The sequence below is a fragment of the Bradyrhizobium sp. BRP20 genome (assembly GCF_020194215.1).
Lineage (GTDB): Bacteria > Pseudomonadota > Alphaproteobacteria > Rhizobiales > Xanthobacteraceae > Bradyrhizobium > Bradyrhizobium yuanmingense.
The window spans coordinates 57,672-114,130 of the sequence record NZ_JADYVY010000013.1 but is presented as its reverse complement, the minus strand read 5'-3'; the positions used below and the strand labels follow the sequence as shown (position 1 = coordinate 114,130).

At 62.1% G+C, this 56,459-nt stretch carries 54 protein-coding genes and 2 pseudogenes (1 of these 56 only partly in view); 21 read left to right on the top strand and 35 right to left on the bottom strand.

Annotated features, from left to right (window positions below; translation table 11 throughout):
• From I6F33_RS26790 to I6F33_RS26780, 3 genes are all read right to left on the bottom strand, one after another.
• Nucleotides 1-457 carry the 5' portion of a hypothetical protein gene (locus tag I6F33_RS26790; RefSeq protein ID WP_225144610.1) on the bottom strand. 545 nt of this gene lie to the left of the window's left edge, so only the first 457 of its 1,002 coding nucleotides appear in the window; the start codon lies at nt 455-457; its stop codon lies beyond the left edge, outside the window.
• A gap of 156 nt (nt 458-613) precedes the next feature.
• Complete coding sequence (locus I6F33_RS26785; RefSeq protein ID WP_085969273.1) at nt 614-817, bottom strand: hypothetical protein; 204 nt, start codon at nt 815-817, stop codon at nt 614-616.
• A 275-nt stretch (nt 818-1,092) separates the two neighbouring features.
• The gene (locus I6F33_RS26780; protein WP_036025622.1) at nt 1,093-1,755 is read right to left on the bottom strand and encodes a glutathione S-transferase family protein; all 663 of its coding nucleotides are present in this window, start codon (nt 1,753-1,755) and stop codon (nt 1,093-1,095) included.
• Between the two features lie 75 nt (nt 1,756-1,830).
• Here I6F33_RS26780 and I6F33_RS26775 point away from each other — a divergent pair.
• Nucleotides 1,831-2,225, top strand: a pseudogene (locus I6F33_RS26775) (DUF599 domain-containing protein); the annotation flags it as partial.
• Between the two features lie 945 nt (nt 2,226-3,170).
• Here I6F33_RS26775 and I6F33_RS26770 read toward each other — a convergent pair.
• The 4 genes from I6F33_RS26770 to mgtE form a co-directional block, all read right to left on the bottom strand.
• Entirely contained in the window at nt 3,171-4,010 is an 840-nt protein-coding gene (locus I6F33_RS26770) for a hypothetical protein (RefSeq protein ID WP_225144609.1), read from the bottom strand.
• Between the two features lie 49 nt (nt 4,011-4,059).
• Nucleotides 4,060-4,878 (bottom strand): aldo/keto reductase, encoded by an 819-nt coding sequence (locus I6F33_RS26765; protein ID WP_225144608.1) that lies wholly within the window; start codon nt 4,876-4,878, stop codon nt 4,060-4,062.
• Between the two features lie 161 nt (nt 4,879-5,039).
• Entirely contained in the window at nt 5,040-5,357 is a 318-nt protein-coding gene (locus tag I6F33_RS26760) for a DNA-binding transcriptional regulator (protein WP_036013755.1), read from the bottom strand.
• Between the two features lie 176 nt (nt 5,358-5,533).
• The gene (mgtE, locus tag I6F33_RS26755; RefSeq protein ID WP_036025625.1) at nt 5,534-6,955 is read right to left on the bottom strand and encodes a magnesium transporter; all 1,422 of its coding nucleotides are present in this window, start codon (nt 6,953-6,955) and stop codon (nt 5,534-5,536) included.
• 83 nt (nt 6,956-7,038) lie between these two features.
• Between mgtE and I6F33_RS26750 the strand changes: the two genes are divergently transcribed.
• Together I6F33_RS26750 and I6F33_RS26745 are read left to right on the top strand one after the other, a co-directional pair.
• Complete coding sequence (locus I6F33_RS26750; RefSeq protein ID WP_081494628.1) at nt 7,039-7,866, top strand: polysaccharide deacetylase family protein; 828 nt, start codon at nt 7,039-7,041, stop codon at nt 7,864-7,866.
• A gap of 157 nt (nt 7,867-8,023) precedes the next feature.
• A complete protein-coding gene (locus I6F33_RS26745; protein ID WP_225144607.1) occupies nt 8,024-9,364 on the top strand; it encodes a polysaccharide deacetylase family protein in 1,341 nt (446 codons plus the stop codon).
• Between the two features lie 104 nt (nt 9,365-9,468).
• Here the strand turns inward: I6F33_RS26745 and I6F33_RS26740 are convergent, their stop codons facing one another.
• Nucleotides 9,469-9,843: a hypothetical protein gene (locus tag I6F33_RS26740; protein ID WP_036013747.1), complete on the bottom strand. Its 375-nt coding sequence runs from the start codon at nt 9,841-9,843 to the stop codon at nt 9,469-9,471.
• Between the two features lie 283 nt (nt 9,844-10,126).
• Between I6F33_RS26740 and I6F33_RS26735 the strand changes: the two genes are divergently transcribed.
• On the top strand, nt 10,127-10,384 hold the full coding sequence (locus tag I6F33_RS26735; RefSeq protein ID WP_036013744.1) for a hypothetical protein: 258 nt from the start codon (nt 10,127-10,129) through the stop codon (nt 10,382-10,384).
• 22 nt (nt 10,385-10,406) lie between these two features.
• Here the strand turns inward: I6F33_RS26735 and I6F33_RS26730 are convergent, their stop codons facing one another.
• From I6F33_RS26730 to I6F33_RS26705, 6 genes are all read right to left on the bottom strand, one after another.
• Nucleotides 10,407-10,595, bottom strand: a complete 189-nt coding sequence (locus I6F33_RS26730; protein ID WP_036013742.1) for a hypothetical protein — start codon at nt 10,593-10,595, stop codon at nt 10,407-10,409.
• A gap of 10 nt (nt 10,596-10,605) precedes the next feature.
• Complete coding sequence (locus I6F33_RS26725) at nt 10,606-10,935, bottom strand: four-helix bundle copper-binding protein (protein WP_225144606.1); 330 nt, start codon at nt 10,933-10,935, stop codon at nt 10,606-10,608.
• 98 nt (nt 10,936-11,033) lie between these two features.
• The gene (locus I6F33_RS26720; RefSeq protein WP_036013737.1) at nt 11,034-11,936 is read right to left on the bottom strand and encodes an NAD(P)/FAD-dependent oxidoreductase; all 903 of its coding nucleotides are present in this window, start codon (nt 11,934-11,936) and stop codon (nt 11,034-11,036) included.
• On the bottom strand, nt 11,933-13,009 hold the full coding sequence (locus I6F33_RS26715) for a flavodoxin family protein (RefSeq protein WP_225144605.1): 1,077 nt from the start codon (nt 13,007-13,009) through the stop codon (nt 11,933-11,935). The genes I6F33_RS26720 and I6F33_RS26715 overlap by 4 nt, the downstream gene beginning before the upstream one ends.
• Nucleotides 13,010-13,074: 65 nt before the next feature.
• The gene (locus I6F33_RS26710) at nt 13,075-13,275 is read right to left on the bottom strand and encodes a hypothetical protein (RefSeq protein ID WP_036013732.1); all 201 of its coding nucleotides are present in this window, start codon (nt 13,273-13,275) and stop codon (nt 13,075-13,077) included.
• Nucleotides 13,275-13,484, bottom strand: a complete 210-nt coding sequence (locus I6F33_RS26705; protein WP_225144604.1) for a hypothetical protein — start codon at nt 13,482-13,484, stop codon at nt 13,275-13,277. The genes I6F33_RS26710 and I6F33_RS26705 overlap by 1 nt, the downstream gene beginning before the upstream one ends.
• A 286-nt stretch (nt 13,485-13,770) precedes the next feature.
• Here I6F33_RS26705 and I6F33_RS26700 point away from each other — a divergent pair, with 286 nt between their 5' ends.
• Nucleotides 13,771-14,055: a hypothetical protein gene (locus I6F33_RS26700; RefSeq protein WP_225130075.1), complete on the top strand. Its 285-nt coding sequence runs from the start codon at nt 13,771-13,773 to the stop codon at nt 14,053-14,055.
• A 19-nt stretch (nt 14,056-14,074) separates the two neighbouring features.
• Here the strand turns inward: I6F33_RS26700 and I6F33_RS26695 are convergent, their stop codons facing one another.
• Nucleotides 14,075-14,275 carry a hypothetical protein gene (locus I6F33_RS26695; RefSeq protein ID WP_225144603.1) on the bottom strand — a complete coding sequence of 67 codons (201 nt, stop codon included), beginning with the start codon at nt 14,273-14,275 and terminating at the stop codon, nt 14,075-14,077.
• Nucleotides 14,276-14,412: 137 nt separating this feature from the next.
• Nucleotides 14,413-14,595: a hypothetical protein gene (locus I6F33_RS26690; RefSeq protein WP_036013722.1), complete on the bottom strand. Its 183-nt coding sequence runs from the start codon at nt 14,593-14,595 to the stop codon at nt 14,413-14,415.
• A 294-nt stretch (nt 14,596-14,889) separates the two neighbouring features.
• Between I6F33_RS26690 and I6F33_RS26685 the strand changes: the two genes are divergently transcribed.
• Nucleotides 14,890-15,084 carry a hypothetical protein gene (locus I6F33_RS26685; RefSeq protein WP_225144602.1) on the top strand — a complete coding sequence of 65 codons (195 nt, stop codon included), beginning with the start codon at nt 14,890-14,892 and terminating at the stop codon, nt 15,082-15,084.
• A gap of 66 nt (nt 15,085-15,150) precedes the next feature.
• On the opposite strand, the gene I6F33_RS26680 is transcribed toward I6F33_RS26685, so the two are convergent.
• From I6F33_RS26680 to I6F33_RS26665, 4 genes are all read right to left on the bottom strand, one after another.
• The gene (locus tag I6F33_RS26680) at nt 15,151-15,909 is read right to left on the bottom strand and encodes a Crp/Fnr family transcriptional regulator (RefSeq protein ID WP_225144601.1); all 759 of its coding nucleotides are present in this window, start codon (nt 15,907-15,909) and stop codon (nt 15,151-15,153) included.
• Entirely contained in the window at nt 15,909-19,079 is a 3,171-nt protein-coding gene (locus tag I6F33_RS26675) for a CheR family methyltransferase (protein WP_225144600.1), read from the bottom strand. Before I6F33_RS26675 ends, I6F33_RS26680 begins: the two co-directional genes overlap by 1 nt.
• A gap of 349 nt (nt 19,080-19,428) precedes the next feature.
• Entirely contained in the window at nt 19,429-19,695 is a 267-nt protein-coding gene (locus I6F33_RS26670) for a hypothetical protein (RefSeq protein ID WP_225130082.1), read from the bottom strand.
• A gap of 10 nt (nt 19,696-19,705) precedes the next feature.
• Complete coding sequence (locus I6F33_RS26665) at nt 19,706-20,713, bottom strand: chemotaxis protein CheB (RefSeq protein ID WP_225144599.1); 1,008 nt, start codon at nt 20,711-20,713, stop codon at nt 19,706-19,708.
• Nucleotides 20,714-20,851: 138 nt separating this feature from the next.
• Here I6F33_RS26665 and I6F33_RS26660 point away from each other — a divergent pair, with 138 nt between their 5' ends.
• Nucleotides 20,852-21,196, top strand: a complete 345-nt coding sequence (locus tag I6F33_RS26660) for a response regulator (protein ID WP_225144656.1) — start codon at nt 20,852-20,854, stop codon at nt 21,194-21,196.
• Between the two features lie 370 nt (nt 21,197-21,566).
• Here the strand turns inward: I6F33_RS26660 and I6F33_RS26655 are convergent, their stop codons facing one another.
• Entirely contained in the window at nt 21,567-22,349 is a 783-nt protein-coding gene (locus I6F33_RS26655; RefSeq protein ID WP_036013704.1) for an SDR family oxidoreductase, read from the bottom strand.
• A 151-nt stretch (nt 22,350-22,500) separates the two neighbouring features.
• Between I6F33_RS26655 and I6F33_RS26650 the strand changes: the two genes are divergently transcribed.
• The 6 genes from I6F33_RS26650 (at nt 22,501) to I6F33_RS26625 (ending at nt 28,246) form a co-directional block, all read left to right on the top strand.
• On the top strand, nt 22,501-23,676 hold the full coding sequence (locus tag I6F33_RS26650; protein WP_036013702.1) for a zinc-dependent alcohol dehydrogenase: 1,176 nt from the start codon (nt 22,501-22,503) through the stop codon (nt 23,674-23,676).
• Nucleotides 23,677-23,687: 11 nt separating this feature from the next.
• Nucleotides 23,688-24,257, top strand: a complete 570-nt coding sequence (locus I6F33_RS26645; protein ID WP_036013700.1) for a hypothetical protein — start codon at nt 23,688-23,690, stop codon at nt 24,255-24,257.
• On the top strand, nt 24,238-25,842 hold the full coding sequence (locus I6F33_RS26640; RefSeq protein ID WP_225144598.1) for an alpha-amylase family glycosyl hydrolase: 1,605 nt from the start codon (nt 24,238-24,240) through the stop codon (nt 25,840-25,842). Before I6F33_RS26645 ends, I6F33_RS26640 begins: the two co-directional genes overlap by 20 nt.
• 162 nt (nt 25,843-26,004) lie before the next feature.
• A complete protein-coding gene (locus tag I6F33_RS26635) occupies nt 26,005-26,184 on the top strand; it encodes a hypothetical protein (RefSeq protein WP_036045790.1) in 180 nt (59 codons plus the stop codon).
• Nucleotides 26,181-27,335: a DUF305 domain-containing protein gene (locus I6F33_RS26630; protein ID WP_225144597.1), complete on the top strand. Its 1,155-nt coding sequence runs from the start codon at nt 26,181-26,183 to the stop codon at nt 27,333-27,335. Before I6F33_RS26635 ends, I6F33_RS26630 begins: the two co-directional genes overlap by 4 nt.
• Before the next feature lie 128 nt (nt 27,336-27,463).
• Nucleotides 27,464-28,246 carry a Crp/Fnr family transcriptional regulator gene (locus tag I6F33_RS26625; protein ID WP_036013671.1) on the top strand — a complete coding sequence of 261 codons (783 nt, stop codon included), beginning with the start codon at nt 27,464-27,466 and terminating at the stop codon, nt 28,244-28,246.
• Nucleotides 28,247-28,294: 48 nt separating this feature from the next.
• Here I6F33_RS26625 and I6F33_RS26620 read toward each other — a convergent pair whose 3' ends face one another.
• Both I6F33_RS26620 and I6F33_RS26615 read right to left on the bottom strand, forming a co-directional pair.
• Nucleotides 28,295-28,903 (bottom strand): cysteine hydrolase family protein, encoded by a 609-nt coding sequence (locus I6F33_RS26620; RefSeq protein WP_225144596.1) that lies wholly within the window; start codon nt 28,901-28,903, stop codon nt 28,295-28,297.
• Nucleotides 28,904-29,267: 364 nt separating this feature from the next.
• Complete coding sequence (locus tag I6F33_RS26615) at nt 29,268-33,512, bottom strand: LuxR C-terminal-related transcriptional regulator (RefSeq protein ID WP_225144595.1); 4,245 nt, start codon at nt 33,510-33,512, stop codon at nt 29,268-29,270.
• A 652-nt stretch (nt 33,513-34,164) separates the two neighbouring features.
• Here I6F33_RS26615 and I6F33_RS26610 point away from each other — a divergent pair.
• Nucleotides 34,165-34,956, top strand: coding sequence for a Crp/Fnr family transcriptional regulator (locus I6F33_RS26610; protein WP_036025682.1), 792 nt, complete (start codon nt 34,165-34,167; stop codon nt 34,954-34,956).
• A 153-nt stretch (nt 34,957-35,109) separates the two neighbouring features.
• Here the strand turns inward: I6F33_RS26610 and I6F33_RS26605 are convergent, their stop codons facing one another.
• Both I6F33_RS26605 and I6F33_RS26600 read right to left on the bottom strand, forming a co-directional pair.
• A complete protein-coding gene (locus I6F33_RS26605) occupies nt 35,110-35,382 on the bottom strand; it encodes a hypothetical protein (RefSeq protein WP_036013665.1) in 273 nt (90 codons plus the stop codon).
• Between the two features lie 351 nt (nt 35,383-35,733).
• Nucleotides 35,734-36,138: pseudogene (locus I6F33_RS26600) on the bottom strand (hypothetical protein); the annotation flags it as partial.
• A gap of 199 nt (nt 36,139-36,337) precedes the next feature.
• Here I6F33_RS26600 and I6F33_RS26595 point away from each other — a divergent pair.
• Nucleotides 36,338-36,598 carry a hypothetical protein gene (locus I6F33_RS26595; protein WP_225144655.1) on the top strand — a complete coding sequence of 87 codons (261 nt, stop codon included), beginning with the start codon at nt 36,338-36,340 and terminating at the stop codon, nt 36,596-36,598.
• Between the two features lie 35 nt (nt 36,599-36,633).
• Here I6F33_RS26595 and I6F33_RS26590 read toward each other — a convergent pair whose 3' ends face one another.
• Complete coding sequence (locus I6F33_RS26590) at nt 36,634-37,323, bottom strand: response regulator transcription factor (protein WP_057029413.1); 690 nt, start codon at nt 37,321-37,323, stop codon at nt 36,634-36,636.
• 917 nt (nt 37,324-38,240) lie between these two features.
• Here I6F33_RS26590 and I6F33_RS26585 point away from each other — a divergent pair.
• Nucleotides 38,241-38,582, top strand: coding sequence for an H-NS family nucleoid-associated regulatory protein (locus I6F33_RS26585; protein WP_036025684.1), 342 nt, complete (start codon nt 38,241-38,243; stop codon nt 38,580-38,582).
• A 55-nt stretch (nt 38,583-38,637) separates the two neighbouring features.
• Here I6F33_RS26585 and I6F33_RS26580 read toward each other — a convergent pair whose 3' ends face one another.
• Complete coding sequence (locus I6F33_RS26580; protein WP_225132503.1) at nt 38,638-38,859, bottom strand: hypothetical protein; 222 nt, start codon at nt 38,857-38,859, stop codon at nt 38,638-38,640.
• A gap of 422 nt (nt 38,860-39,281) precedes the next feature.
• Between I6F33_RS26580 and I6F33_RS26575 the strand changes: the two genes are divergently transcribed.
• The 4 genes from I6F33_RS26575 to I6F33_RS26560 all read left to right on the top strand — a co-directional run bounded on the left by I6F33_RS26575 (nt 39,282) and on the right by I6F33_RS26560 (nt 44,461).
• Nucleotides 39,282-39,845 carry a DapH/DapD/GlmU-related protein gene (locus I6F33_RS26575; RefSeq protein ID WP_225132504.1) on the top strand — a complete coding sequence of 188 codons (564 nt, stop codon included), beginning with the start codon at nt 39,282-39,284 and terminating at the stop codon, nt 39,843-39,845.
• A gap of 51 nt (nt 39,846-39,896) precedes the next feature.
• A complete protein-coding gene (locus I6F33_RS26570; protein WP_225132505.1) occupies nt 39,897-40,256 on the top strand; it encodes a hypothetical protein in 360 nt (119 codons plus the stop codon).
• Complete coding sequence (locus tag I6F33_RS26565; protein ID WP_036025692.1) at nt 40,243-40,485, top strand: acyl carrier protein; 243 nt, start codon at nt 40,243-40,245, stop codon at nt 40,483-40,485. Before I6F33_RS26570 ends, I6F33_RS26565 begins: the two co-directional genes overlap by 14 nt.
• Before the next feature lie 280 nt (nt 40,486-40,765).
• Complete coding sequence (locus I6F33_RS26560) at nt 40,766-44,461, top strand: DUF4082 domain-containing protein (RefSeq protein ID WP_225144594.1); 3,696 nt, start codon at nt 40,766-40,768, stop codon at nt 44,459-44,461.
• A gap of 100 nt (nt 44,462-44,561) precedes the next feature.
• On the opposite strand, the gene I6F33_RS26555 is transcribed toward I6F33_RS26560, so the two are convergent.
• The 5 genes from I6F33_RS26555 to I6F33_RS26535 form a co-directional block, all read right to left on the bottom strand.
• Nucleotides 44,562-45,389 (bottom strand): formyl transferase, encoded by an 828-nt coding sequence (locus I6F33_RS26555; protein WP_225132507.1) that lies wholly within the window; start codon nt 45,387-45,389, stop codon nt 44,562-44,564.
• Nucleotides 45,383-46,297: a polysaccharide deacetylase family protein gene (locus I6F33_RS26550; protein ID WP_225132508.1), complete on the bottom strand. Its 915-nt coding sequence runs from the start codon at nt 46,295-46,297 to the stop codon at nt 45,383-45,385. The genes I6F33_RS26555 and I6F33_RS26550 overlap by 7 nt, the downstream gene beginning before the upstream one ends.
• A 6-nt stretch (nt 46,298-46,303) precedes the next feature.
• Complete coding sequence (locus tag I6F33_RS26545) at nt 46,304-47,377, bottom strand: glycosyltransferase family 2 protein (RefSeq protein WP_081493014.1); 1,074 nt, start codon at nt 47,375-47,377, stop codon at nt 46,304-46,306.
• A 337-nt stretch (nt 47,378-47,714) separates the two neighbouring features.
• Complete coding sequence (locus I6F33_RS26540; RefSeq protein WP_128265386.1) at nt 47,715-48,512, bottom strand: hypothetical protein; 798 nt, start codon at nt 48,510-48,512, stop codon at nt 47,715-47,717.
• Nucleotides 48,513-48,607: 95 nt separating this feature from the next.
• Nucleotides 48,608-49,210, bottom strand: coding sequence for a transglutaminase-like cysteine peptidase (locus I6F33_RS26535; RefSeq protein WP_225144593.1), 603 nt, complete (start codon nt 49,208-49,210; stop codon nt 48,608-48,610).
• Nucleotides 49,211-49,561: 351 nt separating this feature from the next.
• Here I6F33_RS26535 and I6F33_RS26530 point away from each other — a divergent pair, with 351 nt between their 5' ends.
• A complete protein-coding gene (locus I6F33_RS26530) occupies nt 49,562-49,954 on the top strand; it encodes a hypothetical protein (RefSeq protein WP_225132511.1) in 393 nt (130 codons plus the stop codon).
• A 312-nt stretch (nt 49,955-50,266) separates the two neighbouring features.
• Here the strand turns inward: I6F33_RS26530 and I6F33_RS26525 are convergent, their stop codons facing one another.
• The 3 genes from I6F33_RS26525 to I6F33_RS26515 form a co-directional block, all read right to left on the bottom strand.
• Entirely contained in the window at nt 50,267-51,580 is a 1,314-nt protein-coding gene (locus I6F33_RS26525) for an HlyD family type I secretion periplasmic adaptor subunit (RefSeq protein WP_225144592.1), read from the bottom strand.
• Complete coding sequence (locus I6F33_RS26520) at nt 51,577-53,511, bottom strand: type I secretion system permease/ATPase (protein ID WP_225144591.1); 1,935 nt, start codon at nt 53,509-53,511, stop codon at nt 51,577-51,579. Before I6F33_RS26520 ends, I6F33_RS26525 begins: the two co-directional genes overlap by 4 nt.
• A 93-nt stretch (nt 53,512-53,604) precedes the next feature.
• Nucleotides 53,605-56,016 (bottom strand): Ig-like domain-containing protein, encoded by a 2,412-nt coding sequence (locus I6F33_RS26515; protein ID WP_225144590.1) that lies wholly within the window; start codon nt 56,014-56,016, stop codon nt 53,605-53,607.
• Nucleotides 56,017-56,459 lie beyond the last annotated feature (443 nt).

Genomic DNA, 56,459 nt, shown 5'->3' with positions numbered 1-56,459 from the left:
GCACCTTCATGTCGAGGGTCAGGCTTTTCTCCGCCGTGGCGACATCGCCGAGCGCGGTCAGGCGGTCGATCCTGGCGGCGGTGTAGGAGACCGCCGCGGCCGCAGCGTCAGGCGTGCCGAACAGCGCCTTCTCGCAGCCGGCGCCAACGGCATCGCCGGCGAGATCGTCGAGACAGGACAGCGCAGGCAGACTCGCGCTCACCACAGCCTGCGCGCGCGCCTCGGCCGGAGCGGACGGCGCGTCCGGTCCATAGAGACGCACCGTGGCTGCGCCGGCGATCGCGATGGATAGCAGGGTAATGACGGTTAGCGCGCCGTTCGCGACCGATCTGTCGGCGCGCAACAGCGTGATCAGCAGAATCAATCCGAAGAATCCGGCAGCCGCCAGCGTCATCCAAATCGGGAAGGCCGGCGAGAGCCAGATTTGGTCGAGCGAAGTGGCCCATGCCCAGTTCATGCGCGACGTCCCCTCACGCGAGCAAAGAGCGGATGGTCAAGCGAGCACCGCGAGTCGGCAACTGCCCCCGCCCACCCTTGTGAAGGTGAAGCGGGCCTTTTGACGGCGGCAGAGTACAATTCCCGGGAGGCGCCTATGCACTGACGGCGTCGGCCTTCAGGAGAGCGCGAGCTGGCTTTCCTTGGCGACGCGCTCGAAGGCTTCGGTCGAGCTTTTGATCCGATACTGGCAGTCGTCGCCTTCGGTCGGGAGCAGACGGATGACCTCATACGCGCCGCTCGCAGCCGGACGCGCGACATTGCTGGCCGTGAATAGGACGCGCGTTCCCACGGGGAATTTGTGCTTCAACACCCTCTCCATTACTCAAACAGCGCCCGCCTCGCCCAGTGTCCCACTGCGAGGGCCGGCCGGAAACCCGGGCGGCTGTATAGCACGCGTCCGATGCTTTTGGCCAGCGCCATGCCGGCATGGCCCGCGCACAATTTTTGCAGTTATTTCAGGATGATAACGGGACAGCCGGTGGGGCGATGATACCGGCGGAGCTGCTTATTCCGCCGACATGTCGCAGGCCTGTCGCACCCTCCTCCCGATCGGCTGGCGCCCCCGCCTCCGGCCGGCACCGGTCGGACTGCCGCTCAGGCGTCCTCGAACTTGGCGATGACGAGCGTTTCGGCCAGTCCATCCCGGGTCCATTCCTGGAACGCCGGCAGCGCCATCATGGTCTCCATGTAGGCCCTGGTGTCCGGCGCCACCTCGATCGCGTAGGTGCGGAAGCGGTGCACGACGGGGGCATACATGGCGTCCGCCGCACCGAAGCGGCCGAACAGGAACGGTCCCTGTGCGCCATAGCGGGTGCGGCACTCGCGCCAGATCTCCTCGATGCGCGCGATGTTCGCCTTGGCATCCGCCGACAGCGCCACGGCGCGGATCGGCCGATGCAGGTTCATGCCGCATTCGTTGCGCAGCGCCACAAAGCCGGAATGCATTTCGGCGCATACCGACCTGGCATGCGCGCGCGCGGCGACGTCGTCAGGCCAGAGCTTCGCTTCCGGATAGCGCTCGGCGACGTACTCGATGATGGCAAGCGAATCCCACACGGTGACGTCGCCGTCGACCAGCACGGGCACCTTGCCGGCGCGGCTGAAGGACAGGATCTGCGCCTTGTCGGCGGGATCGTCGGTGTAGAGCGGGATCAGCGTCTCCACGAACGGGATGTCGTTGGCGCGGAGCGCGAGCCAGGGCCGCATCGACCATGACGAGTAGTTCTTGTTGCCGATCGCGAGTTTCAGCGCAGCCATGTCACTGGTCCTTCGTTTAGTCCTGCAGTTGCAGCCGCTTTTTAGCGCCATCGCCTGCCGCCAATCAATCGTTGCTCGCCCGCTTTGTGGGAGCTGAAATGCGTCGGCCTCGTGCTGATCTGCGTCTACGCCTTCTTCAAATTCGCTTGGGCCTATCGCCTGTCAACTATGTCGCGATCCTGTTCGGCGATATGCCGCCGGCCTCACAGCGCGACACCCCCGAGGCCGAAGCCCACGTCATCCGCACCTCCCGCCTGTTCGAATCCGCCGGCCGCCACTTCAACCGCGGCCAGCGTGCCTTCTTCTTCGCGCTCGGCTATCTCGGCTGGTTCGTCAGCCCCTGGGTGCTGTTCGTGACCACGGCAGCGGTCGTGGTCGTGACCTGGCGCCGCCAGTTCGCGTCCAGCGCCTGGGCCGCGATGGCACCGGGGGCGGTGGATGGTGGTGAGGGGATGAAGCGAGGGCATTGAGCCACGTGTCCCGGACAAGCTGCAACGCGTGAAGCGTTGCGGCGCAGAGCCGGGACCCAGCGCCACACGGATTGCTCGGAGGCATGGGCCCCTGCTCTGCAGCGCATCGTCGAACCGGACGATGCTTCGCATCGCCGGGGGGACGCTGCGCTGCGTCCGGGGCACGAGATCGGATCACAGACATGCCTTCGCGATCTCGCGGCTGCTTCGCCCGAGCTTTGCTTCGTCTCGCCGCCCTCAGATGCAAGAGGGCGCAGGGAAGGCCGGGTGCCGGCGGCACCCGCGGTCCGCTGCGCTAGAGCACACGCAGGAAGAACCGCACAGCAGCATACAGGTGAAGCCCAACACACGGCCTTCCCTGCGCGATGGTCGGACGGCTTATGCCGCGCTCTCCCGGGAGCCGAGTTCCCTCTGGCCTCCCTCGCTCCCGCGAAAGTCGCCGGCACCGCGCCGGTTAACGCGAGGGCCGCATTCGCCAGAGCTTGGCCGTAGCAACGACGGCCAGGACCACACGGTTTTGCCGTACGCGCGGTTCGTTGGCGCCGCAGGGTTCGACGGCGTTGTGCACGTTGCCATCGAAATGCCGGCGCGACGAACCTGACAGCGCCGCTCGTCCGTACGAAGCCTCGGGCTCACGGAGAGCAATCCGCCCTGCCCTCAGCTCTCGTACACGACGCTGCCGCGTCCACCGCAAGCCCGGCTCGCGACAATGACGACCTCATGATCGCCCCTCGAGATTGAGCCGGGATGGGCGATACATACGCCATTTCCGAATTTCGGTAAAGCGGAATATTTTTATGCGGGCAGATTGACAGAGAAGCGAAACACCCTGCTCTCGTAGCCCGGATGGAGCGCGAGCGTAATCCGGGACAATTCGAGCTGCCGGGCGAGCAGCCCCGGATTACGCTTTGCTCCATCCGGGCTACACGACTACACGACGACGCGCTATCCGCCGAAATCCTTCGGGCTGAACGGCAGATCCAGCACCTTCCATTCCCCGTACAGATTGGCCGGCAACATCTTGTAGGGTTGGCAGTTCTGCAGCGCGCTCGTTGCGGACTTGACGATGGCCACGCCCTTGGCGGACGGCGGCGCCTGGATCAGGATGGGCTCGCGCGCCAGCGTGCCGTCGGTGGCGAACACGGTGCGCAGCTTGACATGAACGTTGTCGGTCGGTGCGACGCCGGCCGGAAGCTTGGCGCAGCCGCGCAAGTGACGGCGAAGCTCCGCGATGACCTCGGGCGGAAGCTTCGCAGCGATCGAATCGTTTGCATCGCCGCCGTCATCCTTGGCGCCTTTCGGCTCGACCGGCAATTCGGGCGGCAAGCCCAGCATGACCCCGTACTTGATGGTGACGTCCGGTTGCGGCGTCTGATAGGCCGGCGGCGGCGCGGCCGGCGGCGGCGGCTGCGCGTTGGCCTCACGCTGCTTCGAGGCCTGGGGCTGCTTCTGCTGCTGCTCAGGCGAGGCCTGCTGTGATGGCGATGGTGCTGCCGCCTGCGGCCTGGCCGCAGGCTTCGATGCCTCCGCCTTGTCCGTGATATCCGGCTTCGGCAGCTTCAGATCGGGGAGCGGCTCTGGCGGCTTCGCCTCTTCCTTCTTCTCCTCGGCCTTGGTTTCCTCCTGCTTCACCTGCTCCGGCGTGACGATGTCGACCGCGACGGTTTCGGGCGGCTGGCTATGAAACGGACGGACCTCGCTGATCACGATGATCAGCGCCACCAGCGTCAGATGGGCGATTGCCGAGGCGGCAATGTCCGTCCGTATGATCTTCCCCAGTTCCATCGACCGATCTTGGGTTGCCCCCGCGGTCCTAGCATACCCCGGGTCCCTCTCAATCCCATTTCGGGGCGAAGCCAAAGTCGGTCAGGCGTCCCTTCGGATTGGCGAGCGCGGCGATCTGGTCCATCTCGTCTTCCGACAGCTCGAAATCGAAGATCTCGATGTTCTCCGACAGGCGCTCGATGCGCGAGGTGCGCGGGATCGCAGCGACATTCTGCTGCACCAGCCAGCGCAGGCAGACCTGCGCCGCCGTCTTGCGGTGGACGCGACCGATCTCGGCCAGCGTCTGGTCGGACTTGATGCGGCCCTTGGCGATCGGGCTGTAGGCGACGAGGGCAACGCCATTCTGGTCGCAGGCCGCCCGTACCTTCGCCTGATCGAGATAGGGGTGATACTCGACCTGGTTGCAGACCAGCGGCTCCGCCGACAGCGCGACCGCCTGCTCGATCAGTGCCACGGTGAAATTGGAGACGCCGATGTGGCGGGTCAGGCCCATCGTCTTCGCATGCGACAGCGCGCCCAGCGTCTCCGCGAGCGGCACATGAGGATTGGGCCAGTGCAGCAACAACAGATCGACCGAGGGAAGCCGCAGGCGAGCGAGGCTCTCCTTCACCGAGCGTTCGAGATCATGGGGTGCGAAATGGTTGGTCCAGACCTTGGTGGTGAGGAATACGTCGTCGCGGCGCACGCCGGAGGCGCGCAAACCGTCGCCGACCTCGCGCTCATTGTCGTAGACCTGCGCGGTGTCGATATGGCGATAGCCGAACCGTAGCGCCTGCTCGACCACGCGCGCGGCCGGCCTTCCGCTCAGCTCCCAGGTTCCGAGACCGATCGCCGGAATCCTTGCGCCATTGGCCTCGACGAACAGCATGAGGAATCTCTTCCGTTGCGACAGCCCCAGACGTCATTATGGACCCGGTCGATGATGCTGCCAACGGAAGCCGCGGCAGCCAGGCGGGATATTCGATGCAGGCCTAACGGGAGGTTGTGCGTCAGGTCTTGGCGTCAGGCCTTTGGCGTCAGGCCTTGGCGTCAGGTCTTGGCGAGCGCCTGGAACACCGTGTCGGGGGCATGCGCGATCACCGTGAGCAGTGCGCGGGCCGGGCCGCGCGGGGCGCGTTTGCCCTGCTCCCAGTTGCGGATGGTCTCGACGGGTACGCCGAGCCTGGCGGCGAACTCCATCTGGGTCAGGCAGGCGCGCCGGCGCAGATCGCGCACCGCGAGTGGGCCGGTGTCAGACGGCGCCGCATTGGCCGTCGGCTGAACCGAAAGCGGCTGGACCGGAAATTCCTGCCCATTCCGCAATTCGACGATCCGTCCGTCCGCCTTCAGCCGCAACCGCATGCCCATTCCCCCAAGCAAAGGCGATGATGCGGCAGGTCGCTTAAAGTCGGATTAAAGACGGTTGTCGTCATTCCGGGGCGCGCGAAGCGCGAGCCCGGAATCCATTGTGCAGCGTCGACGCGGACAAATGGATTCCGGGTTCGCGCCAAGTGGCGCGCCCCGGAATGACGATGGAGTGAGACCTACTTCAACCCGAACCAGAGCGTCGCAATCCCGAGGAAGGAGAAGAAGCCGACGACGTCGGTCACGGTGGTCACGAACGTGCCCGACGCCACCGCCGGGTCGGCCCGCACGCGATCCAGCGCCATCGGGATCAGGATGCCGCCGAGCGCGCCGGCTACGAGGTTGCAGACGATGGCGAGCCCGATGACGATGCCGAGGCCCGGGATCTTGAACCAGGCCACCGCGGCGATGCCGGTGATCACGGCGAAGGCGAGGCCGTTGACGAGGCCCACCAGGGCCTCGCGCATCACCACGCGCCAGGCGTTGGAGGAACCGAGCTCGCGCGTCGCCAGCGCCCGCACCGCCACCGTCATGGTCTGGGTCGCGGCATTGCCGCCCTGGCTCGCCACGATCGGCGCCAGCACCGCGAGCGCGACCATCTTCTCCAGCTGGCCCTCGAACAGGCCGAGCACGGAGGACGCCAGGAACGCGGTGGCGAGGTTCACCAGCAGCCAGTTGAAGCGGCCGCGGGCGATGGTGAGGAACGTGTCCGACAGCTCTTCGTCGCTGGTGACACCGCCGAGCGCCTTGAGGTCCTCGTCCGCCTCCTCCTCGATGACGTCGACGACGTCGTCGACGGTGATGACGCCGACGAGGCGATCCTGGGTGTCGAGCACGGGCGCGGCGACGAGATTGTATTTGCCGAACATGCGCGCCACCTCTTCCTGGTCCTCCAGGACGGAGACGCGGCGGCGGTCCTCGTCGGTGAGCTCGGTCAGCGCCACCGGCCGGCGCGTGCGCAGGAGCACGTCGAGCGGCACCGCGCCCTGCCAGTGCTGTTCCTTGTCGACGACGTAGATCTCGTAGAAGCGGTCGGGCAGATCCGGCGTCTCGCGCATGTAGTCGATCGCCTGGCCGACCGTGAAATCCTGGGGCACGGCGATGAACTCGGTCTGCATGCGGCGGCCGGCGGAGTTCTCCGGGTACAGCAGGCTGCGCTCGAGCGCGACGCGCTCCTTGAGCGGCAGCTTCTCCAGAATCTCTTCCTGCTCCTCGGCACCGAGGGTTTCCAAGAGCTCGACCGCATCGTCGGATTCGAGCTCGCGGACGCCCTCGGCGACCGTCTCCGGCGGCAGCTCCTCGAGGATCTCCTCGCGGACGGTCTCATCGACCTCGTTCAGCGCCGAGAAATCGAAATCGCGGCCGGTGAGCTCGACCAGGCGGACGCGGTCGTCGGGCTCGAGGGCGCCGATCAGATCGCCGAGATCGGCCTCGTGCAGCTCCGCGACGCAGGCACGCAGCGCCGCGCTGTCCCCGGCCTCGATCGCACGGGCGACCTCCTCGACGAATTCGTGCCTGATATCGCCGTCTTCATTGCGCATCGGCACGTGGTCGAGTACCGAATCCGCAGCCGATGGGGCAACGTCCAGATGTTCATCCATGGCGCGCCTCGCCGTTTGACAGGTTGGAACCGGTGGTGTGAGCTGAGGCTTCAGGCAATACCCACAAGGCAAAGCCGAGCGCAATGGCAAAGATGCTGCGACTAAGGTGGACCTCGACCATGGCGGGCGCGCTTGTCGCAACCGTCATCGGCAATGCCGCGACCGTCATCGGCGCCGCCGAGACGGAGGCCGCCGAGTGCCCGCGCAAGGACGCGCTCGGCACCTCGCGCGTCTTCAGCGTCGATCCCAAGACCTATCCGCGCGTGGGCCTGAAGAGCTTTCCGCAGACGCTGCCGCTGGCCGATCGCGAGGTCGTGCTGACCTTCGACGACGGGCCGAACCCGCCGACGACGTCGAAAGTGCTGGCGGCGCTGGCACAGGAATGCGTGCGCGCGACCTTTTTCCTGATCGGCCAGCACGCCTCCGAGCACCCGGACATGGTCAAGCGCATCGCCCGCGAGGGCCACACCGTCGGGCATCACTCCTACTCGCATCCGTTCATGGGGCGCATTCCGTTCGAGAAGGCCATGGCCGACATCGATCGGGGCATTGCCGCAGACGAAATGGCGCTACACGGAGTCTCGACGACGACACCCTCGACGCCGTTCTTCCGCTTTCCCTATTTCGAGTCGACCCAAGCGCAGCTCGACCTGCTCCAGTCGCGCGGCATCATTGTGTTCGGGGCCGATTTATGGGCCAGCGACTGGGAGGAGTTGACGCCGGAGCAGCAATTGAAGCTCGTCACCGAGCGTCTCGCCGCGAGCGGAAAGGGCATCATCCTCTTCCACGACAACAAGGCGCGCACGGCCGCAATGATGCCGGCGTTTCTACGGTATCTGAGGGAGAACGACTATCGGGTGGTCCACATCGTCCCGGCGGGCACATCACAGAAGAGCGCCGATACGCGCTGATGCCGGAATGTCACGCCCGGGCAAAATGGGGTGATTTGGGGCCAATTAACACTCTGTTCATGCTACCCCGTGAAGATGAGAGCGGCTGCGGCTGAACCGTTTTGAGCCATCTCCGACCTATCTAGGGCGCCAAATTGCATGGGGGCAGACGAGGTTCATGATCGGAAGTAGCGTTGTTTTGCGGACGCGATCGTGGATCGTCCTCTGTCTGGGAATGCTCACCGCCGGTTCGCCGGCCGCGCTCGCAGCCGAGTGTCCCGGCCACCCCGACGCCCTCGGCACCTCCCGCACCCTCGTTGTCGATCCGCGCGAACATCCGCTGATCGGCACCATGCAGTACCGCGAGACGCTGCCGCTGAAGGACCATGAGGTCGTCCTGACCTTCGACGACGGTCCGATCCCGAAATATTCCAACCAGGTGCTCAAGATCCTGGCCGACGAATGCATCAAGGCGACCTTCTTCATCGTCGGCAACCAGGCCAAGGCCAATCCGGAAGGCGTGCGCAAGCTGGTCGCGGCGGGCCATACCGTCGGCACGCACAGCATGGACCATCCGCTGACCTTCGACCGGATGCCGATCGAGAAGGCCGAGGCGGAGATCAATGGCGGCATCGAATGGACCGCAGCCGCGATGACCGATCCGTCGCAGCTCGCCCCGTTCTTCCGCATTCCCGGGCTGATGCGCGCCGAGGGCATCGAGAACCATCTGATCTCGCGCGGCCTCCAGGTCTGGAGCGCCGACTTCCCGGCCGACGATTGGCGGCACGTCTCGTCCGACCGCGTCTACCAGCTCGCGATCCAGCGGCTGGAGGCCAAGGGCAAGGGCATCCTGCTGCTGCACGACATTCAGGCCCGCACGGTGGCGGCACTGCCCAAGATCATCCGCGACCTCAAGGCGCGCGGCTATCGCATCGTGCATGTGGTGCCCGCCACGGCCGAGCGGCCGGCGACGCCGACCACGCCGGTCGAATGGCTGCTGCATCCGCCAACCGAGACGACGCCGATCGCGCGCTGGCCGCGCGTGCCGCATTTCGTGTTCACGCAGACCAGGACGCTGCCGGCGCCCGCGCTCGCGGACCTCAATGCGCAGGCCGAACATCAATCGCTGCTGCCGCGCCGGAGCAAGGGCCAGATCGACCTCGCATCCACCCTGCCCGTCCCGGGTCGCGATCTGTTCGCGATTCCGGAAGGCTCGGTCGAGGTGCTGATGTCGACGACCTCATCGCGGCGCGCCGCGACCCGGCTCGCCATGGCGGCCGAGAGGCCACATCCGGCCAAGGACAAGGCAGCACAGGGCAGAGGCGCGAAGGGCAAGACGGCCAAGCTGCATGGGCGGCGTACCGCCCAGGCGGCGCCGGCTGCAGCGGATCACGCCGCGCAGCCCGTCGACATCGTACCCAAGAGTACCGCAGCGAAGAGCGCCGCGGCCAATGGCGCGGCCTCCAAGGGCGTGCCGCCCCGTCCGACCCGCGTCGCCAGCCTGAAAAAGCGCGCCTAAAGCGCGATGAGATTAGGATGAATCATCATCGCGCTTTAGGTTGTTGTTTATGCATGATCTTTTCGGAAAACCGCTTCGCACTTTTCCGGATCATGCTTTAGCTGCTATTGCCGCATGATGGCGGCGACGCAGAGCAGCACGATCAGCGCCAGGAAGAACAGGTCCATGTAGGACTTGAGCTCGCCGTCCCGCCGCAGCCGCGCGACGTCGGTGATCACCTGCTTGCGCGCGGTGGTGCTGCCCGAACCGTCGTTGATCGGAGCCTGAAGGCGCTTGGTCTCGGCCTCCAGCTTCTCGATCTTCTGGAAGAAGTAGAACGCCCGCAGCGTCGAGGCCGCGCGCATGGCGGCATAGACCAGCACCAGGATCGCCAGGATCGCCCGGTTCGGATACTTTTCCATGAAGTTCAAGCTGAAATAGACCACCGCCATGAAGGCGAAATTGGTGAGGAAGCGGTAGACGAAACTGAGAAAAACCATGCTGGCTCGAAACCTTGAGGGGGTCGCAACCCTATGGTGCTGCGAAGTGCGGGATCGGGACCCAGACCGGAACGGCGAGCCTGGATACGGCCCGTCTACCCCAAGTTTGCTTCAACAAAGATACTGCCGCCCCCGCAACTAGCCGCCTTTTAGCCTGACGCGGCCATAAGGCAAGCCGGTGCATGGCCCATGGCCTCGCGCGCGAACGGCCCGCAACGGCTCAATGGCGATTTGGCCGAAGGCGCGGTAAACTGTGACCGCCACCAGATGTGGGGTTCTTCCGATGTCGAAGAAGGGAATCACGGGCCACGACGACTGGGTTCTGACCGAGGCACTCGCGACCGCCCTGGTCGCGCTGGAGCAGCTCGAACCGAAGCACCAGCCGAACGCGCATATGGAGGACATCCGCAAGCTGCTCGCGAACGGCAAGGAGCCGGCTGCGGTGAGCCTGCATCTTGCGCAGGCCAAATGCCGTCTGTTTCCCGAGCTCGACCCGCTGCAGATCTACCGGGAATACGGCATCGGCGAGGAGTATGGCTGAGGCCGCCGGTCGACGATCGAGCTCAAGGCCCGCCGGCGACCGATCCTGCGATCACCATGACAAGCGCGCCGAGGTCGATCTTGCCGTTGACGGTCAGCTCCTCCGAGGCCGCTGCGTCTCCCGCGCCCTGCACCTTCAGCGATTGCGGCCGGTCGGCGGCCTGACGCTGCAATTCGCCGACGATCGCTTCCTTGAGTTTCTCTTCCAGCATGGGCACCTCCTCAAGCCGCCATCGCGCGGCAGGATTGGGCGCAGGAGCGGCACGTCGCGACGCATTCGTCCATGCCGCCGATCCGGGCGCAATCCTCGGCACATTCGGTGCAGATTTCGGCGCACTCACCGCAGGTGTGCTTATGATGCGGCGTGTTGATCAGCATGAAGTGCGCGGCGGTCCGGCAGATCTCGGCGCAGGCCATCATCAGACGGAAATGTTTCGGCTCAACATGCTTGCCGCCGGTCTCGAGGCAATGGTTCATCGCCGTGCCGAGACATGTCTGGTAGCAGCTCATGCAAAGCGCGGTGCAGCGGGTCATGTCTTCGGATTGAGCCATCGGTTGTCTCCAGTTGCGCGCCCCGCTCCGCTCGACCAAAGCGGGGCAACGCGCTTCGTTCCCGGTTCCAGTCGATTGTGAGGCTCACCGCCGTCCCATCACGCAAATCGCGGCGGCAGGCTGTTGTGGATCGTGCAGGCCGCGATGGCCGCGTGGCCGAACGCGACCGAGATCTGGTGCAGGTCGGTGACGACGTCGCCGATTCCGTAGAGCCTGGCGATCGACGTGCGCTGGTGATCGTCGACCTTCAAATGACCGTCCGCAGTGTGGTCGGCGCCCAGCGCCATCGCGAGCTGGGAGCGGACCTCCGCGCCCATCGCAGGATAGACGATGTCGAATTGCGCGGTACGTCCGTCGGCGAAATCCGCTTCAACGCCGCCGCCTCGCCGCGCCAGGCGCAGCTCGGGCGCGAACACGATTCCGACGCCCGCCTCGGACAGCTCCGACGTTGCGGCCTTCGCGTCGTCCGCGCCGGTCGCAAGCAGCGTCACGTCGCGCGCATAGCCACGCAGAAAGAGCGCCTTTGCGGCGGCACGATCCAGCGGCCCGACGACGCCAATGCGGCGGCCGGTGGCCTCGAAGGCGTCGCAGATCGGGCAGTAGCGCAGGAGTCCGTCCGCGACCGCCGCGCGCCACTCCGCGAACGGCGGATGGGTATCGACGATCCCGCAGGCGAGAATGACTGTGGCGGCCGCATGCCCGCGGCCATTCCAGCTCGCTTCAAAACCGTGTTCGTGACGCTGCAACGCCGTGACCTCGGCCTCCACGCGTGTGACGGCGAGCTCGTTCAGCTGGGCCGACATCCGCTCGATCAGTTCCGCGCCGGACAGGCCGTGGACGAAGCCGGGGACATTGTGGCTGCGCGGGATCAGGGCCGCCCGGCTCGCGCCGGCGTCCACGACGCAGACGCGGCGGCGGAAGCGCGCTAGATAGATCGCGGCCATCAGTCCCGCCGGCCCGCCTCCGACGATCAGGCATTCAAGGGGTGGCGCGCCAGTCATTTGGGGTTCGGGTCCGCAAGACCGGCGCCGGGCTCATCGAGGCGCCCGCTTCGCGCGAGCCGGACGGCATTGCCGAGCGCGCGCGCCGCATTCTGCACTTCCTGCTGGAATTCGCGGTCCTCGTCGAGCTCGCGATGGGATGTGGCGTATGGCTCGTCGTAGCCGACATAACCGTCGAGCTCGGCGTAGCGCCCTGCCGAGATCAGCTGCATGTCGGTCAGCCAGTCGGACAAGGCCCGGCGCACGCCCTCGGCGCCGACCGCATCGCCGTGAACGACGAGGCCGAAATGGCGGCCGGCGAGATGGCGCGGATAGGGCCAGCCCTTCAGCTCGATCGCCTTGGCTTCCGCGGCGTTCTTGCCGTGGGTCGAGGTCGGATCGGGATTGCCGCCGTCGGCGCAGACCATGCGGTCCATCATCGCCTTGAGACCGGCGGGCACGTGATACCAGTTCACGGGCGCCACGATCAGAATGCCGTGGGCGGCAACCCAGAGCGGATAGATCTCGTTCATCCAGTCGTGGGTCTGGCCCAGCGAGTAGTTCGGATAGCAGCTGCACGGCCAGTGGCACAGCGGCATGGCGGTGCCGACGCAGGACTTGCAGGGATGAATGGTTTTGCCGAATTCCGAAGCGAGGCGCGACAGATCGAGGATGTCGACGGCAAATCCCATCTCGATGAAGACGGGCTCGGCCAGCTTGACCAGCCGCCAGGTCTTGGACATCTCGCCGGGACAGGTGTGCTCGCTGCGGGCCGAGCCGTTGATGATCAGGATGCGCGGCGTCTCGTCGGCATCGTCGTGGCGACGCTGCGCCTCCAGGATTTTTGAGCGCGCATCGAGCCAGTCGACGGCAAGATCGTAGTTCCGGTCGGAAAAGCCTGCGCCGGCCTTCCGCGTCAACGGTGCCTTGCGCGAATGGCTGTAGGCGTCCCAGGCCGCAGCGATGATGGCATCGAGCTCGCGCCCAAGCGGAGCAAAGGCGGGATCGACGAACTGACGCTTGTAGCGCCGCTCGAACTCCTCACGCGGCAGCTTGACGGGCGGCATCCCCTTGCGAATGTCGGCGTCCGTCATGCTGGCTCCTGGCGAAGTCGAATCCCTCCGACCCAACCCGGCGCCCAGCGCGCGGTTCCCAAGCCCTACTGACGAACAAGCTCCTGCGGCGCATCGAATTTGGCGATCCGTTGATCGAGCCGCCACAGCTCGATGCGATGCACCAGGACGAGCGAGGCGGCTTCGCGCTTGGCCTGCTCGTCGTCGTCGCAGACGAGGTTGATGCACCCGAACACGTGCCCGTCCGGATCGATCTGGAACGCGCGGTAGTGCTTGATACTTGCCACTATAGGTGTCCTCGCCTTGGAGCGACGGGTGCGCTGAGCCAATCCGTGAGGTTCGAGGTCACTTCGTTCTGCTTGGCGCGACGCAGCAGCATCTCGCGTTCCCTGCCCGGCGGCAGGTCGCGTGCCCGCTCGCGGGCGCTTTCGGCAAAGGCGGCTAGCCGCTCCTGAAGCGTTTGGGTCTGTTTCCTGCGGTTACGTTTGGCGGTCATTTGTACTTTTGAACTTTCGTGGACAATTCGGTTGAAAGGAAATCGGCCCCGGCGGGGGATCGGGCGCCGGGGCCCAGGCTCTCTTGTCACTCAAGTCGCTTGCCGGTCGAGGCGGCTCGGCCCGGCAACGACTGTAGCTTCCGTCGCAACAGCCGGTTCCGGCATTTCAATAAGTTAACGCTGCGCGATTTTGCGCAAATCACAACCGCAGGACCGATCGATCCGGACTGCGCCGGAACCGAAATGCTGATTCGTATGTTCAAGGACGACCTGAAGGAGGATCATCATGGCAAAAGCAGCATTGAAACGCCCGGGGTCGCCGATCGGCCGCAAAGGACCGCGCAAGGCAAATCCCGCCTACAAGCGCCGCGCGCGCGAGCCGTGGACAGCGGCGGATGTGAACAAGCTGAAGCAGCTTGCGAAAGGCAACACGCCGACCGGCGTGATGAGCATCAAGCTGCAGCGCCCCGTCACGGCCATTCGCAGCAAGGCGCAACGCGAAGGAATTTCGCTGCGGCCGGTCAACCGCTCCCCGTACAATCGGCGAAGCAAGGCCGCGAAGCGGCGCTGACGACTCGCATCGCGCCGGGCTAGCTTGGCGGCTGCAGGCCCGGCGACCGCAGCCACTCGCTCATCTGAGACCCCGTTTCCGCCTGACGCGCCTTGCGCAAGATCTCGTCGCGCGCCGCGCCGGGCGGAAGCAAGCTGGCCTGTTCGCGCAGCCGCTCCGCCTCGGCGGCGAGCCGCGCTTCCAGAGTGTCGACTTGCTTGAACCGATGTCGCGTCCTCATCAGGCGTCCTCCTGGTGCATGAGGTCGAGCGCGCCGTTGCGTTCCGACGTGATGGTGGTTTGCAGGCTGCACAGCCTGGCCAATGATCTAACGTTCCGGAGACGGAACGGTTGCCTGTTTCGGCGAAAAGACCGCAGTTACGATTCCTCGTTGTCGCGGCGCGCCCTGATCTCGGAGCGAAGCATGGCGCTGTCCATGATGGCGAGGCGCAAATCGTTCACGGCGTCGCCGTAGCGTCCCGCGACTTGTCTGTGCTGCTCCCGGAGGGCTCGGCTCTCTTCGATAGCGCGCGTGGCGCGGGCAAACAGGGTCTCTGGCATCAGGCATCATGCAACAGAGCTCGCAAGCGCGCACTTGCATAAGTTACTCAAATCGTGCCAACGGCTCAAAAAGCGTCGCCGATTAACCTGGATCAAGCGATCACAACCGCGCCGGAACGCTCTCAACCGCCCACCCGTGGCCCGGAAGGGGTTTTAACGAGCAGATCGCCGAATTCCTTAGCTGAAACGACACAGCGGGTGTACGGTGACATTATCACCGGTTGAGGCTCTGCCCGTAGGCGCTGGTGGCTGAGAGACCGATGGTGCTCCCGCCTGCTGATTAGGGAGCGCTTGATGAACAAGCAGATTCACCATCCGTTGCAGTCGGACGAGAAGCACGTCGAGGAGGTTCGCAAGACGATCCGCGAGGCACGAGCAGCGCTGGAGCTACCCCTCCCGGATACGTTTCTCGGCCGGCAAACTCACGAGCCGTTTCCAAGTGAGAACGATGATGATGCGCAGGACCGGCAGCGGCATACACCCGCATGATCGCGACCATTCCCGCGCTGACCGCGCGTCACGGGCAAAACCAGCCCGCGCCGCGGCGGAACGGCGTCACCTGATAGCTTCAGTCTCGCGGTAGAGCCGCAGATAGCTCGGCGAATACAGCGCCGCGTTCTTGAGCGCATCGAGGTCCGGGATGGTCAGCGTCCGCTCGCGCAGCACGATCAGCCCCGCCGCGCGCAGCTCCTGGAGCGTCCGATTGAGGTGAACGACGGAAAGTCCGGTGGCATCGGCGAGATCCGTTTGCGTCACGGGCATGAGGCAGGAATTGCCGTCGACCATTCCCACCGGGCGCAGCCGCTCGACGATTTCGCAGAACAGATGCGCCACGCGCTCCAGCGCGACCCGGCGGCCGAGATTGATCGCCCATTCTCGCTGGATCGCGCTGTTGAGCAACGTCTCGCACCAGAAGGCTTCCGACAGCGTGGGGTTGTTGGCGAGGAGACCTTCGAATCGCGCGCGCTTGATCTCGGCATAGACCACGGGCGTCAGCGCCACGATCGAATGGTCCATCTCCGAAAGCAGGTAAGCGTGCGCATCGCAGCTTTCGCCCGGGAAGATGAAATTGACGATCTGGCGCCTGCCGTCCTCCAGCGTCTTGTAGCGGCCGAGCCAGCCCGACAACAGGACGCGGACACCATCGACGCGATCACCCTCGGTGATCAGATCCTCGCCGGATCCGGCACGTTGAAGACCCTCGAGCATGGCGTATTCCAGCGACGCGCGAGCCTCGTTCGACAACCGCCGCAACGCATTCAGCCGGCGAACGACCGGCTCCAGGACGCTGCGATCGGCTGTCGACAACGGCATCAGGCGGCCACCACCGGTGTGTGGAAGGCACGCTTGGTCAGGGGGATGGTGATGGTGCATTGCAACCCGGCCGGGTTGAATGTCATCGTGGTCTGCCCCTTCAGCTCGAACGCCAGCGTGCGCTCCAGAAGCTCGGTTCCGAATCCCTTTCGCGGCCTTGCCGTCACGCGCGGCCCGCCGCGCTCGCGCCACTCGAACACCAGCTCCGCCGGATCGGTGCTCTCATCGACGCGCCAGGTCACCTCGATGCGCCCGCTCGGCTGACTCAAGGCGCCGTATTTGAGCGCATTGGTCGCGAGCTCGTGAATGGCGAGTGCGAAGGTTTCGGCAGCCTTGGGCTGGAAGCGGATGTTGGGGCCCGAGACCCGCATCTGCTCGCCTTCCCTGGCATTATAGGCGAGCAGCTCCTCGACCACGAGATATTCGAGATCGACGCCGCCTTCGGGATCGCGCGTCACCAGCGCCTGGGTACGGGCGAAGGCGTTGAGACGGCCGTCGAGATGGGAGGCGTATTCCTCCACGGTCGAGCTCGTTTCCGCCGAGCGGCGGGCAATCGAGCGCACCACGCCGAGGGTGTTGCGAACCCGGTGCTGGAGCTCGGCGAGCAGCAGGCGCTGCCGCTCCTCGGCACGGGTGATGGCGGTCACGTCGATGAAGGTGATGACGACACCGGCGATGAAATTGTCGACGCTGCGATATGGCAGGATGCGCACGATGTAACGCGTGCCGCTGTCCGGCGCGCTCAGCTCGCGCTCGACGCTGGCGAGCGTGCGCAGAACGCGGCGGATGTCGTCGTAAAGCTCCTCGATCGGAATGCGCGCCTTGATATGGCTGATCGGCCGGCCCGTATCGGTCTCGACCAGATGCAGCAGCTGGGTGATGGCGGGCGTGAAGTTCATCACGCGCAGATCGTTGTCGAGGAAGACCGTGGCGATCTGCGTGCTTTCGAGGAAATTCTTGAGGTCGCTGGTGGCACGCGTCAGCTCCTGAACGCGGTGTGCCAGCTCACCGTTGACGGTGGTCAGCTCCTCGTTGACCGACTGCAGCTCCTCGCGCGAGGTCTCGAGCTCCTCGTTGGCCGACTGCAGCTCCTCGTTCAGCGATTGATATTCCTCGTTCGACGATTTCAGCTCCTCGTTGGTGCTCTCGAGCTCCTCGATGGTCGCCTGGAGGCGCTCGCGCGTGGCGCGCAGATCATTCTCGAGGCGCTCGACGTGCTCGGTGCGCACCAGCACGTTGGGATTGGCCTGGTCGGATTTGATGGTTCGCGCAGGGCCGTCCTTGAACAGGACGACGAAATTGCGGTGGCCGCCGGCGCCCTCCTGGATCGGCTCGACCGTGATGTCGACGAGGACGCGGTGACCGTTGGCGCCAAGCTGCACCTGATCGGCATGAACCGGCTCGTTGCTATCGGAGGCGCGGCTGAGCGCGGTGCGCAATTCCAGCCGCAGATCGCGGTGCACGAGCTGCAGCAGGTCGAGCGTGGCGGCGCCCGCCGTCGGCTCGATGTAGCGGCCGGTGCGCCCGGAGAAATGTAGAACCTGGAAATTCTCGTCGGTGATGACATAGGCCGGGGCATAGCGCTCCGCGATGCGCTGCGCGCGCCGCTCCAGGCCCACGTCGGGGCCGAACGAGCGCATCGCCGGCACCTCGACCGGCACCCTGCCCGCCGCGGTCGTGATCGGAAATTCCGGCGGCAGCCGCGTCCCGGTCTCGAGCTTCTTGAAGATCCGGGCGCGGCGGTCGACCGGCGCGAACAGCTTCGGATGCCGGGTCACGTTCTCGGAATTGCCGAGGAACAGATACCGCTCCGGCAGCAGCGCGAAATGGAACAGCGGAATCACCCGGTTCTGCAGCTCGGCGTTGAGATAGATCAGCAGATTGCGGCAGGAGACGAGGTCGAGCTTCGAGAACGGCGCATCCTTGATGACGTTGTGCTGCGAGAAGATGCACATCTCGCGCAGCTCCTTCACCACGCAATAGGTATCGCCCTCGCGCACGAACCAGCGCGCCAGCCGCTCGCTGGTCATGTCCGTCTCGATATTGGTGCGATAGCGGCCGACGCGGGCGGTCGCCAGCGCCCGACCATCGATGTCGGTGGCGAAGATCTGCACCTGCGGCACGGAATCCATCCGTGCCATGTGCTCGCGCAGGAGAATGCCGATCGAATAGGCCTCCTCGCCGGTGGCGCAGCCGAGCACCCAAACCCGGATCTGCTGGCCTGCGCCCTTGCCCTCGAAAATCTTCGGGATGATCTGCATCTCCAGCACCTCGAACTCGCGCTTGTCGCGGAAGAATTCGGTGACGCCGATCAGGAGGTCGTTGAAGAGATACTGGGCCTCGTCCTTGTCGTTGCGAAGGAAATCCACATAGGCGGCAATGTCGTCGATCCGGACCACCTGCATGCGCCGCTGCACACGGCGCAGGAACGTGTTCTGCTTGTAGCCGTGGAAATCGTTGCCGGTCTTGTTTCGCAGGATGTCGGCGATGCGCGACAGCGAACTGGCGGCCGCGGCGAGGACCTCGTCGAAGCCCTGCTTCTCCTCCAGACGCCTGAGATGACGGGCATAGACTTGGATGTGCTCGGGGATGTCCTCGGGCGGCAGCACATAGTCGGCGATGGCGGCGGGCGTGTTGCCGTTGCGCAGTTGCTCAGCCTCATCCTCGCTCGCTAGCTTTTCGGCAATGGCGAGGCCGCCGTGATCCTTCAGTGTCGCCGTGCCGAGCGTGCCGTCACCGCCGGTGCCGGCAAGAATGACGCCGATGGATTGCTCGGCGCGCTCCTCGGCCAACGAGACCAGGAAGCTGTCGATCGTGGCGCGCTCGCCGGGCGCCTGCTCGGCCTTGCGGATCGCGAACCGATTGTTCTGGATCGTGGTGATCATCGCCGGCGGGCACAGATAGATCATGCCGCCTTCGATCGCGTGGTCATCACCGATATCGGCGACCTTGCCGCCATTGGACGCCTGCACGATTCCGCGCAGCCGCTGCTCGTCGTAAGTCTCATGATGCTGAAGCGCCAGCACGATGGCCTGATCGGCGCCTACGGTCAGCTTGGCAAAGAAGCGCTCGATGCTGTCCAGTGCACCAGGCGAGGCGCCCACCCCTATGACCAGCGGAGTTTTGATCTGGCGCTCTCCTTGGACCGGCTGGTCGCCGACGTCGTGCATGGCTCTGGTGGCTCTCGTTTGCTCGCCGGGACCAACAGGCGCCCGGCTCCTGCAAATAGCAGAAATCAATATTATCCCAACAGATCAAACGCAAAAATGTCCCCGAGGCCTTCAGCGTTGTCAGCCTCGGCCACCAGGTCCATACTTGGCCGGCGGCGGAGGAACCAGCGATGCCGATCTCCGAGGAACTCGCCGTTCTGATCAGGCGCGCCGAGCGCGCAACGGCGGACGCTCACCGCCTGCTGGCCGAGAACGAGCGTTGGCGCCGGTACGCGGAGCGGCAGCTCGATGCCATGTTCGAGCTCAGCGCGGAGTTCAGGAGAGCTGCCGTGCGGCCCCCCCCCGCCAACTACCCAGCCGCGACCTCCTGCCGGAGATACTCGACCCGCTGCTCGATCAGGACGCGGTGGCGCTCCCATTCGACCAGGGTCTGCTTGAGCAGGCTGACCAGCCGCTCCGCCTGACGCGTGTCGTGTCCGCTCGCCATGAGTTCACGCACGCAATCTTCTTGATTGCGGATGCGCTTCCAGCCCTCCTCGATGTCCTGTTCCGCCTTCACCAGCAGGCGTTGCTCGGCATCGAGCTGTGCGGTGCGTTCGGCAAGGGAGATGGCCATGGCGACGCCTTCACGCCTCCCGTTTGCCCACAGGAGGGTCGAGCGACTTTAGCACGACGCGCCGGATCATGTCGGCATATTCGCGGTATTCGAGCGCCCTGGCCTCGTACATCTCGGCAACGGCAGCCCGGCCGGTGCGGCGGCCGTCGGCGGCCATGCGATGCACCAGCTCCGCCCGCTCCTCGATAATCCGCAATGCCACGCGCAAGGCTTCGTCGACGCGCCCCTCCTGCTCCTTGGCGAGCGCATCGGCGGTGAAGCCGTGGCCGACCTGGCAGCGGAAGCGCATCGGGCGGGCGCTCTTGACCTCCGAGAGCACCCCGCCGCAGGTTGGACAGGTCAGGGCGACAGGGTCAGCCATAGAGGCGAGATTGTCGCTTCCGATCCGCTCACCAGCCGCGATCTCGACCTCGAGCCTGATCTCGGGCGGAATCGGCAGCGCGGCGCCGGCCTGCTCCCTGACGAGCTCGGAGAGCACGTCGCCCATGGTGGCGCCGGGAACGCAGAGATCGACCGTGGTCGCCTCCATGGCGCGCTGCGGCATCTCGTCCGAGATCGCGTCCGCGGGGTCTTGCACCACGGCCATCCCGCCGCAGCGTTTGATGGCGTTGAGGCCGGCCGCGCCGTCCGACAACAGGCCGCTCAGGAGCACGCCGATGACGCGCGGCCCGTGATAGAGCGCGGCCGAGCGGAACAACGCATCGATCGCCGGCCGCACCATGTTCTCCCGCGGGCCGCGGCCGAGGAAGATGCGGTCCTCCGTGACGAGAAGATGATGGTCCGGAGCACCCAGGTAGATCTGACCGGGCTCGATCTTCATACCGTCTTCGGCCTGCCGGACGGGGAGCGGGCCGGCACTGCTGGCGACCGTGGAAAGGATGCCGATGCCCTGGGCCGGGATGTGCAGCACGATGAAGACGGCGGCCGGCAGATCCGCCGGCAGACGGCTCAGGATCTGCTTCAATGGAGCGGTTGCCCCGGCCGAGCCCCCGATGACAATGATGTCGCGGTTGCCCATGGAACCCGCCTCCAATTGCATCGTTTGCAGTTTGCACCAAGGCGGATCGCCGGCTTATGTTCCTATGCGTTGGGAGGCCGAGACAGCGTGGAGACATCGTCGCATCAGCGCGCAGAGCTCAAGGGGCGCCGCATCTTCGTGGTCGAGGACGAGTATTTTCTCGCCGATGACATCGGCGAGACATTCCGCGCGCTGGGCGCCGAGATCGCCGGTCCTGTCGGCGATCTCGAAGACGCGCTCAAGATCCTGCACGACGGCAGCGTCCTGGACGCCGCCGTGCTCGACGTGAACATCCGCAGCGAGATGATCTTTCCGATCGCCCGCGAGCTGAGAGCGCGTAACGTGCCCTTCCTTTTCACCACCGGATACGACAAGATCACGCTCAGTCCGGAATTTCAGGACGTGCCGCTCCTGGAAAAGCCGATCGATCTTGCGGCGATGGCACGGAAGCTCACCGGACTCATCGCCGAACAGCCGGTCTAGCAAAAGCGGTTGAAAGCTCGCAGCCGGGGACGATCAAAATAGATGCGCGAAAGCAAGCCACGCGGTCACCGCCAGGCACAGGATAACTGCGGCGTAAGGTAGCGCGATGCGCAAGACGGCAAGCTCCCCACCTTCAGCTCATCATCATCCAGACGATCGCAACCATCATCACGAGAAAACCCGTAACGGCAGTCGCGATAAAGGCCTGTTCGATGCGATCCATCGCCAGAGCAGCCCCCCTCTTGGTTCAGCCCGTACAATTTGACGGTTTGAGGGCCGCGGCGCATTAGGCTATGTGAATCGGGGTCTTCTTTCTCTTTTCTCTTCGCAAAACGGTTCGTGCGCGCCGCCACATTGCACGCGCGTCGCTCTAAGACCTTGCAGTACCGGGCTCCGCCATCTTGCGGTGCTGCTTGGCCAGCATCTCGTTCGGCGTGACGTTCGCGACCGTGGTCTGGATCTTGTTCTTCAGCCCGGTGACGATATCGGCCTCACCGCGCAGCATCGCATCGAAGCCGGCCTTGGCAACATCGTAGGCGCCGTCCTTCTTGTCGGTGCCGACCTTGGTGTCCATCATGTCGGCGCGGCGGAAGAACTCGGTCTCGGTCGCCCCCGGCATCAGGCAGGTCACGGTGACGCCGCTGTCGCGCAGCTCCTCGCGCAGCGCAAATGAGAATGAATCGAGGAACGCCTTGCTGGCGTTGTAGGCGGCCTGGAAACTGCCCGGCATGAAGCCGGCGATCGAGCCGGTGATGAGGATGCGGCCGGCATTGCGGCGAAGCATCTCATTGCCGACGCGGTGGATCAGATACAGCGTGCCGGTGATGTTGGTGTCGATGAGGTGTTTCACCCTGGCAAAGTCCTGATCCAGGAACGCCTTGCCGAGGCCGATTCCGGCATTGGCCAGCAGCGCATCGATCGGCCGGTCGCCGACCGCAGCGCACAGCTTGTCGACGCCCTCGGTGGTCGCAAGATCAGTCTCGACCGGCTCGACGCTGCCGCCGAGCCGCCGGAGATCGACGGCCACCTGCTCGATCTGGGACTCGTCGGCCGCGATTACGAGGTTGAAGCCTGCCTGCGCACAGCACCTAGCGAGTTCCAGGCCGATACCGGTGGAGGCTCCTGTGACGACGGCGAGTTGATTGGCGGGCATGCGCACATCCTTGGAATGAGGTGATCACGCTCAATCGCCGCCCTGCTCCCTCGTTCCTATTTGCGCAGTGCGAAGAATTTGCGCGCGGCGATAGCAACCATCGTTCGTGCCTGGACTTAGATGGCACGTGGCTCAACCGGGAGGACGGACGATGAAGGCGCTGGTCTGGCACGGCAAGGAGGACATCCGGTGCGACACCGTCACCGACCCGGAGATCCAGGATCCGCGTGATGCCATCATCAAGGTGACGAGCTGCGCCATCTGCGGCTCCGACCTGCACCTCTTTCACAATTTCATCCCGGGCATGCTGCCCGGCGACATCATGGGCCACGAGACCATGGGCGAAGTGGTCGAGGTCGGCTCGGGCGTCGACGGCAAACTGAAGAAGGGCGACCGCATCGTCGTGCCGTTCACGATCATTTGCGGCGAATGCGACCAGTGCAAGCGCGGCAATTTCTCGGTTTGCGAGACCACCAACCGCAAGCGTCACCTGGCCGACAAGGTGTTCGGACACACGACGGCGGGCCTGTTCGGCTACACCCATCTGACCGGGGGCTATCCCGGCGGCCAGGCCGAATATCTCCGCGTGCCCTTTGCCGATGCCACCCACATCAAGGTCCCCCCGGGCATTCCCGACGAGCAATTGCTGTTCCTCAGCGACATCTTCCCGACCGGCTGGCAGGCCGCCGCGCAATGCGACATCGAGCCGACCGATACGGTCGCGATCTGGGGCTGTGGCCCGGTCGGGCAGATGGCGATCCGCAGCGCCATCCTGCTCGGCGCCAACCAGGTGATCGCGATCGACTGCCTGCCCGAGCGGCTCAGCATGGCCGAGGCCGGCGGCGCCACCACGATCAACTTCGAGACCGAGAGCGTGGTGGAGCGGCTCCAGGAGCTGACCGACGGCAAGGGCCCGGAAAAATGCATCGATTGCGTCGGCATGGAATCTCATGTGATGCCATCGCTGCCCGACACTCTGCTCGACCGCGCCAAGCAGATGGTGATGGCCGAGAGCGACCGGCCCCACGTGCTGCGCGAGATGATCTATGTCTGCCGCCCCGGCGGCATCATCTCGGTGCCGGGCGTATACAGCGGCCTGTCCGACATGCTCCCGATGGGCGCCTTCATGAACAAGGGCCTGACGATGCGGACCGGCCAAACCCACGTCAACCGCTGGACCGATGACCTGCTCCGCCGCATCGAAGAAGGCGAGATCGACCCGTCCTTCGTCATCACCCACACCGTCCCGCTCGCCCAGGGACCGGAGATGTACCAGGTGTTTCGCGACAAGCGCGATTCCTGCGTCAAGGTCGTGCTGAAGCCCTGAAGGAACCAGCCATGTTTCACTTCTCCAACATCGTTCGCACCAAGGGCGACCCCAAGATCCTCGAGGGCGGACCGAGCCTGAAGCAGCCGGCGGACCAGCTCGCGCGCGCGCTCGGCTGGTTCAGCATCGGTCTCGGCGTCGTCGAATTGTTCGCGCCGCGGCGCGTCACGCACACGCTGGGCATGGAAGGCCATGAGACCCTCGTCCGCGCCTTCGGCGTGCGCGAAATCATGGCCGGGATCATGACGCTGTCGGTCGAGAAAAACGCCGGCCTGTGGGCTCGCGTCGGCGGCGACGGCCTCGATGCCGCCGCGCTGCTGTCCGGGCTGACGGCGGACAATCCCAAGAAGGGCAATGTCGCGCTCGCATTGCTGATGGTCGGCGGCATCGCCGTGCTCGACTACCGCGCCGCGCAGGACACCAGGCCACGCCGCCCGCCGCGCGATGCACGGCGCAAGCTCTATCCGAACCGCAGCGGATTTCCCAAGGGCATCGAGAGCGTCCGCACTGCGGCGAGACAGATCGCAGCGCACGCTGGGCAAAACGAGGTGAAGCAAGGTGATGAGCGACGAGTCCCGTGACGAAGCTGCGTGGTGGGAATCCGCCGTCGTCTACGAGATCGCGCTGATCTCCTTTCAGGACTCGAACGGCGACGGCAAGGGCGACCTTGCCGGATTGATGTCGCGCATCGACTATTTGAAATGGCTCGGCGTCGATGCGGTGTGGCTGACGCCGATCTACAAAAGCCCCTTCCGCGACCTCGGCTACGACATCTCCGACTATTGTTCGATCGATCCCGCCTTCGGCAGCCTCGAGGAATTCGATCGCCTGCTCGAGGCGCTGCACGGTGCGGGCATCCGGCTCGTCCTCGACCTCGTTCCCAATCACACCGCGAACGATCACGCTTGGTTCGTCGAGAGCGCAAGCTCGCGCAACAGCGCGAAAGCCGACTGGTACATCTGGGCCGATCCGGCCGAGAACGGCGGGCCGCCCAACAACTGGCTGAGCCGGTTCGGCGGCAGCGGCTGGGAATGGTGCGAGGCGCGCCGACAATATTACTATCATTCCTTCCTGGTGGAGCAGCCCGACCTGAACTGGCGCAACCCGCAAGTGCGCGCCGCGATCGCCGATTCCATGCGGTTCTGGCTCGACCGCGGCGTCGACGGCTTTCGCGTCGACGCCAGTGCGGTCCTGATCAAGGACCGGCTGTTGCGCGACAATCCGGCGAATCCGCAAGCCGAGGGCAAGCCGCCGCCCCAGCGGCACACGACGGTGTTCACCGACGATCGGCCCGAGACGATGGATTGCATCGAGTTCATCCGCGAGGTGATCGACGCCTATCCCGGACGGATGTTGTGCGGCGAGGTCCAGGGCAAGACCGACCGCATCGGCCACTTCTACGGCAACGACCGGCCGCGCCTGCATCTGCCGCTCAATTTCGCCCTGCTCGATTCCAAATGGGACGCCCTCTCGCTGCAGGCCACGGTCGACGCCTATCTCAACGCCATCCCTGACGATGGCTGGCCGGTCTGGGTCATCGGCGGCCACGACAAGCAGCGGATCGCGAGCAAGATCGGCGAGGCGCAGATGCGCGTGCTTGCGATGCTGCTGATGACGCTGCGGGGAACGCCGTTCTTCTTCATGGGCGACGAGATCGGCCGCAAGCGCGTGCCGATTCCGCAGGGCCGCGTCCGCGATCCCTTCGAGAAGCTCGTGCCCGGCTATGGCCTGTGCCGCGATCCCGAACGCGCACCGATGCGATGGGATGACAGCCCCGATGGCGGCTTCACGACGGGCCGCCCATGGCTGCCGCTCGAGCCGCCCGATGGTGCGGCCAATGTCGCCGCACAGCAGCGCGACGAGCGCTCGATCGTCGCTCTGTTTCGCGCGCTGATGGCGCTGCGGCGCGAGCATGCCGGCCTGCAACGGGGCGCCTACGAGCCGCTGCGCTCGCAGAACGATGTCCTGGCCTTCAAACGGACGGAAGGCCGTAACGAAATTCTGGTCGCGCTCAATCTCGCGGCCGAACCGCGGAAATTCCATTGGCAAGGTCGCGGCCGTCTCTTGATGTCGACGCATCTGGATCGGCCGCCCGAGCCGGTGCCGGATGCGTCCATCCTGCTCCGGGGCAACGAAGGCGTGATCATCGCACTCGAGCCTCGGTGATATCAGGAGGAACCATCCGCGTCGCGAAGAGTCTGATCAAGGCTTCCGGCGTCTCCCCCCGCCGCCGGAGGCAATTTGCAAGACCGCAGCCCCGGCGCCCACGCCCCCTTCAGGCGCCGGGGTAGCGGCGTGAGCCACGGCAGGACATATCGGAGGCAGCTCATGGGCAAGTCCAAAGGTCTGCAGCAGCGGATCGCCGGCAAGACCAAGCAGGCCGTCGGCGAGATCATCGGCGACCAGGATCTGCACGATGACGGCAAGGCGCAAGCCGAGCGCGGGCGCGACGAACAGGACAAGCCGAGCGAACTCAATCCGCTGAAGAAGCTCAAGCAGCTGACGTGAACGCGGAGCCGCGACCAGCACTCACGAGTGGGGCGCGGCGCACCACCGGCGAGCGGCGGCGTTCGCGCTGGATTGCCGCGGCCGCACTCGGCCTGATCAGCAGCACGTTTTCGACCATCGTCAGCCAGCTCTTTGCTGCCCGCATCGGCCGCGATGCGGCGGTCGATTGGATGACGGTTGCCGCGATTCCTGCGCGCGACTGGGCGATCAGCTCCGAGCCATCCTGGAGCGCGATCCTGGCCGGGATCGCCTTTCACCAATGGGCCGATTTTTCCTGGGCGTTGGTTTTCTTCGGCGTGCTCGGACGCTGGACGGCCGACTTGCGGCCGATGACGATCCTGCTGCTGGCGCTGCCCTGGGCCGCGTTCTCTTCAGGCATGGAATGGTTCGTGCTGGTGCCGCTGTTTCCATTCTGGCAGCCGCTGTTCACGCTGCAACAACCCTATTGGATCGGCCTGCTGGTGCATGGCTCCTCCGCCGTGATCTATCCCCTGTTCGCGCGCCTGCGCTGGAGGCGCGGGACTGCGCCTGACAGCGACGTGCGGTTCACGAATATGTGGATCACCGGCGCGCTGGCCGTGATTGCGCTACTTGGGGCGGTCGCATTGTTCGGCGGTCATGGTTACGAGCCGCCGTGGATGGGCCGCGACAGGGATCAAGACCAGGCCTACATCCGTCACATGACAACGCATCATGCCCAGGGCATCGAGCTGGCGCGGACGGCTGCCGAGCGCGCGCAGGATCCGCATCTGCGCAAGCTCGCAATGCTGATGGTCGCGAGCCAGACCGGAGAGAACCGCATATTCGAGAATTGGTGGCTGAGCTGGTTCGACACGGAGATGCCCGATTGCAGCACCGAGGAGCGGGCGGCGATGCCGGGCTTCCTGACGCCGGCCGAGATGCGCCAGGTCAAGACCGCGCCGCCGGACCAGTTCGACACGCTGTTCGTCGAGGCGATGAGCCGGCATCACCGCGGTGCGGTCAGGATGGCCGACCAGATGTGGCACAGCCGCGGCGACCCTCGTCTGCGCATCATGGCGCATGCCATCCGCCACGAGCAGCAGGGCGAGATCGCGCTGATGCACGGCACGCGCGGCCTCGCCGCCGTGACCACAGGCGTCCGCAACATGCTCGGCGACAACGTCAATTGAACGTGAGGATCTTGTATCGGCAAGCGGCCTGCTGCCTCGCCGATACTCCAGACGAACCTATCAAACGTTAATGCTTTCCGCCGTCATTATCGGCCACACTTGGGCCGACGGGGGCCGTCGGAGATCAAATGCAGGCAGGATTTGCTTTCTCGAGGCTGGCCGACCGCCTGACGAGCCTCGTCGAACTGACCCCGGAACATCTCGATCTGCTTGCGGACATGCCGAGCAGCATCGCGCATTTCGGCGCGCATCAGACCATCCTGCGGCACGGTGATGAGGCAACGCAATGCTGCCTGGTGCTCCAGGGATATCTGTCCTGGCAGAATGACGAAAGCGCAGATGGCCAGATCACCGCGATTTGCGTGCCCGGCGACATCGCCAACCTGCAAAGCCTGTATCGCCCGCGCATCGAGGGCAACCTGACCGCGCTCGGTTCCGCAATCGTCGCGCTCGTGCCGCACCGCTTCTTTCGCGAGCTCGCGGTGCGATCTCCGGCAATGTCGCACGCCTTGCTGTTGATGCTGCTTGCCGATCACGCCATCCAGCGCAACTGGACGGTGAACCTCGGCAGCCGGGACGCGTTGACACGCGTGGCGCACCTGCTCTGCGAGATCACGGTGCGGCTGCAAACCGTCGGGCTCGCCCGGGATTTCAGGTTGTCCTCGCCCTTCACCCAGTCCGACCTCGCCGCAGCCTGCAGCATCTCCCCGGTCCATGCCAACCGCACCATCCAGGAGCTGCGCCGCTGCCATCTGCTGCAATGGCAGGGCAAGACCTTGACCATCACGGACTGGCCGGGCCTGGTCCGGCTCGCCGGCTTCGACCCAACCTACCTGAGCATGCGGTCCGGCGCGGACGATGCTCGGCCGCCGCATGCGAGACCGGTGGCGGCCGACGTCGCGGTCGCTTGATCCGCCTCTAGGGCGCGAGGACCTTGCGCGGCTCAATGACGTCGGACCCTACTCCCGCCAGACCTCGGCCAGCACTTCCGCTGTCACCAGGTCGACCTGGCCGTGGAAGCGGGTGCGGTACATCGTCATGAGCGCGTCGTGGCCGACGTCGGACGAGCTGCACAGCGCGTCCTCGACAAGGACGATCCTGAAGCCGAGATCGACGGCGCTGAGGACCGTCGAGAGCACGCAGACGTCCGTCTCCGCGCCCGATATCACGACGGTGCCGACGTTCTTCTCGACCAGCAGGCGCGCAAGACCGGGATTGCTGAACGCGGAATAGGCCGGCTTGTCGATCATTGCCGCCGGCGGAACGAAACGTGCCAAGGCCGGCACGAGCTCCAGAGCCGATGACGGCAGATGCCTGCGCGTGGCCTGGCGCCAGCGGCGGAAATAACTCTGCCACTGCCCCGGGCGATCCTCCGGATCCTGCGGGGTGATGAAGCGCGTGAAGATCGTTCTCTCCGCGTGGCGCGCAACGACCGAGACGACCCTCGGCAGCACCCGTTCCATCCAGGGCGTCGCCCAAAGGCCATCGGGGGCGAAAATGTTCTGCATGTCAATGCACAGGTGAACGGCGCCGCGGATCTCGGCAACATCGGACATAGCGTCCCTCATCGTCCTCCACCTTCAAGCGCATTCGGCGACCAGTTGCGAATGCGAGGCGAGGGCTTTGGTTCCGAATCGCGGCGTGCAGCGCGAGGTGGTGCGCTCGGAGGGCGGTCGCATTTTCTGCGATTTCAATGAGTTATCGAGGACTATCAATGCATCAGGGGCATTTCAAGTCTAAGAATATCTTTCAGGAAGGCCACCCAGGGCGCGTCTTGTCGGGTGGCGTTTTTCGAGAGATCGCGCTGTCCCACGGCACGGTTGGTCCCACGGCCGGCCACTCAAGGATCCAGGCCGCATATCAACCGACCAGTATGCGGAGCAGGCTGTTCAACATCGGCCCTGCGTCCTGCTCGCGAGACAATGCAACATTTCAAATCAGCAGGTCATGATGCGCAGCTACAGGGGCGTGATGGGGTCCGTTATTGCCATGGTTGGCCGCGGGATCGTCCAGTGCGTTGGGTAGGATTTTGACGAGGATATCGAGGGTGGCCGCCTGATCGGGCTTGGCGCGTGGATCGAGCGGAATGTGGACCTCTCTAGGTTCAATCCTGACGATGGGAGTGAAAGGAGTTGCGTCGCTGTCGAAGCGGAACACCCGATCTTGATCGGCGCCGCCGGTCTCGAACGCAGCTTTAGCCGGCTGTGCGGCCACCGATGCGATTGCAGCAGGTTGCGTAGCGTGCTGCGAGTTTCCGTTCCCTGCACTATCGCCTTTTGTGGCGCTCGATTCGGCGATCTCGGCTGCTGCTGATGCCTTTGTGGAGGCCGAGTGTGAATTGTATCCTGAGTTGCTATGCTGCAGGTCAGCCAGTTTTGCCGTGGCCACTGCTGCCGACGCGCTTGCGTCCGATGCACGATGATTGTCGCCCTCACCGACACTCTTCTCGGACATGAAGACAGTTTCAGCCAACTCGGTGGTTGTCGCCTTTACAGGCTCCGGCTCCGCCGTTGCAACACTTTCGTCAGCCTTCGGGCCGTGAGCAGAGGTCGAATGCTCCCATTTGTTACTCTGCTCCACGCCGCTGGGCTCTGCCATCTTCGCTGACTCGCGCGTATAGGCTGGAGTCCAGGAATGATGCTCATTGTCATTGCCGAGGCCATTGCCCGGTGTCGCCTTTGCTTCGGCCGTCTCGGTGGCCGCCGTTGCCGACCCTCGCTCCGACGCGCGCGAGTTGCTGTGGTCCAGACCGCCTGGTTCGGCCGCTTTTGATGGCCCTGACGAATCGTCCGAAGCCAGTGGATCATGCGCGTTGTCCTTGCCGGCGCGATTGCCCGGGATGGACTTCACTTCGGCCGTCTCTGTGGCCACCTTTGCCGACCCTCGCTCCGACGCGTGCGAGTTGCTGTCGTCCAGACCGCCTGGTTCGGCCGTTTTCACTAACCCCGACGGATCGTCCGAAGCCAGTGAATCATGCGCGTTGTCCTTGCCGGCGCGATTGCCCGGTATTGACTTCACGTCGGCCGTCTCCGTGGCCGCCTTTGCCGACCCTCGCTCCGACGCGTGCGAGTTGCTGTCGTCCAGGCCGCCTGGTTCGGCCGTTCTCGCTGACCCTGACGAACGGTCCGAAGCCGGTGGATCATGCGCGTTGTCCTTGCCGGCGCGATTGTCCGGCATAGACTTCGCTTCGGCCGTCTCCGTGGCCGCCTTTGCCGACCCTCGCTCCGACGCGTGCGAGTTGCTGTCGTCCAGGCCGCCTTGTTCGGCCGTTCTCGCTGACCCTGACGAACGGTCTGAAGCCGGTGGATCATGCGCGTTGTCCTTGCCGGCGCGATTGTCCGGCATGGACTTCGCTTCGGCCGTCTCCGTGGCTGCCTTTGCCGGCCCTTGCTCCGACGCGTGCGAGTTGCTGTGGTCTAGGCCGCCTGGTTCGACCGTTTTCGCTGACCCTGACGAACGGTCCGAAGCCGGTGGATCATGCGCGTTGTCCTTCCCGGCGCGATTGTCCGGCATGGACTTCGCTTCGGCCGTCTCCGTGGCTGCCTTTGCCGACCCTCGCTCCGACGCGTGCGAGTTGCTGTGGTCCCGGCCGCCTGGTTCGGCCGCTCTTGCTGGCCCTGACCAATCGTCCGAAGCCAATGAATCATGCGCGTTGTCCTTGCCAGCGCGATTGCCCGGTATGGACTTCACGTCGGCCGTATCTCTGGCGCCGGCCATTGCAGACATTTGCTCGGGAGCGTGCTGCGGCCCTTCGCGGTCGTCCCTGTGCGCTGTCGCGAGGCTCGATTCACCAAAATCGGCTGCTTCCGATGCGTTTTTAGAGGTTGAATGCACCGGCTTGCCATGTTCCGCGCTGCCTGTTTCTGCCGTCTTCCCTGACCTTCCCGAAGGATCCGAAGCCGGGGATTGATGCTCGTTCTCATCACCGACATCACTCCCAGGTATGAAGCCACCGTCCGTCTGCTCCGCACCTGTTTCCTTTGCAGGCCATGGCTCCAGAACATGCTGTGAGTTACTGCCGCCCGCGCTACCGGCCGCTGCGATGCTGGGGCCGGTGCCTGCATCGTTCCGCTGACTCTTCAATGTAAGACTTTCAACTTCCGTTACCGCTGCAGCATGAGCAAGCACGATCGGTGATATGCGAGCCGACCCCTCGGTCCCATCGACGCTCTCTTCCGTTGTGCGGGCCGGCGCGAATTCAGTCCTCAAGCCGGCATCAGCCAGACTGTCCCAAACTCCAGCGGTCCCGAATGTGCTCTCTCTCGTCCCGATACTTGCATGGGCACTGTCGGTACTCAGAATAGCTTCGATTGCAATCACGGATGTCAGCGCTTCTTCGAGCTGCTCCAACGTGAGAGCGGCCGCCGCGGCTGTCGGCTGGCCGACAAAATCCGATTCTGCGATGGATACAATTCCCGGCAGATGGATTTCCAACAGGTCGCGGTCTCCGATCTCCAGACCATGATCGGTCGCATTCACATAGACGATCGTTTCATTGGTTGTGGAGTTGAAGATCCAAGCGACGGTGTGTGGCGGTATGGACTTGCTTGCTGCTGTCATATGAAGCCTGGCAAGGGCTCCGAAAGCCGCAAGATTGATCCTGCTCGGCCCAGACGCGAAGTTGAAGACAGAGTCGGAAGAGGTAGAACTGGAATCGGTCGGGTCGCGATGAACAACGTTTTCAGCGACGTTGCCGCCCATCAGCTGATCGTGGCTATATCCGCTACTACCGGCATCGTGACTGAAGTGCACGAGGCCGGCAAGTTTTTGGAGAGTCTCCCCTACGGTACCATCACTCGAGTGGCCCCGAGTGCCTTCTCCGGCGGCGCTTTCATTTTCAGCGGCCACAAACGCGGAAGGCAGGCGAGAAGCCTGCGCAAGGAAACCCGGGACTGAATCATCTACATGATGATCGTCGGCATTGGTGATCGCAGCCAGTTTGGTGGCCGCATTGTATCCGGTAACGTCCACGAAGCTGTCGAGCGGCGCTTTGGCCGGGTCATGCGACGGCAATGCCAAATGGGGATCGCTGAGTGTGTAGATCAACGCACCGGTGAGAGTGGCGAAAGTACCATACCCTCCGTGAATCAAAGTCGGATTGGATGTCAGCCGCGAGAATAGATGTTCCTCGGTGGAATCACCTCCAATCTTCGCGTCGTTCATTCCTCGCAGGGAAGGTGTGGCCAAACCGGGCGTGCTTGATCCAACAGAACTGTAGTCCTTCCACGATTTCGAGCCTGCGGATTGCTCAGCGGTGCGAGGCGCTTCCATTGCCGAGGCCGCGGTCGAGATTTGGCTCGCCCCGACAAAAACGCCTCTCTGAGTGAGCGACGGCTTTTCGTCGGAGTCCGCGACGATGGCGTGACGGAGGATAGCTCGCTTCCAGAGCTCATATTCGGCATACTCCACCGCGGGGCCGGTGCTGTCGTCATGCGGAAGAATGTCGTTTGCCTCCGACGCCTTGAGTTCGTCCGCAATGGCGACCGCCAGGAGAGCCAGCGAGAGCATTCCGAACCCGGACGGGCGTTGTAGCAATGCGAGGGTGGCGAGCACCGTCCTGTTGGTTATTTCAAGCTTCTGAAATATGTTGTGCAGGTGTACTTTAACGGTTCCATCTGAAACGTTTAGCTGGTGCGCGATCTCCTTGTTCGACATTCCTTCTGACACCAGTCGTACAATTTGACGTTCGCGCGGCGTCAATAGCTCCAGTAGGTTGTCGATTTTGCTGCTGTCGGTTTTCTCGACGGTTGGCGAGAGATCGGACTGCTCCAAAAAGCTACGCTTCGTCATCAGTCGCAGCGATCGCAGCACAGCGTCCGGTGCAACATGCTTCGCGATTGCATCACACGCGCCAGCAGCGATGGCCAAGGTTAGATCGTGGTCCGTGTCGGAATCTGTAAAGAACACCAGGCGCGTGGGCAGCCGATCAGCTTTCGCAATGACGAGGATCTCGGATGCCGTTAGATCTGGCAGGGTGTCAGCAAGAAGTGCAACGTCGGGTGTCAAATTCCGCATCGCTTGGATGCAGCTTGTCCCGTCGCTGCACGACGCGATGACGTCGAAGTCCGGCTGTGCCCCGAGTACCGACTCAAGCCCCCGTAGAACCATCGGCTGTCGATCGACGATCACAAGCCGGATGGGCTTGAATATCCGCTCTTTCGCAGACGTGTCTAACATGGACCCTGCCTCGACCCGGCCGTCTATGTCCTTCGGCATATAGCCGAGACCGAGTGAGGTCATTAAAATACAACGAATAGAATAAAGAAAGAGATTTAATCCGGTTTAACCATATCTAAAATCGCGAATTTGACGTGCAAATGTGCCCATTTGCCGTAAGTCCTATCCTTTTGCCGAACAGTACGGCGACGCCAGGCCGTTGGGTGGGCTTCGAGTGGGGCACACGAACGGCTCACGGCCGTCATTCCAACGCTTTTGGTCCCCCGGCGGCCAGAACACCATCTTGGAAATTGGCCCTCCCTGAGACGAGACTTTCAGAGCGCGCTCGCGATGCGCGCCTGCGCGCTTCACAACTCAAGGCCGATCAGCTGTTCGGAGAATGATCGTTGGCTGGGATGCTGTTCAGCCGCAGCGCAGGCTGCCGTCGGCGAGTCGACGACATCAATTGCAGGTCCGCGACAGGTCCGTATAAGCGCAAGCTGGAGTCGCGGGCGCAGGCCGTCCCTTGAATGGCGGACCAGCGCGTGCTGGCCTTCATCGCAGGAACCATATCTGTGGTTGCCAGTTGACTGCTGTTGAGCTGCACGCCGGACAGCAGCTTGACGAGCCGGCATGAGTTCTCGCGCCGAACATCCGTCGGGGGGTTGATCCCATGATGGACCACGCGACCAGGGTTGGTAATCGGTTGTTAGCAGCGTTGCCGCCGGCGGATTTTGCTTTGCTTGCACCTCATCTACGGAAGATCGGGATCGAGCGCGATACGGTGCTCGTCCGATCAGGCGATCGGATCGAACATCTTCTCTTCCCCCTGAGCGGCGCGATAGCCACTATCATGGAGTTGCCGAACGGGCAGACGGTCGCCACGACGATAGTGGGGCATGAAGGGGCTGTGGGTCTGACGTCAGCGCTTGGCGCATCCCACTCGCCCGTGACGGCCGTTGCTCGCATCGCCGGGACCGCGCTGCAGATCTCGCCTGCGCAATTCCTGACAGCGCAACATTGCAGCCCCGCCGTCGCAGCGATGGTGCAAGTGTTCACGAGATCGTTGCTGACGCAACTCCAGCACGTGGCTGCCTGCAACGCATTACATTCCGTCGAAGCCCGCTTGGCGCGCTGGCTGCTTCACATTCACGATCGGGCAAATGGCAGCGATCTCCTCCCGCTGACCCAAGAAACGTTGTCGGAATTGTTGGGCGTCCGCCGCACCACCGTCACACATGTCGTGAGCACAATGCGGACATCAAGAGCACTAAGATCCAATCGACGTGGCCAGCTTGAAATCGATCGGCCGCGGCTCGAAGCCATGGCATGCGAATGCTACAAGGTCATGAGCCGCAGAATCGATCGGATCGTCTCGCAGAGCACGGTCGGGCTCGTTCATAGGCCTCCAGCGCGGAGCGCCTCCCGCTCGCCTGGCGGCCGAATAGCCGGGACAGGCTCTTAGAACCAGTTCGTTTTCGCGAACCACCCCGCATGTGCCCGCGCCATTCGGCAAACCGCGCGAGGCTCGGTCGCTGCAAACGTCCGATCCTGCGCGGCATTTTTTTCGACTTTGCGGCGGCTCCCGGCCGAAGCGAACAATGGACGAAAATTCCTGTCATCCACTCGCCTTGGGACGCTCGTCACAACAGCCCGACTTCTTGCGAATGAGCGGTATGGCCATGAGCTTTGCCTGTGCGAAGCCGGAAGGCCCACCCGCGGTCCGAGCGGGGTTGTTGGCGCTGCCCGCCTTGCGCAGCTTGCGCTGAAGATTCTCCTCTCGACCTACCCGCTCTCTGAGCTTTTCAAGTTCCGCAAGCTCTGCCACCAGCGCCTCGAGACGTTCTCGAAGCAGCGCCGCAGGACTCTCCGCTCGAACGCGGATATTCATGACACGCTCCTGATCGAGGTCTTGAGAAGAAGTCGCATAAGGTCAGGAAAAGTATGTAATTCACCACAATCGCATGAACATTTGGCAGTGTTTACACCGCAAATCGCGCTGCGGCGGTGCAACAAGGGACGACTCGGCCGGAGTTTAAGAAAGGTCCAGCCCTGCCAAACCGTACGGCGCCGCAGGCTCACGCATGGGCTGAGAAGACTGCTATCGGCTGGATTCGGCTGCACTCGAAATCCTGGTGTTAGCTCCCGGACACTCGGCCTTGCGCTTTTCCTCGTCTTCTTCTGCGCAATCGAGCCCACCACTTGCGTTTGGAATTCCAGAGCTGCCGCCGGTTGCGAAAGGCCCTTTCGCACTGCCTCCGCCACCGCCAGACCCGCCGCTACCGCCGGATCCGCCACCGGCTGCCCCTCCTCCGGCGCGAGATGATTTAGCAGAGCCCCCGCCAGGGGCTCCCCCGCCCCCTGTTGACCCGCCGCTGGAGCTCCCCGGTCCCGATACGGACGACCGGTCGTTATCGAAGAACGACGATTGCCTCCCATCCTTCTGCGTCACTCCACGCAGGCCCCCCGAGCTTGCAATGGCTCCTGAGGTCAGGGAAGTGGATAGAAGCAGAGTCATCACTGGGGGTGTGACGGCCGCAAATCTTCCGCAGGTTTTCAAGAACGCCCGCCGGTGGTCATCTTCGTTGCCGTCCCGGGTCACAACACGCTCTCCTCGGTTTAAAATATTAATTACGGTATTATACATTAAATTTATTTTCAACCGATAATTTTCTTTATGTGAGTGGTGTTTCTTGACGTGCGCCGTCAATTGATCGTGGGCAATTTCCGTACTCGTTCCTGTACTTCCTGGCCTTCGGGCGCAGCTTCGGAGTTGCGCTCGCCATTTAATACGATTAATTTGCGTTTTAACGGACGTCGAGCGCAGGGCTCGATTGCAACGGATGATGATGACGATGCCACTGCAATTCCACCGGTCTGTCCGCGACATGGAGATCTGGAGCGCAACCAGCGAGGGCTTCTCGTTCGTGATCAGCTTCGGAAGCCCGAGAGGCCCCGGCTTTCATGGCCGCGCCGGCTATTTGGCGAGTTGGCGTCCGCTCCACAAAAACCAAGCCGCAATCAAGATTGGCGGTTCGCCCTTTCGAACGTTAGCCGAGGCCGAAGGGGCCTGCAGCGACATGGCCGGGCTTCTGGCGCCACGATAACCCCCGCGCACGTTCGGAAGAGCCAGACACTCCCATTATTTCACGCTCGCCGGATCCTGATGCAACAGATCAGGGGGATCCATCTTACGTGACGCGGCATGCAGCTCGTTTCGCGAAATCGCCAATGCCGCGAGAATCGTGCGATTGCTGATGTCCAGCTTTTGGAAGATATGATGAAGGTGGACCTTGATCGTACCGTCGGCAAGGTTCAACCGACGTCCAATCTCCTTGTTCGATAGACCCTCCGACACAAGCCGCATGATTTGCCGCTCCCGGTCCGTCAGTTGTGCCAGGGGCTTCTCATCGGGGCGGGCCTCATCATTGGCTAGCCATGCGCTCGGCGAGGCCGCTGCTTGGCCCTGGGCGGCTTTCCGCAGGGTTGAGACCAGCATCTCGGCATCCGAATCCTTCGAGAGGACGATGCAGGCGCCCTCCAAGGCCAGCCTTTGCAACTCACAATCCGCCGCGACACCGGCGAAAAAGACTACCGCGGGACTTGGGCCTGAAGCGTTTGCGGGAGCGAGGATCTGCTGCCGGCTGACATCAGGCAGTGCAGCATCGACGAGCGCGACGTCCGGCACAAGAAATCGGATTGCCTCATTGCAGCTTGCGCCATCGCTGCAGGACGCAACGATCGTAAAATCACGCTGCGCTGCAAGAACGCTCCTGATCCCTTGCAAAACGATTGGATGTCGATCCGCGATGACAATTCTGGTGCGGTGCATGCTTCCCCTGCCTATCGCTAACAACCCCCCGTGCAGCCGTTTAATCCAACAATTTCTTCGAAACGCGAGGATGACGGGTCCGCTCGGCGACAATGTCACACAGTCTCAAATCCTAGACAGCCGAACGTTCGACGACTGCGCCACGGTAACTTGACCGGCAAGTATGCGCAGCACCGTAAGAATGCGGTGCTCAACATTCGAGGCCGCAAGCTTGTAGACGAAAGCCAAATTTCGACAACGCATGATAGATTCGATCAGAAAATTCTCCCATAGAATGTCTAGGCGCACGGATCGGCTGCTGTGTCATGATGGTCAACATCCAATTAACTTCGTTGGCACCGTTATTACCAACGATATATTGGGTCATTCACGATTCAAATCTAACATTCGACGAAGTTTCGACGAACACGAGATCGTTCAAAAAGCCACGTTATTGAAGGGAGGAAAAGTAATACTATTCATCAAGGCGAAGCTGGTTAGTAAAGCACGAAAACGGCTGCGTCGCGCAGCCAGTGTAGCAACGACGAAATCCGGTCACCCATATTGGAGCTGCATATTCGTCAATTCAGCAACTTCAATGAGCGGTCATGGAGGGCATCGTTGGCAATGAGTAGGTGGTCACATGTATTCTTCAGCAGTTTTGCGTCAAACTCATCAGGCTCTCATCATTCAATTCACTGAATTGCAGAACTTGCGTAGCCGCGTGTCGAAGGCCGAGCAGCGATTGCTTGCGCCGAGGCGACGAGCCCGGGGGCGGAGGGCGAAGCGACCGCTGGTTCGGAGGCACGGGCCCAGCCGGTAACTCCGACCACCACGCACACTGGCGCAGCGGCACGGGTGATCGTGCTTGCCGGACCCCGGTTTGACCTGATAAGCCCCCCTCCTGTTTCGGTTCGGAGGTAGTGGGGACGGCTTCCATGGAGAACGATGATTGGGCATCTATGACCACAGCTGAGCTGTGGCGACTCTACGATGAGGTCACTGCTGTTCTTAGTCGCAGGATGACCGCGGAAAAAGCCAAGCTCGAAGAGCGGCTTCGCAAGATCGAAGGTAAGACCGGGGGGCAGACCGAGGGACGTGCACGCCGCCCCTACCCTCCCGTGCTGCCGAAGTATCAGAACCCTAAGAACCCGTCCGAAACCTGGTCCGGCCGTGGTAAGCAGCCTCGATGGCTGAAGGCGCAGCTTCGCGCCGGCAAGAAGCTAAACGATCTCCTGATCGACCGCCCGTCCGCACAACGGCGCCGCCGGGCCGGCTGAACCTCCGACCGGTCCCCTGGACGGTGGTGTCAGGGCTGGGCCGCCAGGCGCCACTTTAGCGAGTGCTATCTTCTTTCCCGTTAGGACTGCCGTCCCCACCACCGTTGCCCTTGCCATTATTGCCCTGCACAACTTTTCCGCCAGAACTAGCGATGGCGGACGAGGTCAGAGAGGTCGAAAGCAGCAGCGTCATCACGGGAGGAGTGACGGCGGCAAATTTTCCACAGCTTCTCAAGAACTCACGGCGGTCTTCACTATTGGAGTCAGTCGGGTTCATCGGCGCTCTCCCTGCGATGGTCATAGAAAATAAGCGGATTTGGATGCATCGCAAGTTAAATGTGTTAATTCAACCAATTTAATTGCCACCTTCCGCAAGTCCACGCCACTAGCGTGCCATGTCCCGGGAGCTATTCCTTCGAAAGGAATGCACGAAAACGCAGCGTGGACACACGCTGAACAGGGGAAACCGATGCCGGCGAGCGGCCAAGCGTTCTTTGATTCGAGGCGGTTGATTGACGGCGGTCCGGGACCAAAACAACGCGATACTAAAAATAATTGAAATCCCAAAAATATAACTCTAATTTTTGAATCGGCGGTTCGCCCGGGCAGGTACCTCATGTCCACTCCGCGAAGGCCGTCGATTTTAGATGGACGCCGTCGGTACGAGTCAATTGACGACGACGCAAATGGGCTTTTCTGATGCATTCAAAGCTCGATCCCAGCATGTCTGATCACAATTTGGACCAGTGGCTCGCCATCGCGCGCGAGTTCTTGCAGGCTCTGGCAGCTCGCAAGAGGAAGCAGTTCGATCGGAGGGTGTCGATCGGAGACCTTCTCACCGAGCGCGAGGATAACGCCGCAGCATATGGCTTTGGAGAGGGCAGCACGATGTACGACAACGTGCTCGTTCTTGGGCGCGTCAAGGTCGGACGGAATACCTGGATTGGACCGGGATGTATTCTGGATGGTTCAGGTGGAGATTTGCAGATCGGCGATTGGTGCTCCATCTCTGCTGGCGTTCAAATCTACACGCATCACACGGTAAACCGCTCAATTTCGCTCGGCCGGGATCCCATCGATTGCGCGCCCACCTCGATCGGCAATGGAGTCTACATCGGGCCGAATTCGGTGATTCAGATGGGTACAACCATCGGCGACCGCGCCATTGTAGGCGCGAACTCGTTCGTCGATAGAGACATTCCCGCGGGTGCAAAGGCGTTCGGCTGTCCAGCGCGAGTTCAGCTTGCGTCTAAAGCCACATAATGCAAGCCGCATTAGGCGCTCCTGGGAAGGCCGGACTACCGGTGCTTCACGATGCGGGTGGAGGATCTATTCGGTGATTCCGGGCTCATCTCCGTAGTCATTGCAAAGATCGATGGCGGCGTCTTCGTTCTCGATATCTGGCTCATGAGTTGCCGCGTGCTGAAGCGCCAGGTCGAGGACAAGATCATGTATGAGATTTTTCGACTCGCAGAGGTGGCCGGTTGCATGACAGTGCGCGTCATTTATCTTCCGACGACCAAGAACCGTATCGTCGCCGAATTCTACGAGGAGTTTGGTTTCGCGCGTACGGAAGACTCCGCAACCCGAAAAGAGTTCGAGCTGGAGGTGAGGAAGTATCAGGTGCGTTCGACAAAGATAGATGTTGCCCGGAGAGCCTATGAAGCAGGCTGAGGTATTAGCGAAGTTGCAGGAAGTATTCGACGGAATCTTCCTCGAGAAGATCGCGGCCACCCCCGAGCTCTCGGCGGCGGACGTCGATGAGTGGGACTCGCTCATGCAGATCTCGCTCGTGATCGCCGTCGAGCAGAAGTTTCGCGTTCGATTTCGCGTTGGCGAGGTCGAGGCGGCGCGGAATCTGGGTGAGTTCGCCGACCTAATCGCGAAGCGGATGGAACCATAAGAGTTGGACATCGCGAGTGCGTTCGAAGCTGGGCAAACGGCACATCCCGCTGAGTGCACGAGATCCGTGACGCGCGCCTGCCTTCAAGCTCAAGAGAAGTTGACGAACGGCGCTACTCCAAAGGCATAAATCGCTTCCGATTTAATATTTTTAATGTTATTTAAATATTGTTAATATGAACCAACATGACTGCCGCGATCAAAACTACAACCCGCACAGTTGGTGTTGCTACTTTAGATAGCGTTTGATCACGCTGGCTAGCTGGGGGAGTACAACTGACGTGGTCGGCAAGCGGATCCGCGTGAATGCCACCTACACCGACCTGTTCGGCGCCAGCGAGAACGTGACCAGCGCGGCCACGGCGACGGTTGCCGCTGCGAGTGCCACCACTACGCTGTTCACCACCCAGACGCCTGTCATCACCAATGCCAACGACGGAGTAGGTTATGAGTTGGGGATGCGCTTCACCAGCGACACCTCCGGCTCGATCCAGGCAATCCGGTACTACAAGGCCCCGGGCGAGACGGGCCCGCATATCGGCCACATCTGGTCGGCCACCGGCCAGGAGCTGGCGACGGTCACGTTCACCAACGAAGGCGAATCGGGCTGGCAGCAGCAGGCGCTCGCCACGCCCCTGACCATCCAGGCCGGCACAACCTACATCGTCTCCGTCAACATCAACAGCAACTACGTCTCCACCACGCAGGGCTTCGCCTCAGCCATCAGCAATGGTGGCCTGAACGCCCCGGTGGGTGCCGGCGTCTTCGACCTGTCCAAGGGCGCCTTCCCCACCAATGTCTATCAGAATGCAAACTATTTCCGCGACGTCGTGTTCGCTGCGGGCTCGTCACGGCCCAATAACCGCCCCGGTGTGGTAAGCGTCAGCGGGACGCCGACGCAGAACCAGACCTTGACCGCGACCGTGAGCGATGCGGACGGAGTGCCGGGCACCGTCTCCTATCAGTGGCAGCAGAGTGCGAACGGCAACTCGTGGAGCAACATCAGTGGCGCGACCGCGAGCACGCTGGTCCTCGGGCAGGCTCAGGTCGGCAGCTTCATACGGGTCACCGCCAGCTACACGGACCTCTCGGGCAGCACCGAGGCCCCGGTGAGCACCGCGACCGCCACGACAGTGGCCAACGTCAACGACCCCGGCGCTGTCACGATCAACGGCACCGCGACCCAGAACCAGATCCTGACGGCCAGCGTCACGGACCCCGACGGCGCGCCCGCCAGCATCACCTATCACTGGCAGAGCAGCCCCGACGGCACCACTTGGACGAACCTGGCCGCCACGACCTCGAGCCTCACCCTCGATAGCAGCCTGGTCGGCAAGCGGATCCGCGTGAATGCCACCTACACCGACCTGTTCGGCGCCAGCGAGAACGTGACCAGCGCGGCCACGGCGACGGTTGCCGCTGCGAGTGCCACCACTACGCTGTTCACCACCCAGACGCCTGTCATCACCAATGCCAGCGACGGAGTAGGTTATGAGTTGGGGATGCGCTTCACCAGCGACACCTCCGGCTCGATCCAGGCAATCCGGTACTACAAGGCTCCGAGCGAGACGGGCACGCATATCGGCCACATCTGGTCGGCTACCGGCCAGGAGCTGGCGACGGTCACGTTCACCAACGAAGGCGCATCGGGCTGGCAGCAGCAGGCGCTCGCCACGCCCCTGACCATCCAGGCCGGCACGACCTACATCGTCTCCGTCAACATCAACAGCAACTACGTCTCCACCACGCAGGGCTTCGCCTCAGCCATCAGCAATGGTGGCCTGAACGCCCCGGTGGGTGCCGGCCTCTTCGACCTGTCCAAGGGCGCCTTCCCCACCAATGTCTATCAGAATGCAAACTATTTCCGCGACGTCGTGTTCGCTGCGGGCAACGTCATCTCACTACTTAGCAGTTCCACAGTCTATGTCAGTGAGACGGGAGGGATGGCTACCATCACCGTCGTACGCTCCGGCGACCTCCAATCTCAAGCAACCGTGGAGTACACGACGAACGAAATCGGCACCGGCGGCACAGCTACCGCGGGCGAGGACTTCATCCAGCCCACGTTTAATGGCCGGTCGAACACTGGTCAGGTCGTCTTCAACCCCGGAGAGAGCACCAAGAGCTTCACCATCTCAATTGTGAAAGATCAGCTCACCGAGGGTAACGAGACGTTCGCGGTCGGGCTTCAGAATCCCGGTTCCGGTTCCCTCGGGACCCCGCGCACAGTGCTCGTGACCATCATCGACAACGACTCGCCCGTCGCGATCTCAATGGCGGACGCGGCGATAAGCGTTACCGAGAATACACCGACGGCAACGATTACGCTGCTGCGCAGCGGCAGCACCAGCCAAACAGCTACTGTCGGCTTCACGACAAGCAACGGCAGCGCCCTCGCGGGTTCCGACTACACCGCCTCGTCAGGCACGGTGACTTTCGCTGCTGGCCAGGTGACCCAGACGATCACGGTACCGATCCTCAATGATGCGACACCGGAGAATGATGAGACCTTCACGGTCACGTTGAGCAACCCAACCGGTGCCACTCTCGGCGCCGAGACAACGACGACTGTGAAAATCCTGGATAATGACAACCCCAATCTCGGCAATCTGGCGGGCGAGACGTACGTGACGGGACTGGGCCAGGGGTATGCCGGCGGGCCAACGGCGATCGATTGGACTCCAGACGGCCGCTACATGCTGATTGCCCAAAAGGACGGTGTGGTGCGTGTGGTGGACAACGGAGAACTTCGATCAACTCCGCTGATCGACATTTCGAGCGAGGTAAATGACGTCAATGATCGCGGACTGCTGGGTATCGCGGTGAACCCGAATTTCGCAACGAACCCCTATGTCTACCTGCTCTATACCTACGATCCACCCGAAACGGCGGGCCAGCCTGGCCTTGCCGGCCCCGATCAGGCCGGCAACCGACCGGCTCGCCTGGTGAGGGTCACCGTTGACCCAACCACAATGATTGCCGATCCGGCGAGCGAGGTAGTGCTGGTCGGAAAGAACAGCATCTGGGCCTATACGAGCCGTCCCGACGTAAACAGCACAGGCGATCCGAGCATCGCTCCTTCCGGCATCGTCAACGGCACCACGATCACAGCTCCGGCGAGCCAGATCGAGAGTGGATCGCAGGACAACGATCCGGACCGGACCGGCATCCAGAACCAAAACATTCGTGACTATCTGGCGACTGATAGCGATTCGCACGGCGTAGGCGCTGTTCATTTCGGCCCGGACGGTTATCTCTACCTCACCGTCGGCGATGGCGTGTCGTACAACTTCGTCGACCCCCGGGGAGTGCGCGTCCAAGACATCCACAATCTATCGGGCAAGTTGTTGCGGATCGATCCCGTTACAGGTGAGGGAGTGCCCGGCAATCCGTTCTATCAGGCAAGCGATCCAAACAGTAATGCGTCGAAGGTGTTCTACTACGGTGTTCGCAACGCGTACCGCTTCAGCTTCGATCCAGTTACCAATCTTCCTGTGCTCGGAGATGTGGGCTGGAACAGCTGGGAAGAGCTGAATACGGGGCCAGCCGGCTCGAACTTTGGATGGCCCTATCTCGAAGGCCCCGACAGGACCGGCAGCTACCAAAATCTCGCGCAGGCGATCACCTTCTATAACAATGGCAATCGGAACAATACGTCAGACCCGCCCGCGGTATTTCCGATCCTGTCTCTAAGCCATGGGGCCCCCGACAATGCCCACGTGATTACCGCGGGAGATTTCTATAATCAGAACACGATTTTTTTCGACGATGTCCAGAACGGAACGATCTTCGCTGCGACCTTGAACGCAAGCCGGCAGGTCACCAGCGTCCAATTGGTGGACAACGTACAAGGCATCGTCGACATGCAGAAGGGGCCCGACGGCTGGATGTACGGGGCCAATTTGATTGACGGCACTATCCGACGTTGGGTCGACCCCTCAGCGGGTACGGCGCTGGGGCTCGCAGCGTCGTCCTAGCAGGCGCCGGTCACTGCTTTCCCCATCGATGACGATCTGCTGGGGCGGCTTACGACTTCGGTCGATAAGGCGAGCTTTTGCACGATTGCCCGTCAGCGAACTACCTGTCGTTTTGACCAATGATCGAGATTTCGGCGATGGACCTCAGACGGGCGAGCCGGCGTCGCGCCACCAATTCCGGACCAATGGTCAAATCGGCTCCACGGTACTCGCGCCCAAGACTGAGATCTTGCGAAACTCCGCTCAAGGTGCCCGCCACATAGCGTTGAACCACTCGTACATACGCTTCGGCACCGACCATCACGGCTCGGCCAAAAATCCTATGCAAATCGTCCCCTGGTTCGTATCTCGAATGCACTGTCTCAAAGATCGGCCCGCTGTCGACGCCGGACGTGCATTCGTGAATGGTCGCACCGAGCATGTCCAACTCGTCGTTGACTACAGGCCAAAAGCTGCACGCGGTTCCGCGATACTGGGGGCTAATACCTGTATGCAGATTGATGCAGATATCGGTTGCAGAGTCGAGGACCGCATTCTTCACGACCGACGTGCCGTAACTAAGAATCGCATCGGGGCGTCTCTGCCGCAGGACTTCCAAGCTTGCGGTGCCGTTTATGCCCTCGACATAGACGATTCGATCAGATGCATAGAATGTTTGAGCCTTTTGCCCCAACAGACTTTCAAGTGACCGGGTCCGGGCCTCATCGTCTCGAATCATCTTGAGAAAGACAGCACGGGTTGCCTTTCCTAAGAAATGCACCAACCCCTTCCGTACGGCGCGCCGCAGTCTTGTTCTCCGTGCTGACCGGTCCACAATGATGCGGTCAATGGCGAGTCCAGCGCAAAGCATGTTTGCGACATAGCGATGTTCTGGGCCATCCCGCGTCAGAATCACTATTCTCTTTTGTTCGGGCTGCCCAGCTACCATAGCCAATCTCTCGCACACCGTAGTACAGGCATAATCCGGAGCTTGAACGGAATCTCTTCTGGCGCGGCGTTCCCCAGGCTAATCCGATAGAAAATGTCAGCCGCCGGTTTAAAGCGGTTGCTTTTCGCATGCACTAAAAAGATCGCCTTGTGATTACGCCGTGCGGCGCGCAGCGCACCTTCGGTCGCGTCCAATGCATTCCCATAGGGAATACTCAGGCATTGAACCGTTTGTCCCGATAACTTCTCCAGAAGCTCTCGGCTTTGCACGATCTCGGTCTCCAACTCGCTCGATGAAAGCGAACGAAAGAACGTGTGGCTCATCGAGTGGTTTCCTACTTCTATCCCTAAGCTCGCAAACCGCTTGATATCGGTGATATTAAGAAAAAGCTTCGATGTACGCCGGAGTTCCAATTCATTGGTGCCCATTGCGGTACACAGCTGCTGCTTCGCCTCGGCAATTTGCGCCTGAGTCCATTTTGAAATCACGTTAGCGATGAGCCTAGGGACTGATGTTGGTCCGGTTTCGTTGATGTTCAGGAGAGCTATCAGTTGCTGTTTACCGAGCACCACCGCTGCCAACGATAAGATATTATCCACTGGCAATCTGCTTCCCAGCAGCGTTGTCGGATTGACGAAGAACAGCGAAGGTGCATTTGCCGTTTTAAGGACAGTACTTGCGGTATCGAGAACTGAGCGATATGCGTCATCGAAGGTGATCAGCAAAGGTTTACGCGGCAGAGTGCCATTTACAAGGTCCGATCCGCTCACCACGTCAAAATGACGCGCGAAATACTTGACGTGCTTCTCAAAAACCTCTGGCCTTGTAACAACTCCAAGCTTGCTGGTTAACGGGTCTTCACGGTCCGCGATATGATGATAGACCACAATGGTAACGTCGCGCCGCATCAGTGGCTATCCCTGGCGCGAGCGGGATAACGCGTCCCCTAACGGACGTTCCACAGCCGCTACCTCCTCTGGCAGCTTGTTGCGCGGATTGCCGCGCGCGCTCCTCACGCCGACATTGCTCCAGCCATTCACCCAGCGTTGACGATGCTGCCAGACATAGCGCCAGTTTCGCGCCTTTTCACGCAGATCACTTCTGCCGGAGACCAGGCCGGCCGTTCCGTACGCAAGCAAGCGCAGGAGGGGGAGAAGCATGTACAGTGTCTTGCCTGCGAGAATCGTCGCAGCAGAATTGTGACGCCGCAGCAGCGTGATCCGGCCGGCAAGGACCTTGATGCGTTGCTCTGCTTGATCGGGCTCGGAAGACTGGCCGTAATGAATGATGGTAGCTGCAGGCGTGATGGTTGGGGATGCACCAAGCTTGCGCGCCCGGCGGCACAAGTCCGCTTCTTCACCGTACATGAAAAACTCGGGATCAAAGCCGTCAAGTTGCTTCCAAAGTTCGCGGTCTATGAGAAGAAAGCAGCCCGTGACAATGTCGACTGCACGAATGCTGTCACGCTTCCAACCACCGTATCCTTCGGGATTGAAAACCGAGCTGCTGCGCTTCAAGCTGGTCAGACCAGTAGCAAAACAGAAGATGCTCCATAAGGTGGCATCTCCCCAACAGGAGCCAGGATTCAAGCGGCCGTCAGACAGCACGGTGCGCCCGCCCCAGATCCCAAAGCGCGGATTCGCATCGGCGAACTCGTGCAGATGATCGATTGCGCGATTCAAGATCAGGGTGTCCGGGTTGAGCAGCAAAAACCGGCGTCCCCGCGCCCGCATCGCGGCGATGTTGTTGGCGCCGGCAAACCCAAGATTTTCTTGCGACGCGATGAGCTCGAGTTGAGGGAAGTTTGCGCGAATGGCTTCCGGAGATCCGTCTGTTGAAGCGTTATCGAAAACGATGACTTCGTAGAGTACTGTCGTTGTTTGTGCCAAGACAGATCGAATACATTCGAGCGTCATGGTGCGCGTGTTGTAGCTCACGATGATGATCGAAATGTCGGGCTCAGCGGCCCGATAAATTGCATCCGACATGGGATTCAGCCTCATGCGATACGTCAGGCCCCCTTCAATGTTCGACCGAACCCATCTTCGACAACCATCTTGCTCGAACGCGATTTGTCAGGCCCGTCCTTCCTGATGGTCGGCAAACCATCCGGAATTGGCTCATCAATGTGGTGAGTGCCTGGCGACCCGGCTCGGCCATGCTAAGTGCGCGCAGCCTTCCTCGTCTTCTGTATGGCATAACCGACTGGAACCCACGATTAAATATTTATATTGTTAAATTGGTTTAATTTGCAAGTTGTTATTTCCGGACGAGCGACCTTAATCCGAGAATGCAAGCCGCGCGGGACTGGGGCAGGAAAATGGATCAGCGGATCCGAGGCTGAGGAAGCAAGCTCCCCGGGACGAGCTGGCCATTGACGATGGTTGCACTCCTGACGTTTTCCCATTTGGTGATCGTCATTGTTCCGCCGCCCGCATTGTTAATCAGAAATGCGCCGTACAGGAACGGACCAACGAAATACACATCCTTAAGGGAAACAGTGACGTTCATGCCATCGGGATGCATTCGCAACCCGTAAGGTCCGCCCCAGAACAAGACGTTCTCAAAGCTAACTGAGCCCCCCAATCCATCAGCGTAGAAGAAACCGGCCGTTGCATTCGTGTTGTTGTAGGTCTTGAATGTTGTATTGCGAACCGTGATGGCGTTGGTTTTGCCAGGATCATAACACTGAAGCCCGTCTGCGTGATCGCCCGGCAAACCCTTGGTTTCGATGTAGACGCCGTCCATGTTGATGCCGCCAATACCGTCGGAGCCAATACACCGGAATCCCTCGTTGGATCGAATGCGGGAGTTTTTCAGAGTGCAATCCCCGCAAACGACGGAGCTTCCATCGTTGTTGTGATCCCAGGACCGATGCTCGACGACTTCACCGTTGCTGAAGAACTTCCCGTAACGGGTGTATGGCTCGGAGGTATTTCCAGCAAAGCGGGGGTCATCAAATGAGAGTGGAGGAGCCGACGCAGGAGAAGGCAGCCGCGAGGAGGCAGGACCTGCCGCTTGGCTGGAGGAAAGTGTTTGATCCGCCAGTGCGGAACCGGCGTAACACAAGCCGGCGGCTATTTGCGCCCAGCTAAAGCCTCGCCAACGCGATAATTTCTTCACAGATTTCCCCTTCAAATGATTGCGACCATGCGGAATTGCGCGTTCAGACCGCAGGCGATCTTAACCAGAGATATTTCACTGAATGGTTGTCGGGTTCATGCTCCCTTCCCTTCGATTCTCGCCCACAGAATGTGGCGTGGCATTTGCACCCGAACCCAGCGATAGTGAACGCGCGACCATGGTTTGATTTCGGGTGATAGATTGTCGAGGACGAGATCGCCATTTCGCGTGCGCACGAGAAGCACGAGGTGGTGCTCTCCGGTACTGACGACGACTTCGCTCAGTAGCAGGACTCGCGCAGGCCAGCCGCGTCGAAGCAATTCGTGGCGCTTGCTCACGGCGTAGTCATTGCAATCGCCGTGCTTCGGGTTGATGACCCATTCCTCGCCGGCAAGGCCGAGCTCGTTGCGCGTCGGCACGATGGCGAAATTGACCGCGCGATTGACCTCCTGCAGAGCCGCCCAGCGGTCCTCGGTCAGCCGGATCGGCCCACCGCGAAACGAGCGCGGCGGAAGACATTCCGCCTCGTAGCGCAGGCAGAACACCGTGTACGCAAGGGGCGGCAGCGTCGGGTTTCCCAGTTCGATGTGCTGCCCTGACCGCGGCGTAGCCGGCAAGGACATGCGCCCCGCCCCGGCCCATTGAACTCCTCCGAGCATGATAGCGACCGCCACGACGGAGCCGAAGGTTCGATACATCTGCCGATCCCCTCGCAAACGCAAAACTGAGGCTCGGATCCGCTGGCAGGCTGACACCGACAGTCCCGCGGCAACCATATTTCATCTTTAATTTATTTAATTTAATTGTCAATTAAATATAAGCGGCGGGAAGAAATAATGCGTTTGCGCATTATTCAGTACAGCCAACAAGCAGATCGCCCCCGCAGACGCGTCCCGGCCCGGCCGCATCGCCGGCCGCTATGAGCTGCTCCGCAGCGTTCAGAAATAAGCCGCCAATTTAACGATTCCCACGAATTAATCGTTGATTCAATGCGCCCTCCGGCAGATCGTATTCCGAACGACCTCTCCGCCTCACAATCGAGATTGCACATGCCGGAAGAACTGCTCGTCATTTTGGGGGCTGAAGCCATCCTGCTTGTCTTCGTCACAGCGATGACTCTGCGCAGCAAGCGAATGGATGTGCTGAGCGGGCTGCACCGCCGGGCGGTTAGCTGGTCCGCCTGCCAACACAGCGAGCCCGCGCCATACTCGGTCCGTGCGCGCGCCGGAGCTTTGCTGTCGGCACTGCCGACGTGGATCGGTACTGCCAGGCTCACCCCAGCCAATCTCTGGCGGCTGCTCAGACACGCCCAATCAGGCCTGACGAAGGGGCGAAAGCTGTCCACCCTTGTGGCTCGTTCCTGGCGGCCAGAGCCCCCTCAAGCCACGCCGTCCGTCTCCAGCCGCATTGCAGGGGCTCGTCGTCAGCTCGGTGCTCGTTGATGCGGCCAACGTTGCGGTCTGCCCCGCATCGACTCGATCGATCTCGCGGCGCAATCTTGAGCTCCGGGCGGTCGAAGCCAACGATAGGCTTCGGATGCAATGCGACGAGCGGCGAGCCATCCGCAGCGAGCAGCTCTCCTCGGTGTTCACCCAGCTCACGGCACGCCTGCAAGCCCGTCGTTATCTTTTCATTTGGGCTTCTTTTTCGTCTTGAACATCAATGTTATTCGCAGCAATGGACAAACTCTTGAGATTCCTCTCAGCCCCGAGTGCGGGTGCGCTCGGGGCTGTGTCGTTTCAAATCCAAAGGGCTCAGCGCTCTTTGAATGCGCGCTGCGCCTGATCGTGTAGCGGCTTGAGCAGATAGGACAACGCGGTCCGCCCCGCCGTCTTGATAAAGGCCTCGACAGGCATGCCGGGCAGCAACTTGGCCGAGCCGAGCTTCGCCAGCTCTTCCGTCTTCAGCAAGACGCGGCCTGTGTAGTAACTCGTGCCAGCACGCTGATCCTGCGTGATGTCTGCCGAGACCATGCTGACCTCGCCGTCGATTTCGGGCGTGGTCTTCTGGTTGAATGCTGCGAAGCGCATTGTCGCGGTCTGCCCCACGTAGACCTGATCGATATCCTTCGGTGCGATCTTGACTTCGACCGCGAGCGAGTCCGCGTCAGGAACGATCAGCATGATTTGCTCGCCCGGAGAGATCACCCCCCCGACCGTGTGGACGCTGAGCTCGTGGACGCGACCGGATTGTGGCGCCCGGATATCGACCCGATTCAACTGATCCACCGCCGCAGTCTTGCGCTCGCCCAGCTCGGAGAGTTTCGAGCGGGTTTCGATCAGGTCCTTGCCGACCTCGGTACGGAGGTCCTGGTCGATCTGAATGATTTGGAGTCCGATTTCGGAGATCTTGCCCTTCGACTGAGCGATCATTCCTGCGAGCTGGCTGCGCTCGCCCTCGATGCGGGCGGAGTCGCGCTCGAGGGAATTGAGCCGGGTGATCGGCACCAGGTTCTTCTGCCAGAGGCTGCGCACGCCCTCCAGCTCCTGTCGGATGAACTCCACTTCCTTCTGCTTGGCCTCCGTCTGCCCCATATAGCCCTTGATTTCGTTCTCCAACTGCGCGCTCTTCTCCTGCAACTGCGCTTTTTGGCCGCTCCTCGCCTGACGACGCAGGTCGAACAGCTTCCGCTCCGCGGCGATTGCACGGCTTGCCTCGGAGTTGCTCTCTTTGGCCCGGTCGAGCAGTACCTTTGGAAACACGACCTGTTCGGCACTATCGCGCTCGGCCTCGAGACGGGCCTGCCGTGCCAGCAATTCGTCGATGCTATTCGTGACGATCGTCGCATTCGCGAGCGTCTGCGTCTCGTCGAGGCGGATCAGAATGTCGCCTGCATTGACCCGATCGCCCTGGCGCACGCGCAACTCTCCGACGATTCCACCCGTGGCGTGCTGGACCTTCTTGACGCTCGAATCCACCACGACCACGCCCTGCGCGATCACCGCGCCCGACAACTGGGAAGTCGTCGCCCAGCCGCCGACCCCAAAAGTCACCAAAGCGAACATGATCATTCCGACGATCATGTAACGTTGGATGGACTGCAACGCCGGCGCAATCTGATCGTTCATCGGCCGCCTCCTTGAGCTTCTGCGACGACCTTCAGCGGCACCGGAGTCCGCAGCACTCTCTTGAGTACCTCCTCTCGCTTGCCGAAGGACTGAACTCTGCCTTCGCCGAGGCACAATACATGGTCCACACCTTCCAGCGCCTTCGGCCGATGAGCGACAACGGCCACAATCCCTCCGCGGCGTCGCACGTTCAGGATCGCCTCTGTCAGAGCCTCCTCGCCCTCCGCATCTAGATTGGAAGAGGGTTCGTCAAGCACGACCAGGAAGGGTTTGCCGTAAAAAGCGCGCGCAAGCGCGATACGCTGCCGCTGCCCCGCCGACAGCGCCAGCCCTCCCTCGCCGATCTTCGTGCTGTACCCGTCCGGCAGTGAGAGGACGAGGTCATGCGCGCCCGCGGCGCGGGCGGCTTCCAGAACAGCGGCGGCGGTTGCGTTCGGGTCGAAGCGTGCAATGTTCATCGCAATGCTGCCGTCGAACAATTCTACGTCTTGGGGCAGATAACCGATGTGCTTGCCGAGGTCGTCAGAAGACCAGTGATCGAGGGCGGCGTTGTCGAGCCGGATCCTGCCTCGAATGCACGGCCACACGCCAACCAGCGCACGCGCCAGCGTCGACTTGCCGGATCCGCTCGGACCGATGATTCCGACCGCCTGCCCACTCCGCAGCTGGAATGACACTTCGCTGAGAGTGGGTCTCTCGGAGTTCGGAGCACTGATATAGAGGTTCTCGGCGCTAAGGGTTTCCACAGGCGCAGGCAATGCCAACCGCTCCTCCTCCTGAGGAAGAAGCTTCAGCAAATAATCGAGCCGTTGTCCCGATTGGCGCGCCGCGACGAACCCCTTCCAGTTCGCAATTGCCATTTCGACAGGCGCAAGGGCCCTCGCGGTGAGGATCGATCCGGCAATGATGATGCCGGCCGTCGATTCCTGGTTGATGACGAGGACGGCGCCAACGGCAAGAACCAGCGATTGCAAGATCGCGCGGAAAATCTTCGAGGCACCACCGAGTCCGTTTGCGACATCGCTGGCCCGTTCATGGGCTGCGAGGTACTTTGCGTTGGCATCCTGCCAACGCAAAGCCGCTTGTTGCCGCATACCCATGGCCTGCAGAACTTCGGCGTTGCGCCGTCCCTCGAGCGCGAGGGCAGTTCGCGAAATGGCAAGACGCGAGCTCGCCTTTGCCGGACCTCGGGTACGCGTTTCCGTGAGCATCGTAATGCCGACCAGCACCAACGCACCAGCCAGCGCAGTGATGCCAATCCAGGAGTGAAAGAGGAAGCAGACGCCGAGATAGATCGGCATCCAGGGCAGATCGAAGAGCGCCGTCGGCCCTCCGCTCGACAGGAAGCTGCGGACCTGATCGAGGTCCCGCACCGGCTGCAGGCCGTCGCCATCCGCTCTGGTCTTCAAAGGCAGGCGAACAAGAGCGTCGAAGATGCGAATCCCGAGACTTTCATCGAAATACCGGCCCACCCGGGCGCTGATCCTGCTCCTGACGAAGTCGAGCCCGCCCTGAAACAGGTAGAGCACCGTTGCCAGAGCCAACAGAGCGACAAGAGTCGGTATGCTGCGTCCGGGCAGCACCCGATCATAGACTTGCAGCATGAAGAACGAGCCGGTGAGCATCAGAAGGTTGCTCATGCCGCTGAATGCCGCTAGCGCCCAGAAAATCCGGCGGCAAGACCGCAGGAACGCCGACAACTCTGACTGCGACTCGTCATAGTGATCCACTGGCCGGGGTCGACCAGCGAATATCCGTGACCGCAGCACTTCGATCAGGCCCTTTGCCCAGCCGATCAGTTGCGGCGTCTGCAGTTGAGCGTTTTCCGCCCACTGCCGTCCGGCTGACCAGAGTCCTGATATGTAAAGAACTGGAATTCGATAGAGATTTGCGGGCGGGGGGAATACCCCCCGCCGTCCAAAGTCAATCATGGCTTCTGCCCCTGAAACGCGCCTTTGTTGGAAGATCCCTCAAGAGATCCCCCAAGGCAGTTGTTGAAGATTGCTCTCTGTGGATGCCGTCCCCTACGCGAAGTGGAAGTCGTTGCTGGTCAACGAGCCGAGCTTGGCGTTCTTCAGCGTGAGCGTATCGCTCCCCGTCGCGATCACGACATCGGTGCCTGACTGCGTCGCGTGGGAAAGAACGCTGGCAAAACTGTCGAACACACTCTTGCTGAACTCGATCGTGTCGTGAGCAGGTCCGCGGGCAACGAAGCCCTTGATGACGTCGTTGCCGAAGTTCGCGCCAAACACGAAAGTATCGGCCTGGCTGCTGCCAAGGAAGGTGTCATCGCCGGAAGTGCTGGTCAGGGTCGTGTTGCCCGGCGAAGCGATGAACGTACTGCCCGCAATAGCCGCGTTGCTACCGGTTGCAGTGGATGACGTAGCTACGCTGGACGTACCGATCTGCCCGTCACTGTTCAGGTCCTGATGGAAGCTGGTCTCCAGCGTCTTGAGGCCAGAGTCCGTACCCGACACCGAGCCACCGTCCGTGGAGCCGGTCAGGGAGCTGACATGAGACACGTAGTTGCCGTTATTGTCGGTATTCCACGCCGTGTACTGACCGGTGCTCGTCTCCTTCCAGGCAACTTGATAGCCCGTCGCCGTCTTCTCCGCGCCAATGGGAGTCCAGGTGCCATCGGACCCGCCCACGAAATCCACGCCGTTATCCTTTAGCGTCGGGCCAGTGCCGGTGCTGCCGTTGAGGTAGTATTTGCCGCCACTCTCAACGAGACTTGTCACACCAGCCGATTCGACGACCTTGCCAGTCGTCGGGGTTGGCGACGTCGGGATGGTCGCAGTGGAAGTACCTACCTGCCCGTCACCGTTCAGATCCTGATGGAAGCTCGTCTCGAGCGACTTAAGGCCAGAGTCAGTACCCGACACCGAGCCACCGTCTGTGGAGCCGGTCAGGGAGCTGACATGGGACACGTAGTTGCCGTTATTGTCGGTGTTCCACGCCGTGTACTGACCCGTGCTCGTCTCCTTCCACGCAACCACATAGCCCGTCGCCGTCTTCTCCGCACCGATGGGAGTCCAGGTGCCATCCGACCCTTTCACAAACTGCACACCGTTGTCCTTCAGCGTGGGGCCCGATCCGGTGCTGCCATTGAGGTAATATTTGCCGCCGCTCTCAACGAGAGTTGTCGCGCCAGCTGACTCGACCACCGTGCCGGCAGTCGGCGAGGTCGGTGTGGCTGGCGCCGAGGTGCCGGTGATGCTGGCGGTGAACGCAGTGGACGCCGGGCCGGTATTGCCTGCTGCATCCGTTGCCTTCGCGGTAAGGCTGTGCGAGCCGGCCGCAAGGGCGCTGGTTGTATAGCTCCACCCGCCGGTGCTGTTGGCAGTCGCGGTCCCGATCTGGGTCGTGCCGTCGAACACCTTCACGACGCTGCTCGCTTCGGCACTGCCCGACATCACCACCTGATTGGCGGTGTTCACGGTATGGCTGGCAATGGTCGGCGCAGTCGGAGCCTTGGTATCGATAGTGATTGCCAACGCAGACGACGCCGCGCTGGTCTGACCCGACGAGCTGGTCGCCGTTGCGGTCAGCGTATGTTTGGCGTCGGTCAGGATCTTGGTGATGTAGTCCCAACTGCCGCTCGAGTCCGTAGTCGTCGAACCAATTTGGGTCGTACCGTCGTAGATCTTGACCGTGCTGCCGGCAGCCGCGGTGCCCTTGAGCTCGATGGTATTGTCGTTGGTAATCTTGTCGCCAGCGGTGCCGCTGTCGGTCGAGAACGACGCGATAGTCGGAGCATCCGGCGCGGTCGGCGTGCTGGGTGCGGTCGGTCCTTCAACCGGAAGGGGAGGCGGGATAAGATCGCCGGGGATGAGTTGACCGTCCACGATCGTGGCGTAGCGAACATTCTCCCATTGCGTGATGTGTATGTTCGCATTGACCTCCTCCAACCAAAGCGCGCCATACGCAAATGGCCCCACAAAATACACGTCCTTGAGGGCGAGGTAGTCATCGTGACCGGCTCCTGCGTCCGCGGCAATGCGCAGACCAAATGGGCCACCGTCGAACACCACGTTATTGAAAGTGAACGTTCCGCTATAACCATCTGCGATGAACAGCCCAGCAGTGGCATTCTGGTCGTGCGATACAATGGTCGAGTTTGTAATGGTCAGATTCCCGGTGGCGCCGGGAGCATAGGCCTGAATTCCGTCGGCGTGATCGCCCGACAGTCCCGTTGTCTCGATGTACGTATTGTTGATGGTGACATCACCGCTGCCCCCAATGCGCACGCCTTCCCTTGAAGAAATACGGACGTCGTCGATGGTGAACGAGCCGCTCCCTCCGACGGCGACAGTGTCGCTCTGGTCGGAAATGCTCACACCCGAAATCGTCTCTCCATTTCCAAGCCAGACCGTCCCCGAATTGGTCTGGTCGCTAAACATCGGATCATTCCATGTCAGAGGAATGGATGCCATCTAGTTTTCTCCTGTTAATTTCAATCTGGTTTGCCCCTGGCACGCGCCCAATTGTTTCCCCAAGCGACGCGACCCCAAGTGCGACTCTGCTGGCGCAGCGCCGTTGGGGTGCGTCTTCCCGGCGGGTGGAGGCTTTTTTGCGACGACACGACGGCTCACCCAAGGTAATTTCCTGAGCTACCCTAGACACATTCGCATCGCGCGAATTAAATGCCGGAAATTTCTTCAGTCCGATCAACCACTCGTGCACCGCATTGAACGAGGGCCACACGGAGCGGTCGAAGATATACAAAAGTATGCCGGAATCGATGTTACGCCTTCGCCACTAGACAACAGCTTACCAAGTGTCGTCGACGGCGCCACAGCAGAAAACAAATTAAATATTTCGATCCACAAGATTATCTGCCGCCAAACACGACATAATTTTTTGTCCAGACAATCAA

Coding starts and splice junctions, on each gene's coding strand:
- I6F33_RS26640 (WP_225144598.1), top strand. CDS start 24,238: ATGAGCGACGAGTCCCGTGACGAAGCTGCGTGGTGGGAATCCGCCGTC.
- I6F33_RS26620 (WP_225144596.1), bottom strand. CDS start 28,903: ATGAGGGACGCTATGTCCGATGTTGCCGAGATCCGCGGCGCCGTTCAC.
- I6F33_RS26685 (WP_225144602.1), top strand. CDS start 14,890: ATGAACAAGCAGATTCACCATCCGTTGCAGTCGGACGAGAAGCACGTC.
- I6F33_RS26720 (WP_036013737.1), bottom strand. CDS start 11,936: ATGACTGGCGCGCCACCCCTTGAATGCCTGATCGTCGGAGGCGGGCCG.
- I6F33_RS26725 (WP_225144606.1), bottom strand. CDS start 10,935: ATGGCTCAATCCGAAGACATGACCCGCTGCACCGCGCTTTGCATGAGC.
- I6F33_RS26785 (WP_085969273.1), bottom strand. CDS start 817: ATGGAGAGGGTGTTGAAGCACAAATTCCCCGTGGGAACGCGCGTCCTA.
- I6F33_RS26705 (WP_225144604.1), bottom strand. CDS start 13,484: ATGACCGCCAAACGTAACCGCAGGAAACAGACCCAAACGCTTCAGGAG.
- I6F33_RS26545 (WP_081493014.1), bottom strand. CDS start 47,377: ATGTCGGATGCAATTTATCGGGCCGCTGAGCCCGACATTTCGATCATC.
- I6F33_RS26555 (WP_225132507.1), bottom strand. CDS start 45,389: ATGGTAGCTGGGCAGCCCGAACAAAAGAGAATAGTGATTCTGACGCGG.
- I6F33_RS26780 (WP_036025622.1), bottom strand. CDS start 1,755: ATGGCTGCGCTGAAACTCGCGATCGGCAACAAGAACTACTCGTCATGG.
- I6F33_RS26525 (WP_225144592.1), bottom strand. CDS start 51,580: ATGAACGATCAGATTGCGCCGGCGTTGCAGTCCATCCAACGTTACATG.
- I6F33_RS26625 (WP_036013671.1), top strand. CDS start 27,464: ATGCAGGCAGGATTTGCTTTCTCGAGGCTGGCCGACCGCCTGACGAGC.
- mgtE (WP_036025625.1), bottom strand. CDS start 6,955: ATGGATGAACATCTGGACGTTGCCCCATCGGCTGCGGATTCGGTACTC.
- I6F33_RS26715 (WP_225144605.1), bottom strand. CDS start 13,009: ATGACGGACGCCGACATTCGCAAGGGGATGCCGCCCGTCAAGCTGCCG.
- I6F33_RS26735 (WP_036013744.1), top strand. CDS start 10,127: ATGTCGAAGAAGGGAATCACGGGCCACGACGACTGGGTTCTGACCGAG.
- I6F33_RS26585 (WP_036025684.1), top strand. CDS start 38,241: ATGGAGAACGATGATTGGGCATCTATGACCACAGCTGAGCTGTGGCGA.
- I6F33_RS26610 (WP_036025682.1), top strand. CDS start 34,165: ATGATGGACCACGCGACCAGGGTTGGTAATCGGTTGTTAGCAGCGTTG.
- I6F33_RS26745 (WP_225144607.1), top strand. CDS start 8,024: ATGATCGGAAGTAGCGTTGTTTTGCGGACGCGATCGTGGATCGTCCTC.
- I6F33_RS26530 (WP_225132511.1), top strand. CDS start 49,562: ATGCCGGAAGAACTGCTCGTCATTTTGGGGGCTGAAGCCATCCTGCTT.
- I6F33_RS26615 (WP_225144595.1), bottom strand. CDS start 33,512: ATGTTAGACACGTCTGCGAAAGAGCGGATATTCAAGCCCATCCGGCTT.
- I6F33_RS26595 (WP_225144655.1), top strand. CDS start 36,338: ATGATGACGATGCCACTGCAATTCCACCGGTCTGTCCGCGACATGGAG.
- I6F33_RS26770 (WP_225144609.1), bottom strand. CDS start 4,010: ATGGAACTGGGGAAGATCATACGGACGGACATTGCCGCCTCGGCAATC.
- I6F33_RS26730 (WP_036013742.1), bottom strand. CDS start 10,595: ATGCTGGAAGAGAAACTCAAGGAAGCGATCGTCGGCGAATTGCAGCGT.
- I6F33_RS26515 (WP_225144590.1), bottom strand. CDS start 56,016: ATGGCATCCATTCCTCTGACATGGAATGATCCGATGTTTAGCGACCAG.
- I6F33_RS26575 (WP_225132504.1), top strand. CDS start 39,282: ATGCATTCAAAGCTCGATCCCAGCATGTCTGATCACAATTTGGACCAG.
- I6F33_RS26580 (WP_225132503.1), bottom strand. CDS start 38,859: ATGAACCCGACTGACTCCAATAGTGAAGACCGCCGTGAGTTCTTGAGA.
- I6F33_RS26665 (WP_225144599.1), bottom strand. CDS start 20,713: ATGGGCAACCGCGACATCATTGTCATCGGGGGCTCGGCCGGGGCAACC.
- I6F33_RS26605 (WP_036013665.1), bottom strand. CDS start 35,382: ATGAATATCCGCGTTCGAGCGGAGAGTCCTGCGGCGCTGCTTCGAGAA.
- I6F33_RS26550 (WP_225132508.1), bottom strand. CDS start 46,297: ATGCGGCGCGACGTTACCATTGTGGTCTATCATCATATCGCGGACCGT.
- I6F33_RS26650 (WP_036013702.1), top strand. CDS start 22,501: ATGAAGGCGCTGGTCTGGCACGGCAAGGAGGACATCCGGTGCGACACC.
- I6F33_RS26690 (WP_036013722.1), bottom strand. CDS start 14,595: ATGCCAGAGACCCTGTTTGCCCGCGCCACGCGCGCTATCGAAGAGAGC.
- I6F33_RS26750 (WP_081494628.1), top strand. CDS start 7,039: ATGGCAAAGATGCTGCGACTAAGGTGGACCTCGACCATGGCGGGCGCG.
- I6F33_RS26570 (WP_225132505.1), top strand. CDS start 39,897: ATGCGGGTGGAGGATCTATTCGGTGATTCCGGGCTCATCTCCGTAGTC.
- I6F33_RS26765 (WP_225144608.1), bottom strand. CDS start 4,878: ATGCTGTTCGTCGAGGCCAATGGCGCAAGGATTCCGGCGATCGGTCTC.
- I6F33_RS26675 (WP_225144600.1), bottom strand. CDS start 19,079: ATGCACGACGTCGGCGACCAGCCGGTCCAAGGAGAGCGCCAGATCAAA.
- I6F33_RS26670 (WP_225130082.1), bottom strand. CDS start 19,695: ATGGCCATCTCCCTTGCCGAACGCACCGCACAGCTCGATGCCGAGCAA.
- I6F33_RS26565 (WP_036025692.1), top strand. CDS start 40,243: ATGAAGCAGGCTGAGGTATTAGCGAAGTTGCAGGAAGTATTCGACGGA.
- I6F33_RS26535 (WP_225144593.1), bottom strand. CDS start 49,210: ATGTATCGAACCTTCGGCTCCGTCGTGGCGGTCGCTATCATGCTCGGA.
- I6F33_RS26695 (WP_225144603.1), bottom strand. CDS start 14,275: ATGAGGACGCGACATCGGTTCAAGCAAGTCGACACTCTGGAAGCGCGG.
- I6F33_RS26760 (WP_036013755.1), bottom strand. CDS start 5,357: ATGGGCATGCGGTTGCGGCTGAAGGCGGACGGACGGATCGTCGAATTG.
- I6F33_RS26635 (WP_036045790.1), top strand. CDS start 26,005: ATGGGCAAGTCCAAAGGTCTGCAGCAGCGGATCGCCGGCAAGACCAAG.
- I6F33_RS26680 (WP_225144601.1), bottom strand. CDS start 15,909: ATGCCGTTGTCGACAGCCGATCGCAGCGTCCTGGAGCCGGTCGTTCGC.
- I6F33_RS26645 (WP_036013700.1), top strand. CDS start 23,688: ATGTTTCACTTCTCCAACATCGTTCGCACCAAGGGCGACCCCAAGATC.
- I6F33_RS26700 (WP_225130075.1), top strand. CDS start 13,771: ATGGCAAAAGCAGCATTGAAACGCCCGGGGTCGCCGATCGGCCGCAAA.
- I6F33_RS26740 (WP_036013747.1), bottom strand. CDS start 9,843: ATGGTTTTTCTCAGTTTCGTCTACCGCTTCCTCACCAATTTCGCCTTC.
- I6F33_RS26655 (WP_036013704.1), bottom strand. CDS start 22,349: ATGCCCGCCAATCAACTCGCCGTCGTCACAGGAGCCTCCACCGGTATC.
- I6F33_RS26520 (WP_225144591.1), bottom strand. CDS start 53,511: ATGATTGACTTTGGACGGCGGGGGGTATTCCCCCCGCCCGCAAATCTC.
- I6F33_RS26590 (WP_057029413.1), bottom strand. CDS start 37,323: ATGCACCGCACCAGAATTGTCATCGCGGATCGACATCCAATCGTTTTG.